We start from the raw sequence: 41,797 nt of genomic DNA, 5'->3' as shown, positions 1-41,797 counted from the left end.
GTAATGGAACAGAAAGTAAAAACGATCATCATAACCCACAAAGACAGATTTATCCGATTCGGTTATGATTGGTTTGAAAAATTCTGTATGAAATGCAACACAACGATCGTGGTGGTAAACAACGAAGAATTATCACCACAGGAAGAACTTGTACACGATATTGTTTCCATACTTCATGTGTTCTCCTGCAGGCTGTATGGACTTCGTAAGTATAAAAAACAAATAGAGAGGGACGAGGAAATTGCTAAAGAGCTTCAAGACGGAAATCCATCCGACAGAAGAGCAGAAAGTCAGGATTCATAAAACAATAGGAACTTGTAGATTTATTTACAATTTCTATCTGGCCCATAACAAGGAACTTTATCAAAATGGCGAAAAATTCATGAGCAGCAGTAAATTCAGAGTCTGGCTGAATCATGAATACCTTCCACAACATCCAGAATATTTATGGATTAAGGAAGCATACTCAAAAGCGGTGACCCAGGCAGTAAATCATGGACAGACTGCATTTAAAAAATTCTTTAATCATGAAAGTGCTTTTCCGAAGTTCAAAAAGAAAGGCAGATCAGATATGAAGATGTATTTCGTAAAGAATAATCCGAAAGATTGTCGCTGCGAGAGACACCGAGTTAACATTCCGTCACTTGGATGGGTTCGTATCAAAGAAAAAGGATACATTCCTACGACGAAAGAAGGATATATCATAAAAAGCGGCCATGTTTCCATGAAAGCAGGCAGATATTATGTTTCGGCTCTTATAGAAATTCCTGATAATAAAACTGCTGATCTTTCTAACGAAGGAATCGGCATCGACCTGGGGTTAAAGGATTTTGCCATTGTTTCAAATGGTAAGACCTATAAGAATATCAACAAATCAGCAAGATTAAAGAAGTTAGAAAAACGACTCGTTCGGGAACAGAGATGTCTCTCCCGAAAGTATGAAAATTTAAAGAAAGGAGAGTCCACTCAAAGAGCGAATATACAAAAACAAAAACTTAAGGTACAAAAACTTCATCATAAAATAGACAATATCCGTACGGATTACATCAATAAGACAATCGCAGAGATCGTAAAAACCAAACCATCTTATATAACGATTGAAGACTTAAACGTATCGGGAATGATGAAGAACAAACATCTTTCAAGAGCAGTTGCTTCGCAGAGGTTTTACGAATTCAGAATAAAGCTTAAGGCGAAAAGCAGGGAAAATGGAATTGAGCTTCGGGTTGCAGACAGATGGTATCCATCATCAAAAATCTGCCATTGTTGTGGAATGATCAAGAAAGATTTAAAACTTTCAAATAGAATATTTCGATGCCATTGTGGCTATGTCAAAGACAGGGATTTCAATGCGGCACTGAATCTGAGAGATGTAAAAACTTACAAGATTGCATAAGGACGCAAATGTAAGTATGTACCGAAGGCTATTTCGGGAATTAACGACTGTGGAGTGTACATGGACCTACGAGTAGATATGATTTCGGTCAATCAAAAGTATACACAAGGAAGCAGTAAGTAAGATTCGTGAGAACTTACATTATCTCGATGTGATAAGTATATTTAATCACATTTTGAGTGGCAGGACATGACAGAAGATGAATGATATGAAGCGTCTGCTCTCGTATGCAGGTCCCTACAAGCGGGATATGATTTTCGGAGCAGTGCTGGTATTGGTAGAAACGTGTTTTGAACTTTTTATTCCGATTCTGATTTCCAATCTGATTGACATCGGCGTTGCGAACGGCGATATCCCTTACATTTACCGCAAGGGAATCCAGATGGGAATCTGCGCGCTCTGTGCGCTTGTGACCGGAATTTTATACGCGCACTTTGCGGCGCGGGCGACGTACGGCTGGGGAGCTGAGATCCGGAAGGCGGAGTATGAGAAAATGCAGCAGTATGCATTTTCCAACCTCGACCACTTTGCGGTATCATCCCTGATCACCCGTATGACGACGGATGTTACCGTCATCCAGAATATGGTAAGCGCCGGCTTCCGCCCGATCACGCGCGGACCGTCGCTTCTGATTATGGGAATCGGCCTTTCATTCTATATGAATCCGCGGCTGGCATTTGTATTCCTTGTATGTACCCCGCTTCTTGGCTTTATTCTCTCCCTGATTGTGCGGAGAGTTGCCCCGATGTACACAAAACTGCAGTCCATGGTGGACCGCCTGAACAACGTTGTCCAGGAGGGGCTGACCGCGATCCGTGCCGTCAAAGCTTTCGTGCGGGATGAGTACGAGGAAGACAAATTCAACGAGGTCAACACCGACCTGACCGCAGCGAGCGAGCAGACGTTCCACTACGCCGTGCTGAATCTGCCGGCATTTCAGAGCGTCATGTATACCGCGATCGTGCTGATTCTGTGGTTCGGCGGAAATATGATTCTGAAAAAACAGCTTGCCGTTGGAAACCTGACCGGATTTTTAAGCTACGTCATGCAGGTCATGAACTCGATGATGATGATTGCAAACGTCTTCCTGCTTCTGACCCGTTCCATGGCGAGCGCACACCGGATTGTCGAGGTGCTCGATGAGAAAATCGTGCTCACCTCGCCGGAAAATGGTGTAACAGAAGTGACAGAGGGCAGCGTGGAGTTTGACAACGTATCGTTTAAATACAAAGAAGAAGCAAAAGAGTACGCACTCTCCGATGTTACGCTGAAGATCAAAGCTGGTCAGACGGTAGGAATCCTCGGAGGAACAGGTTCTTCGAAAACGACGCTGGTGCAGCTCATTCCGCGTCTGTATGATACCAGCCGCGGCACCGTCCGCGTCGGCGGAAAGGATGTGCGCGCGTACGATCTTGCCGCTCTCCGCGATGCAGTCAATATCATTCTGCAGAAAAACGTGCTGTTCTCCGGAACCGTGCGTGAAAACCTGAAATGGGGCAATGTGGATGCATCCGATGAGGAGATCTGGGAAGCATGCCGCGCGGCGTGTGCGGATGAATTTTTGAACCGCATGCCGGACGGCCTCGACACCGTGCTCGAGCAGGGCGCAAGCAACCTCTCCGGAGGCCAGAAGCAGCGTCTCTGCATCGCGCGTGCGCTGATCGGAAAGGCAAAAATCCTGATCTTCGATGATTCGACAAGTGCGGTCGACACGGCAACGGAGAAAAAGATCCGCGAGGCACTGGCGGCGCGGAAGAATGTCACAAAAATTATCATTGCGCAGAGAGTAACATCCGTCATGAATACGGATCAGATCATCATTCTTGATGACGGAAAAGTACACCGGATCGGCACGCACGCTGAACTGCTGGCGGATGACCCGATTTATCAGGAAATTTACGCCTCACAGATGAAGGGAGGAGACGAAAATGGCAGCGAGAGCTTATAGCGGAAAGAAACCAAAGAACCTGAAACACACGCTGCGCGTCTTCCTGTCTTATCTGGGACGGCACAAAAAAATGCTCGCAGTCGTAGCGGTACTGGTAACAATCAGCGCGGGAGCCAACCTCCTTGGAACGTATATGATCCGCCCGGTAGTCAACGGACTGGCGGACGGAGATGTGCACACACTGCTGCGCGGCGTGCTGATTACGGCACTCATTTTCGGGTGCGGCGCACTCGCAGCATACGGCTACACGCAGACCATGGTAAAAGCAGCACAGCAGGTTGTCTTTGATATCCGCCGCGATCTGTTCGAACACGTCCAGACACTGCCGCTGCAGTTCTTCGACAGCAGACGCCACGGCGATATCATGAGTCTTTTCACGAACGATATCGACACGATGGCAGATGCTCTGAACAACAGTTTTGCGATGGTTATCCAGAGCTTCATCCAGATTGTGGGAACACTGACCTTGCTGTATATCCTAAACTGGCGGCTCTCGCTGATTGTAACGGTGTGCTACGGTATCATGTTCTGGTATATCAAGTTCAGCGGAAAGCGCAGCAAGGGTTATTATACGAAGCAGCAGAACAGTCTCGGAGAACTGAACGGCTATATTGAGGAGCTGATCACCGGACAGAAAGTCGTCAAGGTGTTCCACCACGAAGAAGAGAGCTTTACGGAATTCTGCAAAAAGAATGAGGAGCTCCGGAAAGCGGGAACCGGCGCGCAGGGGTATGCGGCGACGATGGTTCCTGTCGTTGTCAGCATTTCGTATGTCAATTATGCGATTGTGGCAGTGCTCGGCGGCCTTCTCGCCCTGCACGGAAAAGCCGATATCGGAAGCCTGGCAAGCTACCTTGTCTTTGTCCGCCAGGCGGCGCTTCCGATCAACCAGTTCACCCAGCAGAGCAACTTCCTTCTCTCAGCGCTCGCCGGTGCGGAGCGTGTCTTCGACGTGATGAGCCTGGAGCCGGAAATCGATGAGGGAAAAGTGAAACTGGTCAACGTAAAAGAAGAGAACGGCGCACTTGCCGTCTGCGAAGAGACAACAGGCCGCTGGGCATGGAAGCGCCCGGACGGAACGATGACGGAATTAAAGGGCGATGTGCGTTTTGAAAACGTGGATTTCGGCTACACGGCAGACCGTCTGATCTTAAAGAACATCAGCCTGTATGCCAAACCAGGCCAGAAAATTGCTTTTGTCGGTTCCACAGGAGCCGGAAAAACGACGATCACGAACCTGATCAACCGTTTCTACGACGTCCAGGGCGGCGCGGTTGTCTACGACGGCATTGACGTAAAAGATATCGAAAAAGACGCTCTGCGCCACTCCCTCGGTATCGTTCTGCAGGATACCCATCTGTTCACGGGAACCGTAGCAGAAAATATCCGTTTTGGAAAACTCGATGCCACGCAGGAAGAAATTGAACGTGCGGCCAAAATTGCGAATGCGGATTCCTTCATCCGCCGTCTGCCGAACGGCTACGACACGATGCTGACCTCCGACGGAGCCAACCTCTCCCAGGGCCAGCGCCAGCTTCTCGCGATTGCCCGTGCCGCCGTTGCCGATCCGCCGGTGCTGATTCTTGACGAGGCAACATCCTCCGTTGACACCAGAACCGAGGCGCTGATCGAAAAAGGAATGGACCAGCTCATGGAGGGCAGAACCGTATTTGTCATCGCCCACCGCTTAAGCACCGTGCGAAACGCCAATGCGATCATGGTGCTGGAGCAGGGAAATATCGTAGAGCGCGGCGACCACGACGCACTTCTGACACAGAAAGGAAAATATTATCAGCTCTATCATGGAATGTTTGAGCTGAGTTAAAAAGAAAGGAGTAAAGAGTATGAGAAAATATAACCGTATTTTTCTGATCGTCCTGGATTCTCTCGGAATCGGGGCGATGGCGGATTCGGAGAAGTTTGGGGATGTCGGTGTCAATACCTTCGGCCACATCTGGGAGAGTCAGGGAGGCCTTGAAATCCCGAACCTGCGCCGTCTCGGCATGGGAAATCTCTGCGGTGTGACAGAGGATGAGGCAAAGGGTTACGCCAGAAGACTGAACGAGGCGAGCAACGGAAAAGACACCATGACCGGCCACTGGGAGATGATGGGAATTTACACGACAAAGCCGTTCGTTACGTTCACCGACCACGGATTTCCGAAAGAACTGATCGACGAGCTGGAAAAACGAACCGGCAGAAAGATCATCGGCAATAAGGCGGCGAGCGGAACGGAGATCCTCGATGAGCTGGCAGAGCGCGAGATCGAAAACGGAGAACTGATTGTCTATACCTCGGCGGATTCCGTACTGCAGATCTGCGGCAACGAGGAGACGATGGGACTGGAGACGCTGTATCATTACTGCGAGATTGCCCGTGAGCTGACCATGAAAGACGAGTGGAAAGTCGGCCGTGTCATTGCAAGACCGTACGTCGGAAAGAAAAAAGGAGAGTTCGTCCGCACCGCAAACCGTCACGACTACGCTGTCAAACCGACGGGAAAAACCGTGCTCAACGCGATGCAGGAGGCAGGATATGATGTCATCAGCATCGGAAAAATCAACGATATTTTCTGCGGCGAGGGCATCACGGAGAGTCTGAAATCCAAGAGCAGCGTCCACGGCATGGAGCAGACGATTGAGACGGCAGGAAAAGATTTTACAGGACTGTGCTTTGTCAACCTCGTCGATTGCGATGCACTCTGGGGCCACAGAAGAAACCCGGAAGGCTACGGAAAAGAGATTGAAAAATTCGATGTGAACCTTGGAAAGCTGCTGGAGCAGTTAAAAGACGACGATCTGCTCCTGATCACGGCAGACCACGGCAACGACCCGACTTATACCGGAACGGACCACACCAGAGAACAGGTACCGCTCCTTGCGTACTCACCGTCTATGAAGGAGAGCGGCCTTCAGGAGACGAAAGACACCTTCGCTGTGATCGGCGCATCCGTTGCAGAGAACTTCGGCGTAAAAATGCCGGAGGGAACGATCGGAACATCGATCCTGGAATCGTGGAAATAAGGAAGCGATGGTGTTTTCAGCTGAGGCGGTAAGAACCTTTCGAAAGTTTCACAAGCCGTCCTTCTTCGAGCAGCTTCTTTAAGACCCGCTGGAGCTGGCGGCGGCTGCAGTGGAGCTGCATGGCCATCTTTTCCACGCCGGAAAACGTCTGATCCGGACAGCGCTCTGAGAGATAAGAGAGGAAGGATTCCTCGAGCGTGGAAAAATTCGACTGGGAGCTGGAATAAAGCATCAGCTTTTCGGTGACAGAGTTTAAAAGATATCGTAAAAAGCGGTTGTCGTTCAGCAGAAGCTCTTTCGTGGAAGCGAGCGGCAGAACAATACAAAGCGCGGTGGTGCGTGCCTCGATCTGGTGCGTATCATCGCGTTTTCCGCAGAATTCCATATCGCCGATGCAGGTAAAGCCGTCGAGATAGCCGATCGGGTAGCTCGTGCCGTCGGCTCGGTTGGCGCTGATCTCGATGGAACCGTCCACGAGGAACGAGAGGTATTCCTCCGGATTCAGCGTGTCAAGCCGTTCGCCCTTTTCAAACTGATACAGAGAAAATGCGAGATCCGGGGTATCGAAAAGAGATGGGATCTCATGTTTCTGAAGATAAAAGTCCAGCAGAACCGGATCAAAAATTCGTTTCATAGGAAAATCCTTTCACAGAAAAAATTTTTTGGAAAACTTTTTCTTTATTGTGACATATGACACAAGAAAAAGCAAGAAAGTCTGCTAAGATAAACCAGAATGAAAAAGGTTACAGTTTGCTGGGTACCAGTGAACTGTAACCGAAAAAGAGGAAAGGGGAGTTTTCAAAATGGAAAACGAATTATTTGAGAAAACAAAAGTGTCCAAAGCATATATGACGCTCGCACTTCCGGTCGTGCTCGGCATGGTCGTGTCGCTGATCTATAATATGGTAGATACTTTTTTCATCGCGCGGACCGGAAACACGGCACTGATTGCCGGCGTATCGCTCGGCACACCGATTTTCACGCTGATGATTGCACTCGGTGACATCTTCGGCGTCGGCGGCAGTTCCGTCATTTCGCGCCTCTTCGGTAAAAAAGAGTACGAGGACGGAAGACGGATCAGCGTATTCTGCTTTTACGCAGCGATTGCTGTCGGCATTGCGGTCAGCATCATCCTGCTTGCCGCCAAACAGCCGATCCTTGGCCTGCTTGGCTGTGATGAGACGACGTGGCAGTATGCGGGGGACTATTACCAGTGGATTGCATTCGGCGCACCGTTTATCATCCTGCAGCTGACGCCGAACAATCTTCTTCGGACCGAGGGCTTCGCAAAAGCCTCGATGATCGGAACAATGCTGGGAGCCGTCGTCAACATCATTCTTGACCCGATCTTTATTTACACGCTCGGCATGGGAGCAGCCGGAGCAGCGATTGCAACGGTGATCGGCAACATCTGCGGTGATATTTTCTATGTTATCTTTATGATAAAGAAATGCCGCTATCTCTCCGTCGATTTCCGAAAACTGAAAATGACCGGAGCAGAGGTGCTCGCCGTTCTTGCCATCGGCATTCCGGCATCCGTCACAAACTTCATGCAGAGCATCGGCGTGACGCTGACGAACCGATTTTTGCAGCCGTATGGAACGGACAAAGTTGCAGCGATGGGAATTGCTTTGAAAATTATTATGATTTCTGTTCTTGTGATGGTCGGTTTCGCTTTTGGCGGACAGCCGCTGGTCGGATACAATTATGGAGCGAAAAATAAAAAACGCCTCAGTGAGACGATCCGCTTTGCCTTCCTCCTGGAAGTGCTGACCGGTGTCGGAATGGCGGTTGTGCTCGGTGTGGCGGCTCCGCTTTTCGTGGGACTGTTCTTAAAAGAGGCGGATGTCATTGCAGTGGCCCAGCAGATCCTCCGCGTCCAGCTCATTGGTATGCCGTTTGTTGGTATCGTACTCGCATCGACCTGTATTTTCCAGGCGATCGGAAACGGGGCAGGAGCAATGATTCTTTCAGCAGGACGTCAGGGCGTGATTTTTGCCATTGTAATTTTCTGCGCTTCAAAACTTGCCGGTTTTTCCGGTGTTATTGCCTCCCAGCCGGTTTCTGATTTTCTGACCGCATTGGTGGCTGTGATGATTCTGCTTCAGTGGAAAAAGAAAGAATTTGCAAAATAAGAAAGAACAGCAAAGCGGCTGCGGCACAGCGTTCCGGAACGGGAACCTGCCGCAGCCGCTTTTGGCGTGCGCAAAAAAACAGAATTCCTGCACAGGCGGCCGCCATGTCAAAAACACGTAAAAGTGATGAAAAAACGTCTCTTAATTCGGCAGTATTACGGGATTGCATTCTGAGAAAACAAGATATAAAATGGCATGAGATTCGACAAAAAGGGGAAGCAAAAACATACGACAATAGGGAGGACATCACATGGCAACAAAGAAAAGTGCAGTAAAAGATCTGACAAACGGCAGCCCGGTAAAACTGATTCTGGGGTTTGCACTGCCGCTGCTGCTCGGCATGCTGTTCCAGCAGTTTTACAGCATGGTCGATACGATTATTGTAGGAAAATTCTTAGGCGCGAAAGCGCTCGCGGCTGTTGGCAGTACAGGTTCGATCAACTTCATGATCGTGGGATTCTGTATGGGAGTCTGCAGCGGATTTGCAATTCCGGTTGCGCAGATGTTCGGGGCAGGAGACCGGAAAGCGCTGTGCCGGTATGTAGGAAATGGAGCCGTCCTGGCCGGTATTCTTTCCGTGGTGATGACCGTTCTTGTCTGCATCTGGTGCCGCGACATTCTGATTCTGATGAAAACCCCGTCCGATATTCTGGACGGTGCATACGCTTACATCTTTGTTATTTTCCTCGGAATTCCGCTTATGGTGCTCTATAACCAGACATCAGCAATCATGCGGAGCCTCGGCGACAGCCGCTCCCCACTGATTTTCCTCGGTATCTCTTCAATACTGAATATCGTGCTAGATCTTGCGCTGGTCCGCCCGATGGGAGTAGCGGGAACCGCGTGGGCGACGATTATCGCGCAGGGAGTCTCTGGATTCCTGTGTCTCTTTTATATGAAGAAAAAATTCACTATCCTTGCTTTTACGAGAGAGGACTGGAAGCTGCACAAGCATTATGTGCTTAATCTGTGCAATATGGGAATCCCGATGGGACTGCAGTATTCAATCACCGCGATCGGAAGTGTTATTTTGCAGACCGCTGTCAACGGCCTTGGTTCCACTGCGGTTGCATCTGTTACGGCTGCCGGTAAAATTTCCATGTTCTGCTGCTGCCCGTTCGACGCGCTCGGCTCCACTATGGCGACGTATGCCGGACAGAACGTCGGTGCGAAGAAGATGGATCGTGTCAACACCGGTATTTTGACAAGTTCCATTATTGGAAGCGTGTATTCCGTGGTCATTTTAGGAGTTATGTTTCTGTGGTCCCGCCAGATTTCGCTTCTCTTTGTAGATGCATCCGAGACGGTCATCCTCGACCAGGCGCGTCAGATGCTGCTGATCAACATGGTATTTTACATTCCGCTGACCCTTGTCAATGTCGTACGCTTTACCGTGCAGGGCATGGGCTTCAGCAAATTTGCAATCCTTGCCGGCGTCTGCGAGATGATCGGCCGTTCGGTGGTAGCCTTTTTCCTGGTTCCGTATTTTGGTTACACCGCAGTCTGCTTCGCAAGCCCGGTGGCATGGATTCTCGCCGATCTGTTTCTCGTTCCGGCGTACCTGTACTGCGCAAAAACGCTTCGTTCTCTTTTTGAGAAAAATGCGCAGATGATGTAAGCCGTGCCGCAAGATGGACAAGCTGTTTCAATTCTGGTATAATGGAGCCTGGATTTTAGGAAAGCTGAAAAAGAATCCCATAGAAGAGAGGAAGATATCCTATGAAACAGTCGGTATTAGAATATAAGAAACTTCTGGAGCAGGAAGGACTTCTGGTGGAATTTGCAGAGCCGGAAGGAAAAGAAGGAGAGGACAGACCCGTTACCCTCGTAACGTATTTTTCGGGCGGAGCGGATCAGGGAACGCTGTTTCTCTGCAAAGGAGCTGCATTCAAAGAGGCATACTTAAAAGACGCCGTAAACCGCGGTGCTGTTGCCTATGTAAGTGAAAAAAAATACGAAGCGGGAAAAGAAATTCCGGCGCTCATCGTCAACGATGCCAGAAAAGCACAGTTTGTGCTGGGTGAGGCGTTTTACGATTATCCGGCAAAGTCGCTGCATGTCACGGCGCTGACCGGAACAAAAGGAAAGACAACGACAGCATACTACCTGCAGTCGATGCTCGATGCCTGCCTGAAAAAACAGGGCGGAAACGGATGTGCACTGTTAAGTTCGATTGAATATTACGACGGAAAGACGAGAGAAGCATCAACGCTCACCACGCCGGAATCCCTGGAGCTGTGCCGCCATATGCGCAATGCCGTAGATGCAGGCCTTTCCCATATGGTGATGGAAGTATCCTCCCAGGCGCTCAAATACGAGAGAGTCGGAAACACGCATTTTGATACCGCCATTTTCCTGAACATCTCCAAGGACCACATCAGCCCGACGGAGCACAAGGATTTTGATGATTATTTCCAGTCGAAATTAAAGATCTTCGACCGCTGCACCTGCGCCTGCGTGAACCTGGACAGCGACCATATCGGGGAAATCCTGAAAGCTGCGGCAAAATGTGAGCGCGTCGTTACGTTTGGATCGAAAGAAAATGCTGTAATCCGCGTGAGTGATATCAAGCCGGGCAGAGGAAAATTCTATTTCCATGTGGCAGGACCGGATTTCTCGGAAGATTTTACCCTGCCGGTGCACGGAGCCTTCAATGTGGAGAATGCCGTAGCTGCCATTGCGGCTGCCTGGTCGATGGGAATCCCGGTTTCGCTGATCAAGGAAAGCCTCCTTGGCGTCACCGTTCCGGGAAGGATGGAGACGTATGAGAGCAGCGCGGGCGAGGTCACGGCGATCGTGGATTTCGCGCACAATGGCCTGAGTTTTGAAAAAATGTTTGATACCGTAGCACTCGAATACCCGGGAAGCCGCGTAAGCGTTGTGTTCGGAACCCCGGGCGGAAAAGCATTCAACCGCAGAAAAGATATGGGTGAGATTTCCGGAAAACGGGCGGACCGGATTTTCCTCGTACCGGATGATCCGGGAAACGAAGATCCGCAGGCGATCTGTGAGGAGATCGGCGGATACATAGCAAAGGAAGGTGCATCCTTCCAGATCCGCATGGACCGCGGAGCAGCAATCCGGGAGGCGATTCTTGGCGCCGTACCGGGAGAGGTTGTTCTGATCCTTGGAAAAGGCGCGGACGTGACGATGCACGTCGGAAACGGAAATGTGCCGTACCGGTCAGATGCCGTCTATGCAAAAGAGGCGCTTGCCGAATATGGGAATGCATTTGCCGAAGCGGCAACGGCCCGTGAAACAGAAGAATAGAAGCAAAAACAGAAAAAACAGAGCAAAAAAGACACGGAACAGAAAAATCCGTGTCTTTTTTTGCGTCTGGCGGCAGCAGAAACGAAAATCAGACAGGAAATTTGGCGGATACATCCTACAAAATGTAGAAAAGAAGGACAGAAACTAACACATATGACGAAAAATTGTTAAAAATATAACGAACGAAAGTTAGATATGTGAAACTGAACACAGAAAGCAAAAACCCGGGAACCATGCGGGAAAAGACGAATTCTGCGGGATGAAGGACAAAACTGTAAGTTTTTGGAAAGAATTCTTGTGAAAAAGAACAAAAAATGGTATAATTGTATTGAGATATATCCAGAACACCCCTTCTGGAAGCGTACGGGCTCAGTGAGAAAAAAGATTTCACGAAAATGCTCGAAAAAAACACTTGTTAAATTCTTGTCATAGTGCTATGATAAGAAAAGTGAAAAATTTATCAATCACAAAAACCAACTAGGGGTATTTTAGAAAGGAGTATTTATGAGCAGCAAGATTACCATCATTGGAGCTGGAAGCGTTGGATCTACGATCGCCTATACACTGTCGAACGAAGACATCGCGTCTGAGATTGTTCTCATCGATATTAACAAGAAAAAAGTAGAGGGAGAGGTTATGGATATCGCGCAGGGTACCTGCTTCCGCGATCCGGTCTCCATCATCGCAGGTGAGTATGAGGATGCCAAGGACTCTGATATCGTAATTATTACTTCCGGTATTGCAAGAAAGCCTGGCCAGACCCGTATTGAGCTGACCCAGACCAACGTAAACATCTTAAAATCCATCACACCGGAAATCGTAAAAGCGGCTCCGAATGCCATCTACATCATTGTAAGCAACCCGGTTGATATCATGACCTACGTGTTTACAAAGATCTCCGGACTTCCGGAAAACCAGATCCTTGGTTCCGGTACCATGCTGGATTCCGCAAGACTTCGCTGCGGACTGTCTGAACACCTCAACATTGCCCAGAAAAACATCCACGCTTACGTATTCGGTGAGCACGGCGATACTTCCTTCATTCCGTGGAGCGGCGCTTACGTTTCCGGTGTCAGTCTGGACGAGTACTACGAGACCGTAGAAAAAATGGGCAGGAACGTAACCAAGATCGACAAAGATGCTATGCTGGAGTACGTAAGAACTTCCGGCGGACAGGTTATTGCAAACAAAGGAGCTACTTTCTATGCAGTATCTGTTGCAGTATGCAAACTGGTAGCAACCATTCTTTCTTCTTCCGATTCTGTAGCAACCGTATCTTCCATGATGCACGGTGAGTACGGCATCGAGGATGTATGCTTAAGCACACTGACCCTCGTTGGACCGAAAGGCGTACAGGGCAAGATTCCGATGCGTATGACAAAAGAGGAAGTAGAAAAACTCAAAGCAAGTGCCGACGCATTAAAAGCAGTTATCGCACAGATCGAGCACTAAGAGCGGGCAATAAGCTCAAAACATAAAATTTATGGCAGTGGCAGAAAGTGCGAAAGAGCGGTATCTCCCACTGCCTTAACGTGCGCCTGAAGAAATTTTCCGCCGGGTGTACATAAAAAGAGTACCGGAAACTTTTCCGGTGCCGGACAGAAGATACCGCAGGCAAAATGGAAACCAATAGGAGTAACAAGAAAGGAGCAATTCCATGACCTACAGTTATTTTCCGGGCTGTACGCTGAAGAACAAAGCAAAAGATCTGGATCACTATGCCAGAGAATGCGCAAAAGTTCTGGGATTTGAACTGGAAGAAATTGAAAACTGGCAGTGCTGCGGAGCTGTGTATCCACAGGCATCCGATGAAATCGCTACCAAACTTTCTTCGGTTCGCGCCTTAGCAGACGCCAAAGAAAAAGGACAGGATCTGATCACAGTCTGTTCCGCCTGTCATCACGTGATCAAACGCGTAAACGATGACATGGCGAATGTAGAAGACATTCAGACAAAAGTAAACAACTACATGGCTCTTTCCGAGCCATATCTTGGCGAAACGAAAGTACTTCATTATCTGGAAGTGCTGCGTGACGTCGTTGGATTTGACAAGATCAAAGAGAAAGTGGTAAACCCATTAAAAGGAAGAAAAATCGGCGCATATTACGGCTGTATGCTGCTTCGTCCGAGCACCACAATGCAGTTTGACGATCCGGAAAATCCGACAATCATTGAAGACTTTATCAAGGCCCTTGGCGCAACACCGGTCGTATATCCGATGAGAAATGAGTGCTGCGGCGGCTACATATCCCTCAAAGAAAAGAAAATGGCATCCAACATGGTAGACCAGATCATGGCATCCGCATCCTACAAAGGAGCAGAAGAACTGATCACTGCATGTCCGCTTTGCATGTACAACCTGCGCAATAACGGAACAAAAGAAGGTCTTCCGGTTACCTACTTTACCGAGCTTCTTGCAGAAGCACTCGGCATCAAAGAGGAGGTGCAGGCATGAAAATTGCAACATCCGATGAAATCCGTGCCATCGCCGGTGTGGATACCAGAAAATGTATGAAATGCGGTAAATGTTCCGCATCCTGTCCTGCTTATAACGAAATGGACATCCGTCCGCATCAGTTTGTATCTTACGTACAGAACGGCGATGTGGAAGCACTGATGAACTCCAAGTCCATCTGGAAATGCCTCTCCTGCTTCGCATGTGTAGAGCGCTGTCCAAGAGACGTAAAACCTGCCAAACTGATCGAGGCAGTTCGTCTTTCCGTGATCCGTCAGAGAGGAGAGAATTATCTTTCTCCGGATGAAATTCCGGCTCTTCTGGATGATGAGACTCCGCAGCAGCTTCTGATGAGTGCATTCCGTAAATATAGAAAGTAAAAAACAACCCATCCACAGAAAGGTGAGAGAAAAGTGCAAAGAATAGGAGTATTTGTCTGCCACTGCGGTACAAATATTGCGGCTACGGTTGATGTCAAAAAAGTTGTTGACGTCATCAGCAAAGAGCCGGGTGTTGTTCATGCAGAGGATTATCAGTATATGTGTTCCGAAACGGGTCAGCAGAAAGTGATCGATGCCATTCAGAACGAGCATCTGACCGGCGTTGTCATCTGTTCCTGCTCTCCGCGTATGCATGAAGGAACGTTCCGCAAAGCAGCAGAAAAAGCGGGCCTGAACCCGTATCAGCTGGAGATTGCAAACATTCGTGAGCAGTGTTCCTGGATTCATAAAGACATGGAAGAGGCTACCGAGAAGGCCGTAATTCTGGCCCGTGCAGCCGTTGCTAAAGTTATGCTGGATACCCCGCTTACCCCGGGCGAGAGCCGCGTTGTAAAACGTGCGCTGGTGATCGGAGGCGGTATCGCAGGTATTCAGACTGCACTGGATATCGCAGATGCAGGCTATGAAGTAGATATCGTAGAGAAGACCCCGAGTATCGGCGGAAGAATGTCACAGCTTGACAAGACATTCCCGACCCTCGACTGTTCTTCCTGTATCCTGACTCCTCGTATGGGAGAGGTAAACGCGCATGAGAAGATCAACATCTATACCTACAGTGAGGTAGAGAGCGTTGGCGGATTCGTCGGTGATTTCAAAGTAGACATCCGTAAGAAAGCAAGATACGTAGATATGGACAAATGTACCGGATGCGGACTCTGTCAGGAGAAATGTCCTTCCAAGAAGAACCTGAGCGAGTTCAACAGAGGCCTGTCCAACCGTACTGCAATCTACACACCGTTCGCACAGGCAGTTCCGAACGTACCGGTTATTGATACTGCAAACTGTATCCACTTCAAAACCGGAAAATGCGGTATCTGCTCCAAAGTCTGTGCAGCAGGTGCAGTAAACTACGACCAGAAAGATGAAGTAATCACCAGAGAGTACGGCGCAATCGTTGTGGCAACTGGTTTCGATACCATCAGTCTGGACAAGTTTGACGAATATTATTACAACCAGAGCAAAGACGTAATTACCTCCCTTGAGATGGAACGTCTGATGAATGCTGCCGGCCCGACAGGCGGTAAAGTAGTACGTCTTTCCAACGGCGAGCATCCGAAGGATATCGTATTTATCCAGTGTGTCGGTTCTCGTGACGTGACCTGCAGAGGAAAGAGCTACTGCTCCAAGATCTGCTGTATGTACACCGCAAAACAGGCTATGCTGGTGCGTGACCATTATCCGGATGTCAATGTACATGTCTTCTACATTGATGTTCGTACCCCGGGTAAAAACTTCGATGAGTTCTATCGCCGTGCGGTAGAAGAGTTTGATGTAGACTACATCAAAGGCCAGGTAGGAAAAGTATCCGAGGCTCCGAACGGACGTCTTCTGGTACAGGGTTCCGACCTGCTTGACAACCGTCAGATCAAAATGGAAGCAGACCTTGTTGTCCTTGCAACTGCTATCGAGCCGAGCAAAGATGCAAGAAAACTGGCTACCATGCTGACCGCAAGTATGGATACCAACGATTTCTTTACTGAGGCACACGCAAAGCTGCGTCCGGTAGAGTCCCCGACCGCAGGTGTCTTCCTCTCCGGCGTATGCCAGGGACCGAAAGATATCCCGGAGACCGTTGCACAGGCAGGAGCTGCTGCTGTCAAAGTAGTCGGACTGCTGGCAAAAGACAAACTGACCACCAACCCGTGTACAGCAGAATCCAATCCGCTGTTCTGTAATGGATGTGCATCCTGTGAAAAAGTCTGCCCATACGGCGCAATTTCCTACGAAGACCGTCAGGTCAACGACCATGGAATCCGTGAAACCAGACATGTGGCAGTCGTTAACGGCGCACTTTGCCATGGATGCGGTGCATGTACCGTTGCATGTCCGTCCGGCGCTATGGACCTGAAAGGATTCTCCAATAGACAAATTCTCGCGGAGGTAGATGCAATATGCCGATAGATAACAACGAAAACAAAGAATTTAAGCCAGTCATCGTGGCATTCTGCTGCAACTGGTGCTCCTACGCAGGAGCAGACCTGGCAGGTTCCAGCCGTCTTTCCTATCCGGCAGACGTAAAGATCATCCGTGTTCCATGTTCCTGCCGTGTCAATCCGCTCTTCATCTTAAGAGCATTCCAGAAGGGCGCTGACGGAGTCATCCTCTGCGGATGCCATCCGGGAGACTGCCATTACAGCACAGGTAACTATTATGCAAGAAGACGTATGACCCTGCTGTTCTCCATGCTGGATTACATGGGCGTTGAGAACGGACGTACCCGTGTGGAATGGGTATCCGCCGCAGAAGGTGTGAAATTCTCCCAGACCATGAACGAGTTCATCGAGCAGGTTACAAGCCTTGGTAAGAATGTCAGATTGGAGGATTTACGATGCAAGAAAAATTAGTATCCCGCGCAAAAGAGCTTCTGTCTGACGGTACCGTAGTCCGTGTTCTTGGCTGGAGAAAAGGTGACACTGATTTCAGTGCAGAGCCTGCATTCTTCGAGACTGCCGAGAGCCTTTCCGAGTTTACCTACGACGGATTCTGCGGCGCAAATCTTAGCAAATACATGATTAAAGCATCGAAAGAAGAAGGAAAAACACTCGTTTTCTTAAAACCGTGTGATACTTACAGCTTTAATCAGTTAATCAAAGAGCATCGTGTGGATCGCGAGAAAACCTATATCGTCGGCATCGGCTGCGATGGAAAACTCGATATCGAAAAGATCCGTGAAGCAGGATGCAAGGGTATTACCGCTGTAACAGAAGACGGCGATACCATCAAAGTGGCAACTGTTTACGGCGACAAAGAGCTCGCAAGAGAGGATGTTATCCTGGAAAGATGCAAAGCCTGCAAGGGCGGAAAACACGTTGCCTACGACGAGCTGGCAGAGAACTGCGACGAAGAGAAACCGGCAAAAGAAGGCCGTTTTGAACTGGTTGAGAAGCTCGAGGCAATGGCTCCGGAAGAGCGTTTCGCATTCTGGCAGAACGAACTGTCCCGCTGTATCCGCTGTAATGCATGCCGTAACGTATGTCCGGCCTGCAGCTGTATCAAATGTGTCTTCGATAATGACCGTTACGATACCGCACAGAAAGCAAATACGACTACATTTGAAGAGCAGATGTTCCACATTATCCGTGCATTCCACGTTGCCGGACGCTGCACCGACTGTGGCGAGTGTTCCCGTGTATGTCCGCAGCACATTCCGCTGCACCTGCTGAACCGTAAATTCATCAAAGATATCGACGAGTTCTACGGAGAGTATCAGGCAGGCGCCGATACCGACAGCCGTGCACCGCTCACCAACTTCACACAGGAAGATGTAGAGCCAAGTATCGTTAAGGAAAGGGGTTAAGGGATGTATCAGATTAGCAGAGAAAAAATGCCGGAGCTCCTTGCCGCTGTTGCAAAGGAGATGGATCTTTTCCTTCCGGTACAAAACAATGGAATTACCAATTTCGGTTTCTGGACCGAGGACGCAGACGTGGATCTCGATACCTTAAAAACCGTAAAATCCCCGAAAGATGCCTTTTTCCCGCAGAGTGAAATTCTTTACTCCTGCTATCAGAAGGCAAATAAAACCAGCATTGAACCGGCTGCATTAAAAGACGCACCGTTTGCTATCTTCGGCGTTCGTCCGTGCGATGTCAGAGCGTTCGATGTTCTGGACCGCGTTTTCTTAAGCGAGCCTGCAGACGTTTACTATGCAGCAAGAAGAGAGCACGGCATCGTTGTTTCCCTGGCTTGTCATGAGCCGGAAGACAGCTGCTTCTGTAAAACCTTCGGCATCGATGCTGCAGAACCGGCAGCAGATGTTGCTATGTGGCAGGTAGCTGACGGTTATGCATGGGAAGCAAAAACCGAAAAAGGCCAGAAACTGACCGAGCTTGTAAAAGCTTACCTGACCGAGCAGGATCTTACCAAAGAAGTAGAGGCTGAGAAAGAAGCAATCCGTACTCTGATCGACAAGATGCCAAACAGCAACCTTTCCCTCGAGGGATGGGGCGTTGGCAAGACAAAAGAACGTTTTGACGATCCGAAGTGGAAAGAACTTTCCGATGCCTGCTTAGGCTGCGGAACCTGTACGTTCTCCTGCCCGACCTGCCAGTGCTACGATATCAAAGACTTTAACACCGGAAACGGTGTACAGCGTTACCGCTGCTGGGATTCCTGCATGTACTCTGATTTCACCATGATGGCAGCAGGAAACAACCGTACCACACAGCTGCAGCGTTTCCGTCAGCGTTTCATGCACAAACTGGTATACTTCCCGGACAACAACGACGGAATGTATTCCTGCGTCGGATGTGGACGCTGCGTAGAGAAATGCCCGCAGTCGCTGAACATTGTCAAAGTAATCAAACGCATGGGAGGTACCAAGTAAATGTGCAATTGTAGTTGTGGAAGCGAAGAAAAGAAAAACGCTTTGCTGCCGCAGGTCGGTATCATCACAGATATCCGCCGCGAAACACCGGACGTAAAAACATTCCGTATCGTTCGTCCGGACGGCACCAAGCTGTTTGAACATATGCCTGGCCAGTGCGCAATGCTCTGTGTACCGGGTGTCGGAGAGGCACTGTTTTCCATTACCTCTTCCCCGACAAACAAAGAGTACCAGGAGTTCTCCATCAAGGAGTGCGGTACTTTAACGAATTATCTTCACAACATGTCCGTAGGAGATGAAATCCTGGTTCGTGGACCGTATGGAAATCATTTCCCGGTAGAAACCGTATTAAAAGGACAGGATCTGCTGTTCATCGCCGGAGGTATCGGACTTGCTCCACTGCGTTCTGTTATTAATTACGTACTGGACAATCGTGATAACTACGGTACCGTAGATATCGTTTACGGTTCCCGTTCCAAAGACGATCTGGTACAGTTAAAAGAGATCCAGGAAGTATGGGCGAAAGCAAAAGATGTCAACGTGCATCTGACGATTGACCGTGAACAGGAAGGCTGGGACGGCCATGTAGGATTCGTTCCGAACTATGTAAAAGAACTGAATATGTCTGTTGACAAAACAGCTCTGATCTGCGGACCGCCGATCATGATCAAATTTGTTCTTCAGGGACTTCAGGAGCTGGGCTATGAGAAAACACAGGTTTACACCACTTTGGAGCTTCGTATGAAATGCGGTATCGGAAAATGCGGCCGCTGCAACATCGGAGACAAATACGTCTGCAAGGACGGCCCGGTTTTCCGCTGCGACGAGATTGACGAATTACCGAACGAATATTAAACGGAGGTTGAAGAAAATGCAGGAAATGGTAAATATTTACGTTTACGGCAAAAAGTATTCCGTACCTGGCGATCTGACCATCATGACCGCTATGGAGTACGCCGGATATCAGTTAAAACGCGGATGCGGATGCCGTCACGGATTCTGCGGTGCATGTGCGACCATCTACAGAATCAAAGGAAAAAATGAACTGAAAACCTGTCTGGCATGTCAGACACAGGTAGAAGACGGCATGTATATCGCAAGCCTTCCGTTCTATCCGATCGACAAGAGAACATACGATATCGAAGAGATCAGCGCAGAGCAGAGAGTCATGATGGATCTGTATCCGGAAATCTACAGCTGCGTTGGATGTAATGCATGTACCAAAGGATGTCCGCAGAGCCTGAACGTTATGCAGTATATTGCATACGCACAGAGAGGCGACTTCAAGAAATGTGCAGAAGAGTCCTTCGACTGCATCGGCTGCGGAATCTGTGCATCCCGCTGTCCGGCTGGTATCTCCCATCCGATGGTAGGAGAGCTGGCAAGACGTCTGAACGGAAAATACATTGCTCCGAAGTCTGAACATGTAAAGAACCGTGTAGCAGAGATCAAAGAAGGAAAATTCGATGATCTGATCGAGCAGGTTATGCAGAAACCGATCGAAGAAATGCAGGAACTTTACAACAACCGTGAGATCGAGAAATAAGGAGGGAATTTCGAATGTATACACTGGCCAATATGCAGGACTCTATTAAAAAGGTAGAAGCTACCAGAGCCCAGAGAATGGCAACAGAGCCAAGAAGAATGACAGCGGATGAGAAAGATGCCCTTCTTGCAGCATATCATCCGGACTATAAAGAGGAAGGCTTCATCACCCTGAAAGTCGGCCCGAACAAAGGTGAGAAAGTTCCGACAGAGCTCGGCTATCTGCTGGAGTCCAACAGCCGTATCCTCGGTGTTGACATCGACCTTGACAAAGTAGATTATGACGTAGATGTACTGGTTATCGGTGCCGGTGGAGCAGGTTCTTCTGCAGCTATCGAGGCTCACGAGGCTGGCGCAAACGTTATGATTACCACCAAACTGAGAATTGGTGATGCAAACACCATGATGGCAGAAGGTGGAATCCAGGCAGCGGACAAAGAAAACGATTCCCCGGCACAGCATTATCTGGATGCGTTCGGCGGCGGACACTTTGCTGCAAGACCGGAACTGCTCCGCAAGCTCGTAATGGAAGCTCCGGATGCAATCTCCTGGCTGGAAAACCTGGGCGTTATGTTTGATAAAGATGAGAATGGCCGTATGGTAACTACGCACGGCGGCGGAACTTCCAGAAAACGTATGCATGCATGCCGTGACTACTCTGGAGCAGAGATCATGAGAACACTGCGTGATGAAGTCATCAACCGCGGTATTCCGGTGATCGAGTTCTCTTCCGCAGTAGAGCTGATCAAAGACGATAAGGGACAGGTTGCAGGTGCTGTTCTCCAGAACATGGAGACTGGCGAGTACCAGGTAGCAAAGGCAAAAACCGTTATCATCGCAACCGGTGGTGCGGGACGTCTTCACTACAACAACTTCCCGACATCCAACCATTACGGTGCAACCGCTGACGGTCTGATCCTTGGATACCGTGCAGGCGCTCCGCTTCTGTATCAGGATACCATTCAGTACCATCCGACCGGAGCTGCTTACCCGGCTCAGATCTTCGGTGCTCTGGTAACCGAGAAAGTACGTTCTCTGGGCGCAATGCTCGTAAACGTAGACGGCGAAGCATTCATGCATCCGCTGGAAACCCGTGATGTATCTGCAGCAAGCATCATCCGCGAGTGCTCCGACGACCGCAACGAGGGCGTTGAGACTCCACAGGGCAAGGCTGTATGGCTGGATACTCCAATGATCGAGCTGATCCACGGAGAAGGCACCATTGAGAAGAGAATCCCGGCTATGTTCCGTATGTTCATGCAGTATGGCATCGATATGAGAAAAGAGCCGATCCTGGTTTACCCGACGCTGCATTATCAGAACGGTGGACTGGAAATCAACGGCGAAGGCTTTACCAACACCGTAAGCAACCTGCTCGTAGCAGGTGAGGCAGTTGGAGGAATCCACGGAAGAAACCGTCTGATGGGTAACTCTCTGCTGGATGTTATCGTATTTGGCCGTGATGCAGGAAAAGCTGCAGCAGCAAAAGCAAAAGACGTAACACTTGGAAAGATGAATCTGGATCATGTGGAGAAATATGCTGAGACCTTAAAAGAGGCAGGCATTGACACCGGTATGGTATCTCCGCAGCTTCTGCCGGATTATGCAGGAAAGAGACACCTGTAAAATGCAGTAACCGCGAAAAAGCGTGGCCCGGGGCAGAAATACTGTCCCTGGACACGCTTTCCGTGCTGAAAATCCATTGGATGATCGGTATGATAAAATAGCAAGGAAAGAAAGGTGGAGAATCCCATGCGTGAAATTCAGGCTAGTACCATTACGGATGTGGTAGAGAAACTTTGTATCGAAGCAAACTACCATCTTCCGGAAGACGTAAAATGTGCCATCACAGGCTGCCGTGCCTGCGAGGATGGCGAGATTGCAAAAGGTGTTCTGGACAAAATCGTAGAAAATTATGAGATCGCAGACGCACAGAACGTGCCGATCTGCCAGGATACCGGAATGGCATGTGTTTTCCTGGAAATCGGACAGGATGTGCACATCGCAGGAGGAGATCTTGCAGAGGCAGTCAACGAAGGTGTCAGAAGAGGATATGACAAAGGATACTTAAGAAAATCCGTTGTCAAAGATCCGGTCAGAAGAGGAAACACCGGCGACAATACACCGGCTATGCTCTACACCGAGATCGTTCCTGGCGATCAGATCAAAGTAACCGTAGGCCCGAAAGGCTTCGGAAGCGAAAATATGAGTATGATCCGTATGTTCAAACCGTCCGCAGGTCTTCAGGGAATCAAGGATTTCATCCTGGAAGTTGTTGAGACAGCAGGCCCGAACCCATGCCCGCCTATGGTAGTCGGCGTTGGTATCGGCGGAACCTTCGATAAATGTGCACTGCTTGCGAAAAAAGCACTGATGCGCCCGATCGATTCCGAGAACCCGGATCCGTTCTACGCAGATCTGGAAAAAGAAATGCTGGAGAAAGTCAACAAACTCGGCATCGGACCGCAGGGCTTTGGCGGAAAAACCACAGCCATCGGCCTCAATATCGAGACAATGCCGACTCATATTGCGGGAATGCCGTGTGCAGTCAACATCAACTGCCATGTTACCCGTCATAAAACGGAGGTGATCTGATCATGGAAAAACATATTCAGCTGCCTTTAACAGAAGAACTGGCAAAAACACTGCATGCCGGAGATACCGTATATCTGACCGGAACTATCTATACTTCCCGTGACGCCGGACATAAGAGAATGTGTGAAGCGCTCGCAAGAGGAGAAAAAATCCCGTTTGATCCGACAGACGCTACGATTTACTACGTAGGACCGACCCCTGCAAAACCAGGCCAGGTCATCGGATCTGCAGGTCCTACCACCAGCGGCCGTATGGATGCGTATGCTCCGACCATGATGTCCGTAGGCGCAAGAGGAATGATCGGTAAAGGCGCACGTCTTCCGGAAGTTGTAGAAGCCATGAAGAAATATCATGGCGTATACTTCGGAGCCATCGGCGGAGCCGGCGCACTGCTTGCAAAATGCATCAAAAAAGCAGAGCTGATCGCATACGAAGATCTTGGCGCAGAAGCACTTCGCCGTCTGGAAGTAGAGGATATGCCGCTTTTCGTTATCATCGACTGTGAGGGAAATAACCTGTATGAGATGGGAAGAAAAGAGTATTTAGAAGCGCATAAAGAAGACTAAAGGTTATGCTTCGACGGGTATCTGTGAATGATGATAACGACGAAATAGCATAATACAAGAGAGACCATAGAGCTGTCTGAAAAAATCAGACAGCTCTCAAGCTGAAAAGGCATCAGGGCATTGACACTTGCAAGCGACTTTCGGCAGAAAAAGAAATGAAAGAGGAAGAAAAACATGACTGTAGAAATGATAAGCCACTTACTGGAAGCACTGATGATCCTGTGCTTTGGCCTGTCCTGGCCGCTGTCCATTTATAAATCCTGGACTTCAAGAACAGCAAAAGGAAAGAGCCTTTACTTTGAGGTGTTCATCTGGATCGGATATATTTTCGGTATTGCCAACAAATTCATCAGCTATATGAACAACCCGGACAAAGACTGGATCTTTTTCCTTGCGTGGGCTTTCTATTTCCTGAACATTGCAGAGATCACGGTAGATATGGTGCTGTACTTCCGCAATGTAAAACTGGATAAGAAAAGAGAAGCAGAGAAATAAGACAGCGGAATACAGTTAAACGAATCCCCGTCCGTGCGGCAGATTATGCTGCATGGGCGGGGATTCTTACGTTTGTCTTAAGTTGCCTTACGATTTCTAAGATGGATTGCATGGTGGGGAGATCGTTTGATATAATGGGAGTATCAGAAACGAAAGCCAAAAATCGGAAGGGAGGATTTTTATGAGACGGTATGCATGGGTAACAGCAGTGTGTCTGGCGGCACTGATGGCAGGCGGATGCGGAAATCAGGCAGGGCAGGAAACCAAACAAAATTCGGTGAGCGTATCGGAGAGTGCAGCATCCGGTGAACCAGAGGCAAAATCAGATGATGTGGGATCGGATGGAGATGCGGTGAAAGAGGCCGGGGATGGTTTGGAGAACGACGAAGAAGGAAAAAACGAAAAAGGAGCTTCCGCCGTAAAACTGGAAGAGGGAGAAATCTACCGGGATGATCTGGACGGGGATGCGTCAGAGGAAGAAGTTTCTTTTTCTTTTGAGGGTGATGGGAAAAATGGTCATGACTTCGAAAACTATAAGTATATTCTGACGCTCAACTATGGAGAGCATGTGAAGCAGTTCGAGATCCTGGGCGGATATGAAGCAACCTGGATAATACGAACAAAGAGTGGTGGCCACTATTTGTATCAGGAATCGTATCACGAAGACGGACTATATTCGGTAACCGTTTTCCGGGTATCATCGGATGAAGCTGTGGACCTTGGCTGTCTGGATGGAAGAATTGGAGATAACGGTATAGAAGATGTCAATGCGTTTTCCTGGGTGGAAAGAATCAATCTGCTGGGAACGTATGCCGGGGAACGGAACGTCGGGGTCGGAAGCGAGGGACTTCCGGAGGCGAAAGAAGATGCATGGACAATTTTCTGGGACAAAAAACCGCTCGTCCTGAAGCAGGAACTAGAAGTTATTGTTCAAAACGAAGACGGAAGTACAGAAAACAGAGTCCTTCCGGCAGGTACGGAACTGATTCCACAGGAAACCGATAAAGAAACGTATCTGGATGCAGAAACTTCGGATGGAACACGGTGCCGGATTGAAGTGGAGACAGAAGACGGATATACTTATATGATTCACGGGGTAGATGAGCATGCATATTTTGCAGATCTTCCGTATGCCGGATAAAGCCGCGAAAAGAAGGGATTGCAGGAACGGAAAAAGATAGGTATACTGTGTATAGAATCTGCTTGACTTAAAGTGCACTTCATAGTTTAGAATAAAGAAAGCTGGAGATTTGCAGTGTCAGAAAAGAGAAGGTTCTGGCAGAGCAGAGGTTTCAGCTTTCTTTTTATGTTGTACCGTAGTGGATACGAAAGAAAAGAGTTGAAAAACGAAAACGAGGTGAAATGTTTTGGAGGCAAGAGAGGTACTGGAAAAAGTAAAAAACAACGAAATCTCTATCGAAGAGGCAGAAAAATATTTCAAAAAAGAGCCGTTCGAGGAGATGGGATATGCGAAGCTTGACACGCATCGTGAAATCCGAAGCGGGTTTCCGGAGGTGATTTTCTGTGCGCGGAAGGCGGATGCGCATCTGCTGGAAATTTTTACGCGTCTCTATGCGCAGGACGGCGAGGTTTTCGGAACGAGAGCCAGTGAGCACCAGTATGAGCTGATCCGGGAAAAGTTTCCGGAAGTGGTTTATGATCCGCTGTCGCATATTTTAAAAATAGAGAAGAAAGACAAAAAGCGAATCGGAAAAATTGCTGTCTGTACGGCGGGAACCGCAGACATTTCCGTTGCTGAGGAAGCGGCGCAGACGGCAGAATACTTCGGAGCAAACGTCGAGCGAATTTATGATGTCGGCGTGAGTGGTATCCACCGTCTGCTGTCACGCCTCGATACGATTCAGAGTGCCAACTGCGTTGTTGCCGTTGCCGGTATGGAAGGAGCGCTGGCAAGCGTGCTCGGCGGCCTGGTGGATAAGCCGGTCATCGCAGTTCCGACCTCTGTGGGCTACGGGGCCAGCATGAACGGTCTTTCGGCGCTGCTTACGATGATTAATTCCTGTGCGAACGGAATTGCTGTCGTAAACATCGACAACGGTTATGGGGCCGGATATATTGCAACACAGATTAACAGAATGGGAGTGCATAAAGATGAGTAAAAGTTTATATCTGGAGTGCGGGAGCGGAATCAGCGGGGATATGACCGTTGCGGCTCTGCTCGATCTGGGAGCAGACCAGGAGGTACTGGAGAAGGCACTGGCAAGCCTTCAGCTGCCGGGATACAAAACTGCCGTTACGAGAGTGAAAAAATCGGGGCTGGATGCCTGCGACTTCAATGTCATTCTGGATGCGGAGCATGAGAACCACGATCATGATATGGCGTATCTGCATGGGGATATGGCAAAAGCGCATGCACATGGAGAGGAGCATGTACACCATCATGAGCATACGCACGATCATGAGCATGTACATGACCAGAAACATACACACAGCCATGACCAGGAACACGCAGGAGAGCATCAGCACCATCATGAGCACCGCGGCCTGCCGGAGATTCTTGCCATTATCCGCCGCGGTGATCTGACACCGGGAGCGAGAGCTCGGGCAGAGCGGATTTTCCAGATTCTTGCAGAAGCAGAAGCAAAAGCGCACGGTGTGCCGCTCGATCAGGTGCATTTTCACGAGGTAGGAGCGGTCGATTCCATCGTAGATATTGTTGCCGCCGCCGTCTGCCTGGACAACCTGGCGCCGGACGAGGTGATTGTGACGGGGCTCTGCGAGGGAAGCGGTTTTATCCGATGCCAGCATGGACTGATCCCGGTTCCGGTACCGGCCGTTTTAAATATCGTGCAGACGCACGGCCTGACGCTTATTCCAACCGGAATCAAGGGCGAGCTTGTTACACCGACCGGTGCAGCTATTGTTGCTGCTATCCGAACAAAAGAGAAACTTCCGTCCTCATTTAAATGCACGAAAACAGGTCTTGGAGCCGGAAAACGGACGTATGAGCGGCCGTCACTTTTACGGGCTATGATGCTGGAAACCGAGGAAAATGACGAAAAAGATACGATCTGGAAGCTGGAATGCAATATCGACGACTGCACCGGTGAGGCACTCGGTTACTGTATGGGAAAACTGCTGCAGGCAGGTGCAAGGGATGTTCATTATATTCCGGTCTATATGAAGAAAAACCGTCCAGCATATCAGCTGGATGTGATCTGCGAGGAAGAAAAGCGGGAAACACTGGAGAATATTATTTTCACGGAGACAACCACGATCGGAATCCGTCGCTGCCAGATGGAGCGTACCGTGATGAAACGCGAATTTGCAACGATCACGACCGAATACGGGGATGCCGCTGTCAAGATCTGCCGTCATGGAGAGATAGAAAAAGTTTACCCGGAGTACGAGAGTGCCGCACTCATTGCTGAAAAAAGCGGTATGCCGGTTGGTGAGGCCGGTGCGTGGATCGTACAGAAATATAAAGAAGGAAAGTAAAAAACATGAGATATTTGAAACCACATTTTTACGATCAGTTTACATGCACAGCAGGAGATTGTCCGGATACCTGCTGCGCCGGCTGGCAGATTGTGATCGACGAGGATTCTCTGGAGCGGTACGGAAAGGAGCAGGGCGAGTTTGGAAAACGTCTGCGCAATTCCATCGACTGGGAAGAGGAGTGTTTCTATCAGAAGAACCGCCGCTGTGCTTTTTTGAATGATGAGAATCTCTGTGACCTCTACAAGGCACTGGGCCCGGATGCGCTTTGCGATACGTGCCGTCTGTACCCGAGACATACGGAAGAATATGAGGGACTGCGGGAGCTTTCCCTGTCCCTTTCCTGCCCGGAGGCGGCGCGAATCATTCTGTCCTGCCAGGAGCCGGTGCGCTTCCTTGCGGAGGAGACCGACGAGGAGGATGATTTCGAAGAGTTCGATTTCATGATGTTCTCGCAGCTGGAAGATACCAGAGATGTTCTGTTCAAAATTCTGCAGAACCGTACGATGCCGCTGCAGGAGCGCATGAGGGCGGCGGAACAGCTTGCCGAACAGTATCAGATCTGCATGGAAGAACAGCGGGAATACGATATTGATGATCTGCTTCGGAAATATGAGAAGCATTTGGAAGAGGGAACCTTAAGCGAGTGCGCGGCGGAAAGTCTGGCCCAAAAAGGTGTGGACGCTGCGGGATTCCACGTATGGGAACGTCAGAGAAAAGAACTGGCTGTTCTCCGAAGCCTCGAGCGCCTGCGCCCGGAATGGGATGAGGTGCTTGACGGTACAGAAAAAGTGCTGTACCAGAACGGCGAATCTGCTTACCGGGCCATCTGTGAAGAATTCCACCGCACCTTTGGAGCGAAAAGCAGCCGTCGTGCCGAGTGGGAAAACATAGGCGAGCAGCTTCTGATGTTCTTCGTCTACACCTATTTCTGCGGTGCCGTCTACGATGATATGGTCTGTTCCAAAATGGAACTTGCCCTTTTCTCCGTTCGCTGGATCCAGGAAATCCTGCTTGCGCGGTGGCTGGAAAACGGAAAAACACTTTCCATGCATGACGTTGAGGAGCTTTCCTGGCGTTACGCACGCGAGGTTGAGCATTCCGACGATAACCTGAATGCGCTCGAGGACTGGCTGTTTGAGACTTACGCGCCGGAAGGATGTGTACTGGAAGAAGAACAGGAATAGAAGAGGAAGAAAAATCATGCAGGAAAAGCAAAAGAAATAGATGCTGCGTATTGCGCTTTATCTGGTTGGAATTATTGTGCTGGCACTTGGCATCACATTGAATACAAAGACGAACCTCGGCGTGTCGCCCATCATCTCCATTCCGTACGCTGTGGCACAGATTTTTGGCTATGAAACAGGAACGGCAGTCTTTGTGGCGTATCTGATCTTTATCGTATTGCGGATTGTGCTGCTGAAAGGAAAATTTCCACCGTTCCAGCTCTTACAGGTTGCGGCCAGCTACCTGACCAGCGCCTTTATTACCATCTTTGACCGGGTTCTCCCGGTACCTGAACAGATGGGAAGCCGGCTTCTTGTCCTTGCCCTTGCTATCGGAATGATCGGTGCAGGACGACCGGTGGGAATCGGAATCGGCACTGTTGTAGCCATGGTCTGCACGGGAAGAGTGATCGCGTTGTTTAACCATTTTGGAAAGAAGAAAATAGAAGAAATCACAATCGCATAGCACGCCAATACCCCTGTCGAAAAACCTTGAGTTTTCGGTGGGGGTTTGTTATAATGAAAGACAGCGAAAGAAAAATTTTTTGATTTGTCATAAGGCGTTTGTTTGCGTTATGAGAAGTGCGAAGGAGGAAGTGGCAAATGAACTTAGTTATTACGATGAGCCGCCGGTTTGGTACTGGGGCGAGTATTATTGCGAAAGAACTTTCCGAGAGACTGCATATCCCGGTATATGATAAGGACGATGTAGAGCACGGCATGCGTGAAAATGCCTTTGAATCTGAGGCGGATGCGATCCGCGAGCTGGCGAAACAGCCGTGTATTATCATTGGACGGTGTGCTTCGGAGTTTCTGAAAGATAAAAGCAACGTCATCAATATTTATGTCTGCGCGGACAAAGAGGACCGGATCAAACGTATCATGAAGCTGTTTTCCCTGACAAGAGAGGCGGCTGAGGTGATGCTGGAAGAGACAGACAAGCAGCGTGCCGAGTATTATTATAAAAATACCGGAAAGACATGGGGCGATGTCAATAACTACCATATGATCCTGAATACCTCGGATCTTGGCATCGAGAACTGTGCCGATATTCTGATGCGGTATTTTGAAATGAAAGATTATATCTAAGAGATATTTAAAAAGAAATACATAAAAAATCAGGTGCTTCCCGAAAAAGAGAAGCACCTGATTTTTTGTGCGGTTTAGTAAGCCTGATACGTATTGCCATAACTCCGGCTGGAGAAGTAATTCTGTTTCAGAACCAGGAACAGTTCGGCATCGGTTGCATATTTGTACGGATACAGATAGAAAATACCGACAAGATTGCAGGTGATTCCGGAAAGAATATACCATCCGATAAAGGAGAGATCAAGAATAAATGTATTCATCTTTTCACCGTTCATCATTTCACGGCTGATGCGGAATGCTTCTTCGGTCGAAAGTTCCGGGTAGTCGGCGAGAAGATAAGGAACCATGTGGTATTCATAAGCTTTCACAATTCCAGGAATCAGAAGAAGCAGCGACCAGAGGAATATATAAAGATTTTTTAAAAACAGAGTCCACACAGTTTTTCCATAGTAGCCGTTCTGGAATCCGAACAGTATGTTGCCAAGTCCCGCTTTTTCCATCGAGTTTTCAATGAAAAACCTCGAGCCTCCTACCTCAAATGGTGCAAGAACAAAAATACGGATCAGAATAAAGGCAAGACCAATGACAAGAAGTACAATGCCGCTGAAGACAGTAAAAACAAATTTAACCGGTCCAAGCGGGGTGAATCTTTCTGCAAAGGATTCCACATTGAAGTTATCGGAAGAAATCGTAAATCCAGATATACCGACCGAGTTAGTCTGATTGCTGTCATTGTTGGAATTTCCAGAATTAGAAGTACCGCTTCCGACCAGCAGAGTCAGAATCAGGGCGGCTACCACACAGATCCAGTAATTGCGTAAAAATGCGGCTTTTCCGCGGGTTTTCAGTTCCTCTCGAGTCCACATAAAAAAGACCTCCCTCTTAATGTAAGTGTAAACAGCAGATAATTCTGCTAAGTCACGATTATCTTACCATGGGGCAGGTGAAATATCAAGACAGCTTAAGGAAAGTTTAAGAAATTGGCAGAAAGATTAAAGTGGAAATGTGCATTCTTAAATAAAGATTTTACTTGTGAAGCGGGGATGAATGTGCTATAATCTCTCCGGTGCGTCAGAACGCAGCGGGGCCGGGTTTCTCCGGGGTGCGTTCTGAAAAAAAAGAAACCTGTACGTTGAATTGACAAAGAGAGCGAGGAATCTACGTGTATCTGACAAAGGGCGAGTTTCTGCAGAAATTTGGGATTCTGCCGCAGGAATTTGAAGAGGCAGATATTTCCTGGGAAGAACTGCTGGAAATTGCGGATGATTATGAACGGCGCCGGCCGACGCTGGAAAAGATCCGAAAAGAATTCGTAGCAGAATTTCTGCAGGACAAGGAAAAAGAGATCGGACTGCAGTCGTACCACAGCCGTCTGAAGGACACCGAACATCTGGTGGAAAAGCTGGTGCGCAAGCGCCTGGAAAATTATGCAAAATACCGGAAAATGGATGCGACAAACTATATGCGTTATGTGACAGACCTGATCGGAATCCGGGGACTTTTGCTGTATCGGGAGGACTGGGTAAACTTCCATAAATACATTATCCACTGGTTTAAAAACGATCCGGAAAAATACATCCGTGATTACGGCCGTGACTACGACCAGAACGCATCGGGCTATATGGCAGAGCCGCCGAAAGTCCATACAAGACTTGGCGATTACGCTGACATTTATGTGAACTGGATTCCGGAGGAGAACATTCTGGACCGGAAACATTACCGTGCGGTGCATTACATTGTCGTTTACCGCGGCGTCTACATTGAAATTCAGATTAAGACGCTGTTCGAGGAGGGCTGGGGAGAGATTGACCACAGCATTCTTTATCCGCGGCGCAAGGGAAACGCCATGCTGACAGAGTTTTCCGAGCTGCTGAACCGTCTGGCGGGCATGGGAGATGAGATGGGATCGTTCTACCGCCGTCTCCAGGTTGTGCCGGATGAGAAGTTCCAGAGCAAGGAAACGATCGTGCGCAAGCGTGAATTAAAACCGCAGGTCAAGGCAGCGGTGGAAAAACGCGATCTGAACGAAATTCATACGATGGATGATGCCGTCTGGAGCATACTGAAAGAATAAAACTGCTTTTCAGACATGGGAAAGGATAAAAAATGGATGGAAGAAACACGGGCCGCATGGGCTTCTCTCATGCAGCAGAGGACTCTGCGGAGAATATGATGGCGGCAGTCAAAGCCGGAAAAATCCGAAAACATCTGATGGGAAATAACTCGCCGATCCGCTACGGAACAATGGAAAAACGCGAGATGACCGAATATACAGACTTTGTCCGGACGAAACTCTGCTATGAAATCCTGAATCTGCCCGGGGAGGAAAAATGAATACAATAGAAAAAATATACACAAACTACGACGGACTTCTGGAAGAATTTTCCGAGGAAGTAATCCAGAGCCGTTACGCTGTTTTTTACGAAGAAATCGAGGAATTTGCCAAGAGTCTCGGCATCCGCGAGAAAATTCAGATCAGCGAGTCGCTGTTGAGCCATGCAGTGCTGGACTATTTCACAGATATTTCCCGCCTGAAACATTTTCATCAGGCAAAGCATATCAATTCATTGAAAGTGATCTCCTATGAGACCTACTGGCTGCTGCGGAGAAAACCGATCCAGATCCTGGTGGAGGATGAGACATCGGATGCGATGGCATTTCTGAACGAAAAGTTCGTCTTTTCCCGGATTGCCAAATATCTGATGGGCGACGGAAAACGGGTGATTTTAAGTCCGGAGACGAAAAAAGGCTTTCTGAATTATCTCGATTCGCTGTTTTATTACCTGAAATACCGCAATTACGATGCGGAAATGCTCGAGATGATGCTGATGGGCTTCAAAGCGGGTGTTCTCGTGGCGGATGATTTAAAGGAGCAGGAGTCCTGAAAAACGGGCGGAAGCGGAATACAACAAAATAAGATGAAGATCGAAAGAACCGGACGGGTCGTAAGGCTGCTGTCGGGTTCTTTTTTTGTGCGGTGCTGCATAAAGTGCAGAGAAAACATTGCGATGCATGGACAGAAAACCGTTTAACAATGGAGGGACGGGAACTGCTTTCCTTTGGAACTTTGTACAGGGAGGAATGGATATGGCCACGCTCGAAAAAATCAATGCATTTCTAAAAGCGGTGAATGCAGCCGCCTGGGGACCGCCGCTTCTTTTTCTGCTGCTTGGGACAGGCATTTTTCTGACCATCCAGCTTCGCGCGCTACCCATTCGACGGTTGTTCTTTGCACTTCGTACAGCATTCGGCCGTGAGGCGAGGTACAGCGGGGAGAAAACAGAAGCGGGAGTTTCGCCGTTCGCATCGCTGATGACGGAACTTGCGGCGGAGATCGGGACGGGCAATATCGTGGGGGTTGCCTCCGCAATGGCGCTTGGAGGACCGGGAGCACTGGGATGGATGATGCTGGCGGCGGTTGTGGGACTTGCTTTGAAATTTTCTGAGAGTTTTCTCTCGGTGCAGTACCGGATGCAAAGAAAAGACGGAACATACTGCGGCGGTCCGATGGTGACGCTGACCAGAGCATTTCCGGGGGAGCGGCTGGCGAAGATGCTGGCTGTGTTTTTTGCCGGAAGCACCGTGCTGGTATCTCTCGGAATGGGCAATATGACGCAGGCAAACTCGATTGCGCTGGCGATGCAGGATACGTTTGGCGTGGCAAGAGAAAAAAGCGCGTTGGTGCTGACGATTCTTCTTCTGCTCGTGGTGACAGGCGGACTGCGTTCCATTGCAAAAGCGGCGGAGGTGCTGGTACCGGGAATGGCACTCTTTTATCTGGGCGGGGCAGGAATGGTAATCGGTCTGCACGCCGGAGAGCTTCCGCGGACACTGCTTGCGATAGTACGGGACGCGTTTTCTTTCCGGGCGGTATCGGGAGGAGCGGTGGGTGCGGGAATTTCCCTGCTGCCGCCGGCCTTGCGGTATGGAATTTCCCGCGGTGTGTTTTCGAATGAAGCAGGGCTTGGAGCAGGAGGAATCAGTGCTGCGGCGGCACAGACCGACGATCCCGTGCGGCAGGGGTACATCAGCATGACAGGTGTGTTCGTTGATACCATGGTGATCTGTCTTGTGACCGGCCTTGCCGTTGGAGTGACCGGGGCGGCAGAGGGGATACTGGAGGCGGAAAAAGCGGATGGAGCGGCGATGGTAATTCAGGCCTTTGAAAGTGTGTTCGGACCGGCGGGAGGCTATGTTGTCGCGGTCGGGATTCTGCTGTTCGCATTTGCAACGATGGCCGGCTGGGCATACCAGGGGGAGCAGGCGTTTCTCTGGCTGGTGAAAAAGGATAGCTTCGGAATGGTTTACCGTGTTTTCTTCTGCTTTGCAGCGTTTGCCGGGTGCGTCTGCATGGCGGAAACGGTCTGGAATTTTGCGGAGCTTGCCAATGCCTGCATGGCGGTGCCGAATCTGCTCTGTGTGCTGCGGCTCTGGAAGGAAGTAAAAGAGGAGGCATTCCGGTTTGAAAGCAGGATAAAAAAAGCAGAACAAAAGAAAGATAGAAATACATGAGAAACCGTATTTCCGGTCCTCAGGCAGATTTCGATGCGAGCTGATCGAGAGAGCCGAAAGAATATCCCATTTCTTCCCATTTCGTCAGCAGCTCATCGAGAATCTCCGCGTTGGTGGATGAGGTATTATGAAGCAGGACGATGGCACCGGGATGAATGCGTCCGGTCAACTTTTTGAAAGCCTCCTCGTGGGTCGGCTGCTGATCCTGGTACCAGTCTACATAGGCAAGACTCCAGAAAAAAGTCTGATAGCCGAGATCTTTTGCCATCTGCAGGTTCTGCGTGCTGTATTTTCCCTGCGGAGGCCGGTAAAATTTCACCATTTCCTGGCTGGTGGTTTCCTGGTAAAGAGCGGAAACACGGTTCAGCTCTTCGGAGAAGGCTTCCTGCGTGGAAATTTTGGACATATCCGGGTGCGACCAGGTGTGGTTTCCGACGATATGGCCTTCTGCCGCCATGCGTTTGACAAGATCCGGCTGATCGGAGAGAAAATTGCCGACGACAAAGAACGCTGCGGGTGCCTGATGCTTCTGGAGTGCGTCAAGGATCGCCGGGGTGTTGCCGTTTTCATAGCCGCAGTCAAACGTCAGATAGATGATGTTTTCTTCCGGTGAAGCGGCAAACCAGGCGTTGTAGGCGGCAAGCTCTTCGGATGTAGCATTGCCGACGGGAGTCTTCCCTTTTTCCGGGAAGGAGAGCCCCCAGTTTTCGGCAGCAGAGGAGAGGACGGGCATCGAAACGGAAGAAACAGGTGTCTCCGGCGCAGCAGAGAGAAAAACTGGGGCTGCCTTTCGGAGCGCACGGCAGGTAAAGTGGGACAGAATAGAGCCAAAAAGAAAAGCGGAGCAGAAAAAAGCGGCGGCGATACCGGCTTTTTTCAGGATCCGGCGGGAAAGGGGTGAAAGAGAACGCATAAAATCCCCCTCCAGGACTTTTTGAGACAATATATGTATGGATGAAAGAAAACATGCGGCACACATCGGTTTGACTTTACCTGCAATCTATGTCACAATGGAGGTAGAGTGGATGGAAAGGGCAGAGAAAAACAAGATGACAAAATATGAGGTTTTAAAAAAGTACTTCGGTTACGATTCCTTCCGAGAGGGGCAGGAGATGCTGGTGGATGCGCTTCTGAACGGACAGGACGTGCTCGGCATCATGCCGACCGGAGCAGGAAAATCGCTGTGTTATCAGATTCCGGCGCTTCTGCTGCCAGGAATTACCCTGGTGGTATCACCGTTGATTTCTCTGATGAAGGATCAGGTATCGACCCTGAACCAGGCGGGGATTCACGCTGCGTTTCTGAACAGCTCCTTAAGTGCGGCGCAGTACCGGAAGGCACTCGGCTTTGCCATGGAGGGCCGGTACAAGATTATTTATGTCGCCCCGGAACGCCTTCTGACACCGGAATTTTTGTGCGCGGTGCAGTCGATGGAAATTTCGATGATTAGTGTTGATGAGGCACACTGTATTTCCCAGTGGGGTCAGGATTTCCGCCCAAGCTACCTGAAAATCACAGAGTTTGTCGAGCAGCTTCCCGCACGGCCGGTGATCGGTGCCTTTACGGCAACGGCAACAAAAGAGGTACGGGATGATATCGAAGCACTGCTGTCTTTGCGTGATCCGGTACGTCTGGTCACAGGCTTTGACCGGAAAAATCTGAAATTTACGGTACAGCAGCCGAAAGATAAATTCGCAGCCGTGGAATCATTCCTTGCAGAGCACGAGGCGGACTGCGGAATTATTTACTGTCTGACCAGAAAAAATGTGGAGGAGGTCTGTGAGAAACTCGAGCAGAAAGGATATTCTGTCACAAGATACCATGCGGGTCTTTCTGACCTGGAACGGAAGGAAAACCAGGAAGATTTTATTTATGACCGGAAGCAGATCATGGTAGCGACAAACGCTTTTGGTATGGGAATCGATAAATCGAATGTGCGGTACGTCATCCATTATAATATGCCGAAAAATATGGAAAGCTATTACCAGGAGGCCGGCCGTGCGGGACGGGATGGCCTTCCGGCGGAATGCATTCTGCTGTACGCGGGACAGGATGTGATCACAAACCAGTTTTTTATCGAAAACATGGCGCAGGAGAGTGAGGATCCCGAGACGACAGCGCTGATCCGTCAGCGGGAGGAGGAACGGCTGAAGAAAATGACGTTTTACTGTTTCACCCATGAGTGTCTCAGAGATTATATCCTGCGGTATTTCGGGGAATACGGTTCCAATTACTGTGGAAACTGTTCCAGCTGCCTCTCGGAATTTGAAACGGTGGATGCGACAGCGACGGCAAAGGCAATCCTTGGCTGTGTGCGGGAATGCCGTCAGCGGTACGGCACGACGGTGATTCTCGATACCCTGCACGGTGCGAATACCGCGAAAATCCGCCAGTACCGCATGGATGAAAACTCCCATTACGGGGAACTGGCAAAAGAGCCGGTCTACCGGCTGCGGCAGATCTTAAATGAACTGCAGGTTCGGGAATATCTCTATGTAACGGCCGACACATACAGCATTGTGCGCCTGTTGCCAAAAGCGGCGGAGCTGCTGGATGAGGACGGCACGATGCTGATGAAGATGGCAAAAGAAGAAAAACGGATTCCGAAAGCCGCAAAAGAGAAGACAAAGACAAAAACCTCGGCAGCGGCAAAGGAGCTTTCCAACGAGGAGGCCGTGGTATTCGAAAAACTGCGGGCACTTCGGATGGAGCTTGCAAAGGAGCATAAAGTGCCTCCGTATATTATCTTTTCGGATAAAACACTGATCCAGATGGCGGTAGAGAGACCGTCAAATAAAGAGGAAATGCTGGCTGTTTCCGGGGTCGGCGAGAGCAAGTTTGAAAAATACGGGGAGCAGTTTCTTGCATGTCTTGCAGAAAGATAAAACAAGTCGTGTAAAAAAAACGGGAAAACAACAGGAAAGGAAGAATACGCTTATGAAAAAAGAAAACGCAGTTATTTTTGGAGTGACCGGTGTTGTAGTTGCCGCCGTGCTGATTGGAGGCGGAATCTATATGAAAACGGAACGGGACCGAAATCTGAATGCAGATACAGAAAGTGCTGCAGAGGACAGCAATAGGGCAGAAGAAGTACAGAAAGCCGTATTTCTTGCAGAAGATTCCGGGTTATGGTACCTGGGAGATCTGGAACACGGAAACATCTATGTGACACATACACCGTCCGACACACTTTACGATGAAAATGGAAATGCCATTGATCCGTCCGAGATCAAAAAAGGAGATTTTCTTCAAGTGGAGGGCGACGGTATTATGCTGAACTCCTATCCGGGACAATATCCGGGTATCAGCCGTATTATAAGAATCAGCGGCGGTACGGAGGCGGATGCAGAAAAATTCGATGAGGAACTTTCCCAGATTCTGCCGGAAAAGGATCCATCGGAAATTCCGTTTCTGAATCTGTGCTACACACAGCCAAATGCCCAGGTGACAGCTATGGCAACACAGGGAGGTTATACCTGGTCTTATGTTGATGAGGACGGCAATGGTCAGAACGTCGTTGCGGACAGTGCGTTCATTCTGGAATGGACGGAACTGAGTGATCTGAATATAGAAAATGACGAAGGAAAAACCGATCTGGAGCTTGTCTTCTCGGAGGAGCCGGATTCTGTCACAGCAGAAAGATGGCCGGCCGAAGACCGGGGGCAGAACTTTGGCAATGGTTACCCGGAGGGAGAAAGCGTTTCTGTGGAGCATGCGGAGAGCTGGAGCATTCCGGGAGCCGAGGCCGGCTACATCTACGAAGTGGACGCGGTATTCGAAAATGGAACCGTGTCATACGGATTTGAAGTGAAAAAGTAAAAAAAGACTTTCTTTTTCCGTGATATTATGCTATTTTTACTGTGAAAACAGAAAAATGCAATGTGCCATACGGCATAAGCAGCTGACTTTTCAAAAATCAGAATCCGTTTGACCGGAGGATGCGAGGAGGAATTTGTATGAAGTTAATTGTTGCTGTATTACGGAAAGAGGACGAGGCAGACACCATTGCCGAGTTGAACAAAAAAGGCTTTTTTGTGACGGAGCTTGCCACGACCGGCGGTTTCCTGAAGGAGAAGAACACAACACTGCTGATCGGAACCGATGATCATAAGCTCGACGCTGTGCTTGCGATCTTAAAACAGGAAGCAGGGCTTCGGAAAACAGTTACCTATGCGGCCACCCCGATGGAAAGCGGAAACTTCTGCCCGGGCGGAAATTACTCTGTTCCGATTGATACCCAGACAGGAGGCTGTACTGTGTTTGTGCTGAACATGGAACAGCTGGAAAAATTCTAAGACTCTAAAGATTTTTAAATTCCGGCATATGATTCTGGTAGTGGAGCGGCAGATGCGTACGCTGACAGTCGGGATTGGAACGCTCTTTGATGGCAATTGCGGTGAAAAATCCTTTCCAGAGTTCTTCGTAAGGATCCAAAGTGGATTCCGTGAGGGAAAGGCGTTCTATTTCACCCGGAGAAAGACGGGTCAGATAAAAGGGCCGGTCAGCGGGATGCACGACGGCAAGCTGCCGGTTATCATCGAGAATCATCCAGTTTTCTGAGGGGAGCCGGTCAGAAAAATGGGGAGCGACCAGGGTCAGCACATTAGCTTTCGGGGAAATATGCGAGACCAGGATCGGAAAACCGGAGGAAATATTTGCAAAACGGATAAATTCCCGGAACGAATGCGCTTCATTTGTGACCTGACGGGAAACTTCAAAAGCGTGGAATACCGCCGGTTCCTGCAGCATATGCAGAGTATCCTTTCCATAGGAAAAGCCGTAGAGCAGAAAACGATAAATGATGTCGGGAGCGTCGCTTCTCTCGGACATTGCACAGAGATAGACGAGCCGCCAGGCTGCTGCGCCGATCTTCTTTTGAATGGATCGCGTGACGCTGGCGGCTTTTTCTGTGTCCGGCTCAACATGGCAGTAATCGCAGAACAGCTCCAGATTGCCGACTGGTTCCGTCATCAGCCGTACATTGCGGTAGCCGACACGGGAATTCCAGGCTTCATAGATGCAGGTCAGGATCGACGCAAGATCCGGGCTGCAGGTGTAAACAGTCATAATAAAATCCTTTCTGAAATCAATTGATACAGACAACAGCCTTCTGCAAAAAAGCGCAGATACAGCAAAAAGGCTTTTCCGTGAGAAGAACGCCCGGGATTATATATGCCCAGGTACGGCAGCATCAAACAGAGAAAGCTGCTGATACTGTTCCGGATGGGAAACCTCCCAGTTGGAGGCGGCTTCCTCTCCTGTGAGCTGCCGGGTCAGAAACTGCTGTTCCAGCCGCATGTGATACATCATTTTTCCCTCGCAGGTGATAAAATATTTGGCGCGTTTCAGCACCACACCGATCTTTTTCAGATGCTCAAAGGAAAGATGGGAGCTTCTGCGGCTCTTTACAATCCGCATGGCCGATTTCGGCCCGATGCCGGGAACGCGCAGAAGGTCGGCATACTCAGCCGTGTTGATTTCCACCGGAAACAGCTCCATATGGCGCAGTGCCCAGTCGCATTTCGGGTCGAGCTGTGCATGGAAGTTCGGGTGGGCTTCATCGAGCAGTTCATCCGCCTGAAAACCGTAGAAACGGAGCAGCCAGTCTGCCTGATAAAGGCGGTGTTCCCGAAGAAGCGGCGGCTTGGTTTCACGTGAGGGCAGGGCGGAATCCTCGTTGACCGGAATGTAGGCGGAGTAAAAGACGCGCTTCAGGTCATACTGCTGGTAGAGAAGCTGTGAGGTGGAGAGAAGCTGGTAATCGTTTTCCTTTGTCGCACCGATGATCATCTGCGTGCTCTGGCCGGCAGGAACGAAGGGAGCAGAGCGTTCCTTTTCCGGCAGCGACCGCGCGGAGGAAGAAGAGATCCAGCCCAGATCGGCAGCGGAGGCGGAAATCTGCTTTCGTGTATCGAAAATGGAGTGGGAGAGATAGCGGTTTCCCGAGGAACGCTCTAAAAAAGCACTTTTCCCTGCGGTCAGCCGGTAATCTACAATACCGGACTGGATCTGGCGCATGGGTTTTAAAATCGCTTTCTGTGTCTTCTGCGGGGCCAGTTTCTGCAGCCCTTCTCCGGTCGGGAGTTCCAGATTGACGCTCATGCGGTCGGCGAGATAGCCGGTCTTTTCGATCAGCTCGGCGGGTGCGCCCGGGATAGCTTTGACGTGGATGTAGCCGTTAAAGCGGTAACGATTACGTAAAAGATGCAGAGTGCGGTACATGAGCTCCATCGTATGGGCAGGATTTTTGCAGACGGCGGAACTTAAAAAGAGTCCCTCAATATAGTTTCGGCGATAAAATTCCGTGACGAGTGTACAGACCTCCTCCGGTGTAAACGTGGCGCGCTGCCGGTCATTCCCGGCGCGGTTGACGCAGTATTTACAGTCGTAGATACAGTCGTTGCTCTGCAGAATTTTCAACAGAGAGATACAGCGTCCGTCGGAAGAAAAGCTGTGGCAGATACCGCAGGAGACCGAATTGCCGAGATGTCCCTGTTTTCCGGCACGGTTCACACCGCTGGAAGTGCACGCAACGTCGTATTTGGCCGCGTCAGCGAGAAGATTCAGCTTCTCGGAGAGAGAAAGTGTTTGTGATGATAACTGCATGGCAGAAAAATTCCTTTCTATGTCCAAATGAATACGAATAAAAGTAAAACAATAAGATAACAGGTATTTTATAAAAAGAACAACTGTTCGATAAAAGAAGTGTAACACAAATCGAACGAATGTTCAAGAGGAAAAATGAAAATAGTACAAGAAAATACTGGAAGAAAAGAAACAGAATTCGATCCGGAAAAACGTGAACAGGAAACAGCAGGGAAAATTTCTGTTAGAAAAAAGTTATACAAAAACAGCCGCACAGATCGGAAAAACAAATCTGTGCGGCTGTAAGCCAAATTTTATGGAATTGAAACGGAAGCAGAGCCGTTTACGCCAAAAGCGCCCCAATTGCCCCGAATACGCCGGAACTTGCAAGCAGCATGATGACGCTTGCAAGGAGAACACCGCCCATGATGGCGAGAACGCTGGTCTTAAAGTCCATATCGAGGATACTTGCGGCCAGTGTGCCGGTCCATGCGCCGGTTCCCGGGAGCGGGATGCCGACGAAGAGCAGCAGGGCGAGCGGAAGTCCGCGGCCGGCTTTTGCTTTCAGTTTTTCCCCGCCTTTTTCGCCTTTTTCCAGACACCAGGTGAAGAACTTTCCGATATACTTTTTATCACATCCCCAGACAAGAACCTTTCGAGCGAACAGGAAA

41 protein-coding genes (1 of these 41 running past the window's edge) are annotated in these 41,797 nt (G+C 49.3%); 35 read left to right on the top strand and 6 right to left on the bottom strand.

The features are described 5' to 3' along the window. The 5 genes from DWX32_RS20100 to DWX32_RS07835 all read left to right on the top strand — a co-directional run. The coding region (locus DWX32_RS20100) for an IS607 family transposase (RefSeq protein WP_442857714.1) at nt 1-303 on the top strand (303 nt) is incomplete at its 5' end. Further along, nucleotides 242-1,396, top strand: a complete 1,155-nt coding sequence (locus DWX32_RS07850) for an RNA-guided endonuclease InsQ/TnpB family protein (protein WP_118659591.1) — start codon at nt 242-244, stop codon at nt 1,394-1,396. The genes DWX32_RS20100 and DWX32_RS07850, both read left to right, overlap by 62 nt. A 208-nt stretch (nt 1,397-1,604) precedes the next feature. Beyond that, nucleotides 1,605-3,344 carry an ABC transporter ATP-binding protein gene (locus DWX32_RS07845; protein WP_334294892.1) on the top strand — a complete coding sequence of 580 codons (1,740 nt, stop codon included), beginning with the start codon at nt 1,605-1,607 and terminating at the stop codon, nt 3,342-3,344. Next, the gene (locus tag DWX32_RS07840; RefSeq protein WP_118659589.1) at nt 3,325-5,169 is read left to right on the top strand and encodes an ABC transporter ATP-binding protein; all 1,845 of its coding nucleotides are present in this window, start codon (nt 3,325-3,327) and stop codon (nt 5,167-5,169) included. The genes DWX32_RS07845 and DWX32_RS07840 overlap by 20 nt, the downstream gene beginning before the upstream one ends. A 19-nt stretch (nt 5,170-5,188) precedes the next feature. Further along, a complete protein-coding gene (locus tag DWX32_RS07835; RefSeq protein WP_118659587.1) occupies nt 5,189-6,367 on the top strand; it encodes a phosphopentomutase in 1,179 nt (392 codons plus the stop codon). A gap of 16 nt (nt 6,368-6,383) precedes the next feature. Here DWX32_RS07835 and DWX32_RS07830 read toward each other — a convergent pair whose 3' ends face one another. Continuing rightward, on the bottom strand, nt 6,384-7,001 hold the full coding sequence (locus DWX32_RS07830; protein WP_118659585.1) for a hypothetical protein: 618 nt from the start codon (nt 6,999-7,001) through the stop codon (nt 6,384-6,386). A 169-nt stretch (nt 7,002-7,170) separates the two neighbouring features. Between DWX32_RS07830 and DWX32_RS07825 the strand changes: the two genes are divergently transcribed. From DWX32_RS07825 to DWX32_RS07720, 23 genes are all read left to right on the top strand, one after another. Further along, nucleotides 7,171-8,502 carry an MATE family efflux transporter gene (locus tag DWX32_RS07825; protein ID WP_118659583.1) on the top strand — a complete coding sequence of 444 codons (1,332 nt, stop codon included), beginning with the start codon at nt 7,171-7,173 and terminating at the stop codon, nt 8,500-8,502. Then, nucleotides 8,475-8,777, top strand: a complete 303-nt coding sequence (locus DWX32_RS19425; protein ID WP_147326094.1) for a hypothetical protein — start codon at nt 8,475-8,477, stop codon at nt 8,775-8,777. Before DWX32_RS07825 ends, DWX32_RS19425 begins: the two co-directional genes overlap by 28 nt. Next, nucleotides 8,753-10,120, top strand: a complete 1,368-nt coding sequence (locus DWX32_RS07820) for an MATE family efflux transporter (protein WP_055219374.1) — start codon at nt 8,753-8,755, stop codon at nt 10,118-10,120. Before DWX32_RS19425 ends, DWX32_RS07820 begins: the two co-directional genes overlap by 25 nt. 101 nt (nt 10,121-10,221) lie before the next feature. Beyond that, the gene (locus tag DWX32_RS07815) at nt 10,222-11,772 is read left to right on the top strand and encodes a Mur ligase family protein (RefSeq protein ID WP_055219372.1); all 1,551 of its coding nucleotides are present in this window, start codon (nt 10,222-10,224) and stop codon (nt 11,770-11,772) included. A gap of 504 nt (nt 11,773-12,276) precedes the next feature. Further along, nucleotides 12,277-13,224 (top strand): L-lactate dehydrogenase, encoded by a 948-nt coding sequence (locus DWX32_RS07810; protein ID WP_055219369.1) that lies wholly within the window; start codon nt 12,277-12,279, stop codon nt 13,222-13,224. 205 nt (nt 13,225-13,429) lie between these two features. Then, the gene (locus DWX32_RS07805; RefSeq protein ID WP_022461168.1) at nt 13,430-14,227 is read left to right on the top strand and encodes a CoB--CoM heterodisulfide reductase iron-sulfur subunit B family protein; all 798 of its coding nucleotides are present in this window, start codon (nt 13,430-13,432) and stop codon (nt 14,225-14,227) included. Next, nucleotides 14,224-14,607 carry a 4Fe-4S dicluster domain-containing protein gene (locus tag DWX32_RS07800; RefSeq protein ID WP_055219367.1) on the top strand — a complete coding sequence of 128 codons (384 nt, stop codon included), beginning with the start codon at nt 14,224-14,226 and terminating at the stop codon, nt 14,605-14,607. Before DWX32_RS07805 ends, DWX32_RS07800 begins: the two co-directional genes overlap by 4 nt. Before the next feature lie 33 nt (nt 14,608-14,640). After that, nucleotides 14,641-16,629: a CoB--CoM heterodisulfide reductase iron-sulfur subunit A family protein gene (locus DWX32_RS07795; RefSeq protein ID WP_055265381.1), complete on the top strand. Its 1,989-nt coding sequence runs from the start codon at nt 14,641-14,643 to the stop codon at nt 16,627-16,629. Then, on the top strand, nt 16,620-17,072 hold the full coding sequence (locus DWX32_RS07790; protein WP_055265382.1) for a hydrogenase iron-sulfur subunit: 453 nt from the start codon (nt 16,620-16,622) through the stop codon (nt 17,070-17,072). Before DWX32_RS07795 ends, DWX32_RS07790 begins: the two co-directional genes overlap by 10 nt. Continuing rightward, entirely contained in the window at nt 17,057-18,025 is a 969-nt protein-coding gene (locus DWX32_RS07785; protein ID WP_055265384.1) for a 4Fe-4S dicluster domain-containing protein, read from the top strand. Before DWX32_RS07790 ends, DWX32_RS07785 begins: the two co-directional genes overlap by 16 nt. Before the next feature lie 3 nt (nt 18,026-18,028). Beyond that, nucleotides 18,029-19,054 carry a 4Fe-4S dicluster domain-containing protein gene (locus DWX32_RS07780; RefSeq protein WP_117801696.1) on the top strand — a complete coding sequence of 342 codons (1,026 nt, stop codon included), beginning with the start codon at nt 18,029-18,031 and terminating at the stop codon, nt 19,052-19,054. Further along, complete coding sequence (locus DWX32_RS07775; protein WP_022461174.1) at nt 19,055-19,909, top strand: FAD/NAD(P)-binding protein; 855 nt, start codon at nt 19,055-19,057, stop codon at nt 19,907-19,909. A gap of 16 nt (nt 19,910-19,925) precedes the next feature. Beyond that, nucleotides 19,926-20,600 carry a 2Fe-2S iron-sulfur cluster binding domain-containing protein gene (locus DWX32_RS07770; RefSeq protein ID WP_055265389.1) on the top strand — a complete coding sequence of 225 codons (675 nt, stop codon included), beginning with the start codon at nt 19,926-19,928 and terminating at the stop codon, nt 20,598-20,600. Between the two features lie 14 nt (nt 20,601-20,614). Further along, nucleotides 20,615-22,225, top strand: a complete 1,611-nt coding sequence (locus DWX32_RS07765) for an FAD-binding protein (RefSeq protein WP_055265391.1) — start codon at nt 20,615-20,617, stop codon at nt 22,223-22,225. Nucleotides 22,226-22,351: 126 nt separating this feature from the next. Continuing rightward, nucleotides 22,352-23,194 carry a fumarate hydratase gene (locus DWX32_RS07760; RefSeq protein ID WP_055265393.1) on the top strand — a complete coding sequence of 281 codons (843 nt, stop codon included), beginning with the start codon at nt 22,352-22,354 and terminating at the stop codon, nt 23,192-23,194. 2 nt (nt 23,195-23,196) lie between these two features. After that, on the top strand, nt 23,197-23,760 hold the full coding sequence (locus tag DWX32_RS07755; protein ID WP_118640236.1) for a Fe-S-containing hydro-lyase: 564 nt from the start codon (nt 23,197-23,199) through the stop codon (nt 23,758-23,760). A gap of 174 nt (nt 23,761-23,934) precedes the next feature. After that, nucleotides 23,935-24,255 carry a hypothetical protein gene (locus DWX32_RS07750; RefSeq protein ID WP_022461179.1) on the top strand — a complete coding sequence of 107 codons (321 nt, stop codon included), beginning with the start codon at nt 23,935-23,937 and terminating at the stop codon, nt 24,253-24,255. Between the two features lie 181 nt (nt 24,256-24,436). After that, nucleotides 24,437-25,396, top strand: coding sequence for a hypothetical protein (locus DWX32_RS07745; RefSeq protein WP_118659581.1), 960 nt, complete (start codon nt 24,437-24,439; stop codon nt 25,394-25,396). Nucleotides 25,397-25,622: 226 nt separating this feature from the next. Further along, nucleotides 25,623-26,375: a nickel pincer cofactor biosynthesis protein LarB gene (gene larB / locus DWX32_RS07740; RefSeq protein WP_118659579.1), complete on the top strand. Its 753-nt coding sequence runs from the start codon at nt 25,623-25,625 to the stop codon at nt 26,373-26,375. Next, the gene (gene larC, locus DWX32_RS07735) at nt 26,368-27,714 is read left to right on the top strand and encodes a nickel pincer cofactor biosynthesis protein LarC (protein ID WP_118659577.1); all 1,347 of its coding nucleotides are present in this window, start codon (nt 26,368-26,370) and stop codon (nt 27,712-27,714) included. The genes larB and larC overlap by 8 nt, the downstream gene beginning before the upstream one ends. Nucleotides 27,715-27,719: 5 nt before the next feature. Beyond that, a complete protein-coding gene (fliB, locus tag DWX32_RS07730) occupies nt 27,720-28,901 on the top strand; it encodes a flagellin lysine-N-methylase (protein ID WP_118659575.1) in 1,182 nt (393 codons plus the stop codon). Nucleotides 28,902-28,941: 40 nt separating this feature from the next. Beyond that, nucleotides 28,942-29,406 carry a hypothetical protein gene (locus DWX32_RS07725; RefSeq protein ID WP_118640240.1) on the top strand — a complete coding sequence of 155 codons (465 nt, stop codon included), beginning with the start codon at nt 28,942-28,944 and terminating at the stop codon, nt 29,404-29,406. Between the two features lie 137 nt (nt 29,407-29,543). Continuing rightward, on the top strand, nt 29,544-30,029 hold the full coding sequence (locus DWX32_RS07720; protein ID WP_022461910.1) for a cytidylate kinase-like family protein: 486 nt from the start codon (nt 29,544-29,546) through the stop codon (nt 30,027-30,029). A 74-nt stretch (nt 30,030-30,103) separates the two neighbouring features. Here DWX32_RS07720 and DWX32_RS07715 read toward each other — a convergent pair whose 3' ends face one another. Beyond that, entirely contained in the window at nt 30,104-30,895 is a 792-nt protein-coding gene (locus tag DWX32_RS07715) for a DUF975 family protein (protein WP_117801691.1), read from the bottom strand. Between the two features lie 296 nt (nt 30,896-31,191). Between DWX32_RS07715 and DWX32_RS07710 the strand changes: the two genes are divergently transcribed. From DWX32_RS07710 to DWX32_RS07695, 4 genes are all read left to right on the top strand, one after another. Next, entirely contained in the window at nt 31,192-32,103 is a 912-nt protein-coding gene (locus DWX32_RS07710) for a RelA/SpoT domain-containing protein (protein WP_022461912.1), read from the top strand. Nucleotides 32,104-32,135: 32 nt separating this feature from the next. After that, nucleotides 32,136-32,363 carry a hypothetical protein gene (locus DWX32_RS07705; protein WP_117801690.1) on the top strand — a complete coding sequence of 76 codons (228 nt, stop codon included), beginning with the start codon at nt 32,136-32,138 and terminating at the stop codon, nt 32,361-32,363. Continuing rightward, nucleotides 32,360-32,914 (top strand): hypothetical protein, encoded by a 555-nt coding sequence (locus tag DWX32_RS07700; RefSeq protein WP_022461914.1) that lies wholly within the window; start codon nt 32,360-32,362, stop codon nt 32,912-32,914. Before DWX32_RS07705 ends, DWX32_RS07700 begins: the two co-directional genes overlap by 4 nt. A gap of 202 nt (nt 32,915-33,116) precedes the next feature. Continuing rightward, on the top strand, nt 33,117-34,541 hold the full coding sequence (locus DWX32_RS07695) for an alanine/glycine:cation symporter family protein (RefSeq protein ID WP_158554960.1): 1,425 nt from the start codon (nt 33,117-33,119) through the stop codon (nt 34,539-34,541). A gap of 19 nt (nt 34,542-34,560) precedes the next feature. Here DWX32_RS07695 and DWX32_RS07690 read toward each other — a convergent pair whose 3' ends face one another. Next, a complete protein-coding gene (locus DWX32_RS07690; protein ID WP_243037567.1) occupies nt 34,561-35,454 on the bottom strand; it encodes a polysaccharide deacetylase family protein in 894 nt (297 codons plus the stop codon). Between the two features lie 136 nt (nt 35,455-35,590). Here DWX32_RS07690 and recQ point away from each other — a divergent pair, with 136 nt between their 5' ends. The 3 genes from recQ to DWX32_RS07675 all read left to right on the top strand — a co-directional run bounded on the left by recQ (nt 35,591) and on the right by DWX32_RS07675 (nt 38,836). After that, nucleotides 35,591-37,426 (top strand): DNA helicase RecQ, encoded by a 1,836-nt coding sequence (gene recQ, locus DWX32_RS07685; RefSeq protein ID WP_118659636.1) that lies wholly within the window; start codon nt 35,591-35,593, stop codon nt 37,424-37,426. A 52-nt stretch (nt 37,427-37,478) separates the two neighbouring features. Then, complete coding sequence (locus DWX32_RS07680; RefSeq protein ID WP_118659573.1) at nt 37,479-38,360, top strand: hypothetical protein; 882 nt, start codon at nt 37,479-37,481, stop codon at nt 38,358-38,360. Between the two features lie 137 nt (nt 38,361-38,497). Further along, nucleotides 38,498-38,836 (top strand): cyclic-di-AMP receptor, encoded by a 339-nt coding sequence (locus tag DWX32_RS07675; RefSeq protein WP_055227503.1) that lies wholly within the window; start codon nt 38,498-38,500, stop codon nt 38,834-38,836. Between the two features lie 4 nt (nt 38,837-38,840). Here DWX32_RS07675 and DWX32_RS07670 read toward each other — a convergent pair whose 3' ends face one another. From DWX32_RS07670 to DWX32_RS07660, 3 genes are all read right to left on the bottom strand, one after another. Next, nucleotides 38,841-39,608, bottom strand: coding sequence for a TIGR03915 family putative DNA repair protein (locus DWX32_RS07670; RefSeq protein ID WP_118659571.1), 768 nt, complete (start codon nt 39,606-39,608; stop codon nt 38,841-38,843). 99 nt (nt 39,609-39,707) lie between these two features. Then, the gene (locus DWX32_RS07665; RefSeq protein ID WP_055265409.1) at nt 39,708-41,147 is read right to left on the bottom strand and encodes a putative DNA modification/repair radical SAM protein; all 1,440 of its coding nucleotides are present in this window, start codon (nt 41,145-41,147) and stop codon (nt 39,708-39,710) included. 322 nt (nt 41,148-41,469) lie between these two features. Continuing rightward, on the bottom strand, nt 41,470-41,797 hold the 3' portion of the coding sequence (locus DWX32_RS07660; RefSeq protein WP_055265411.1) for a COG2426 family protein. It continues 152 nt past the right edge of the window; only the last 328 of its 480 coding nucleotides appear in the window; the start codon falls outside the window, past its right edge; it ends in the stop codon at nt 41,470-41,472.

The organism is Blautia sp. AF19-13LB (assembly GCF_003479105.1).
Taxonomy (GTDB): Bacteria; Bacillota; Clostridia; order Lachnospirales; family Lachnospiraceae; genus Fusicatenibacter; species Fusicatenibacter saccharivorans.
This window is presented reverse-complemented; position numbering and strand designations above follow the sequence as displayed.

What these genes read in the sequence shown, in the direction of transcription:
- DWX32_RS07665 (WP_055265409.1), bottom strand. Translation starts at nt 41,147, where the DNA reads ATGCAGTTATCATCACAAACACTTTCTCTCTCCGAGAAGCTGAATCTT.
- DWX32_RS07780 (WP_117801696.1), top strand. Translation starts at nt 18,029, where the DNA reads ATGTATCAGATTAGCAGAGAAAAAATGCCGGAGCTCCTTGCCGCTGTT.
- DWX32_RS07680 (WP_118659573.1), top strand. Translation starts at nt 37,479, where the DNA reads ATGAAAAAAGAAAACGCAGTTATTTTTGGAGTGACCGGTGTTGTAGTT.
- DWX32_RS07790 (WP_055265382.1), top strand. Translation starts at nt 16,620, where the DNA reads ATGCCGATAGATAACAACGAAAACAAAGAATTTAAGCCAGTCATCGTG.
- larC (WP_118659577.1), top strand. Translation starts at nt 26,368, where the DNA reads ATGAGTAAAAGTTTATATCTGGAGTGCGGGAGCGGAATCAGCGGGGAT.
- recQ (WP_118659636.1), top strand. Translation starts at nt 35,591, where the DNA reads ATGACAAAATATGAGGTTTTAAAAAAGTACTTCGGTTACGATTCCTTC.
- DWX32_RS07670 (WP_118659571.1), bottom strand. Translation starts at nt 39,608, where the DNA reads ATGACTGTTTACACCTGCAGCCCGGATCTTGCGTCGATCCTGACCTGC.
- DWX32_RS07810 (WP_055219369.1), top strand. Translation starts at nt 12,277, where the DNA reads ATGAGCAGCAAGATTACCATCATTGGAGCTGGAAGCGTTGGATCTACG.
- DWX32_RS07695 (WP_158554960.1), top strand. Translation starts at nt 33,117, where the DNA reads ATGGCCACGCTCGAAAAAATCAATGCATTTCTAAAAGCGGTGAATGCA.
- DWX32_RS07775 (WP_022461174.1), top strand. Translation starts at nt 19,055, where the DNA reads ATGTGCAATTGTAGTTGTGGAAGCGAAGAAAAGAAAAACGCTTTGCTG.
- DWX32_RS07725 (WP_118640240.1), top strand. Translation starts at nt 28,942, where the DNA reads ATGCTGCGTATTGCGCTTTATCTGGTTGGAATTATTGTGCTGGCACTT.
- DWX32_RS07785 (WP_055265384.1), top strand. Translation starts at nt 17,057, where the DNA reads ATGCAAGAAAAATTAGTATCCCGCGCAAAAGAGCTTCTGTCTGACGGT.
- DWX32_RS07825 (WP_118659583.1), top strand. Translation starts at nt 7,171, where the DNA reads ATGGAAAACGAATTATTTGAGAAAACAAAAGTGTCCAAAGCATATATG.
- DWX32_RS07675 (WP_055227503.1), top strand. Translation starts at nt 38,498, where the DNA reads ATGAAGTTAATTGTTGCTGTATTACGGAAAGAGGACGAGGCAGACACC.
- DWX32_RS07805 (WP_022461168.1), top strand. Translation starts at nt 13,430, where the DNA reads ATGACCTACAGTTATTTTCCGGGCTGTACGCTGAAGAACAAAGCAAAA.
- DWX32_RS07815 (WP_055219372.1), top strand. Translation starts at nt 10,222, where the DNA reads ATGAAACAGTCGGTATTAGAATATAAGAAACTTCTGGAGCAGGAAGGA.
- DWX32_RS07690 (WP_243037567.1), bottom strand. Translation starts at nt 35,454, where the DNA reads ATGCGTTCTCTTTCACCCCTTTCCCGCCGGATCCTGAAAAAAGCCGGT.
- DWX32_RS07715 (WP_117801691.1), bottom strand. Translation starts at nt 30,895, where the DNA reads ATGTGGACTCGAGAGGAACTGAAAACCCGCGGAAAAGCCGCATTTTTA.
- DWX32_RS07755 (WP_118640236.1), top strand. Translation starts at nt 23,197, where the DNA reads ATGGAAAAACATATTCAGCTGCCTTTAACAGAAGAACTGGCAAAAACA.
- DWX32_RS07770 (WP_055265389.1), top strand. Translation starts at nt 19,926, where the DNA reads ATGCAGGAAATGGTAAATATTTACGTTTACGGCAAAAAGTATTCCGTA.
- DWX32_RS07750 (WP_022461179.1), top strand. Translation starts at nt 23,935, where the DNA reads ATGACTGTAGAAATGATAAGCCACTTACTGGAAGCACTGATGATCCTG.
- DWX32_RS07800 (WP_055219367.1), top strand. Translation starts at nt 14,224, where the DNA reads ATGAAAATTGCAACATCCGATGAAATCCGTGCCATCGCCGGTGTGGAT.
- DWX32_RS07840 (WP_118659589.1), top strand. Translation starts at nt 3,325, where the DNA reads ATGGCAGCGAGAGCTTATAGCGGAAAGAAACCAAAGAACCTGAAACAC.
- DWX32_RS07760 (WP_055265393.1), top strand. Translation starts at nt 22,352, where the DNA reads ATGCGTGAAATTCAGGCTAGTACCATTACGGATGTGGTAGAGAAACTT.
- DWX32_RS07700 (WP_022461914.1), top strand. Translation starts at nt 32,360, where the DNA reads ATGAATACAATAGAAAAAATATACACAAACTACGACGGACTTCTGGAA.
- DWX32_RS07705 (WP_117801690.1), top strand. Translation starts at nt 32,136, where the DNA reads ATGGATGGAAGAAACACGGGCCGCATGGGCTTCTCTCATGCAGCAGAG.
- fliB (WP_118659575.1), top strand. Translation starts at nt 27,720, where the DNA reads ATGAGATATTTGAAACCACATTTTTACGATCAGTTTACATGCACAGCA.
- DWX32_RS07720 (WP_022461910.1), top strand. Translation starts at nt 29,544, where the DNA reads ATGAACTTAGTTATTACGATGAGCCGCCGGTTTGGTACTGGGGCGAGT.
- DWX32_RS07820 (WP_055219374.1), top strand. Translation starts at nt 8,753, where the DNA reads ATGGCAACAAAGAAAAGTGCAGTAAAAGATCTGACAAACGGCAGCCCG.
- DWX32_RS07845 (WP_334294892.1), top strand. Translation starts at nt 1,605, where the DNA reads ATGAAGCGTCTGCTCTCGTATGCAGGTCCCTACAAGCGGGATATGATT.
- DWX32_RS07830 (WP_118659585.1), bottom strand. Translation starts at nt 7,001, where the DNA reads ATGAAACGAATTTTTGATCCGGTTCTGCTGGACTTTTATCTTCAGAAA.
- DWX32_RS07745 (WP_118659581.1), top strand. Translation starts at nt 24,437, where the DNA reads ATGAGACGGTATGCATGGGTAACAGCAGTGTGTCTGGCGGCACTGATG.
- DWX32_RS07835 (WP_118659587.1), top strand. Translation starts at nt 5,189, where the DNA reads ATGAGAAAATATAACCGTATTTTTCTGATCGTCCTGGATTCTCTCGGA.
- DWX32_RS07765 (WP_055265391.1), top strand. Translation starts at nt 20,615, where the DNA reads ATGTATACACTGGCCAATATGCAGGACTCTATTAAAAAGGTAGAAGCT.